The 56,592-nt window shown below is 57.3% G+C and carries 54 protein-coding genes (2 of these 54 cut by a window edge); 18 read left to right on the top strand and 36 right to left on the bottom strand.

The window, feature by feature from the left end; genetic code table 11:
• A protein-coding gene (glpX, locus tag BLU64_RS13790; protein WP_026743601.1) for a class II fructose-bisphosphatase crosses the window boundary here: on the top strand, positions 1-927 show its 3' portion. It extends 84 nt beyond the left edge of the window; only the last 927 of its 1,011 coding nucleotides appear in the window; the start codon falls outside the window, past its left edge; its stop codon occupies positions 925-927.
• A 165-nt stretch (positions 928-1,092) separates the two neighbouring features.
• Positions 1,093-1,839, top strand: coding sequence for a ferredoxin--NADP(+) reductase (gene fpr / locus BLU64_RS13785; protein ID WP_074729079.1), 747 nt, complete (start codon positions 1,093-1,095; stop codon positions 1,837-1,839).
• Positions 1,840-1,842: 3 nt separating this feature from the next.
• Here fpr and BLU64_RS13780 read toward each other — a convergent pair whose 3' ends face one another.
• The gene (locus BLU64_RS13780) at positions 1,843-2,265 is read right to left on the bottom strand and encodes a DUF805 domain-containing protein (protein WP_026743603.1); all 423 of its coding nucleotides are present in this window, start codon (positions 2,263-2,265) and stop codon (positions 1,843-1,845) included.
• Positions 2,266-2,429: 164 nt separating this feature from the next.
• Between BLU64_RS13780 and BLU64_RS13775 the strand changes: the two genes are divergently transcribed.
• On the top strand, positions 2,430-3,020 hold the full coding sequence (locus BLU64_RS13775) for a DUF1454 family protein (RefSeq protein ID WP_026743604.1): 591 nt from the start codon (positions 2,430-2,432) through the stop codon (positions 3,018-3,020).
• A 126-nt stretch (positions 3,021-3,146) separates the two neighbouring features.
• The gene (gene tpiA / locus BLU64_RS13770; protein ID WP_026740879.1) at positions 3,147-3,914 is read left to right on the top strand and encodes a triose-phosphate isomerase; all 768 of its coding nucleotides are present in this window, start codon (positions 3,147-3,149) and stop codon (positions 3,912-3,914) included.
• A 73-nt stretch (positions 3,915-3,987) separates the two neighbouring features.
• Here tpiA and aguA read toward each other — a convergent pair whose 3' ends face one another.
• The 8 genes from aguA to cpxP all read right to left on the bottom strand — a co-directional run bounded on the left by aguA (position 3,988) and on the right by cpxP (position 11,016).
• Positions 3,988-5,091: an agmatine deiminase gene (aguA, locus tag BLU64_RS13765; RefSeq protein WP_026743605.1), complete on the bottom strand. Its 1,104-nt coding sequence runs from the start codon at positions 5,089-5,091 to the stop codon at positions 3,988-3,990.
• Positions 5,092-5,094: 3 nt separating this feature from the next.
• Positions 5,095-5,979 carry an N-carbamoylputrescine amidase gene (gene aguB / locus BLU64_RS13760; protein ID WP_074729077.1) on the bottom strand — a complete coding sequence of 295 codons (885 nt, stop codon included), beginning with the start codon at positions 5,977-5,979 and terminating at the stop codon, positions 5,095-5,097.
• Between the two features lie 184 nt (positions 5,980-6,163).
• Positions 6,164-7,126, bottom strand: coding sequence for a 6-phosphofructokinase (gene pfkA, locus BLU64_RS13755; RefSeq protein ID WP_074729076.1), 963 nt, complete (start codon positions 7,124-7,126; stop codon positions 6,164-6,166).
• A gap of 225 nt (positions 7,127-7,351) precedes the next feature.
• The gene (fieF, locus tag BLU64_RS13750) at positions 7,352-8,254 is read right to left on the bottom strand and encodes a CDF family cation-efflux transporter FieF (protein WP_074729074.1); all 903 of its coding nucleotides are present in this window, start codon (positions 8,252-8,254) and stop codon (positions 7,352-7,354) included.
• A 99-nt stretch (positions 8,255-8,353) separates the two neighbouring features.
• Positions 8,354-8,821, bottom strand: a complete 468-nt coding sequence (locus tag BLU64_RS13745; protein ID WP_026743609.1) for a 2TM domain-containing protein — start codon at positions 8,819-8,821, stop codon at positions 8,354-8,356.
• Between the two features lie 163 nt (positions 8,822-8,984).
• Complete coding sequence (locus BLU64_RS13740; RefSeq protein ID WP_074729072.1) at positions 8,985-9,803, bottom strand: CPBP family intramembrane glutamic endopeptidase; 819 nt, start codon at positions 9,801-9,803, stop codon at positions 8,985-8,987.
• Positions 9,804-9,946: 143 nt separating this feature from the next.
• Complete coding sequence (locus tag BLU64_RS17910; RefSeq protein WP_410410457.1) at positions 9,947-10,102, bottom strand: hypothetical protein; 156 nt, start codon at positions 10,100-10,102, stop codon at positions 9,947-9,949.
• 416 nt (positions 10,103-10,518) lie between these two features.
• Positions 10,519-11,016 (bottom strand): cell-envelope stress modulator CpxP, encoded by a 498-nt coding sequence (cpxP, locus tag BLU64_RS13730; RefSeq protein ID WP_074729070.1) that lies wholly within the window; start codon positions 11,014-11,016, stop codon positions 10,519-10,521.
• A gap of 152 nt (positions 11,017-11,168) precedes the next feature.
• Here cpxP and cpxR point away from each other — a divergent pair, with 152 nt between their 5' ends.
• The 4 genes from cpxR (at position 11,169) to BLU64_RS13710 (ending at position 16,358) form a co-directional block, all read left to right on the top strand.
• Positions 11,169-11,867, top strand: a complete 699-nt coding sequence (gene cpxR, locus BLU64_RS13725; protein WP_074729068.1) for an envelope stress response regulator transcription factor CpxR — start codon at positions 11,169-11,171, stop codon at positions 11,865-11,867.
• Positions 11,864-13,234 (top strand): envelope stress sensor histidine kinase CpxA, encoded by a 1,371-nt coding sequence (cpxA, locus tag BLU64_RS13720; protein ID WP_074729066.1) that lies wholly within the window; start codon positions 11,864-11,866, stop codon positions 13,232-13,234. The genes cpxR and cpxA overlap by 4 nt, the downstream gene beginning before the upstream one ends.
• 200 nt (positions 13,235-13,434) lie before the next feature.
• Positions 13,435-15,624: a PA5441 family protein gene (locus BLU64_RS13715; protein WP_074729064.1), complete on the top strand. Its 2,190-nt coding sequence runs from the start codon at positions 13,435-13,437 to the stop codon at positions 15,622-15,624.
• Entirely contained in the window at positions 15,594-16,358 is a 765-nt protein-coding gene (locus BLU64_RS13710; protein WP_026743615.1) for a DUF3142 domain-containing protein, read from the top strand. The genes BLU64_RS13715 and BLU64_RS13710 overlap by 31 nt, the downstream gene beginning before the upstream one ends.
• On the opposite strand, the gene BLU64_RS13705 is transcribed toward BLU64_RS13710, so the two are convergent.
• Positions 16,355-16,819, bottom strand: a complete 465-nt coding sequence (locus tag BLU64_RS13705) for a tRNA (cytidine(34)-2'-O)-methyltransferase (protein WP_026743616.1) — start codon at positions 16,817-16,819, stop codon at positions 16,355-16,357. The genes BLU64_RS13710 and BLU64_RS13705 overlap by 4 nt on opposite strands.
• 131 nt (positions 16,820-16,950) lie before the next feature.
• Here BLU64_RS13705 and BLU64_RS13700 point away from each other — a divergent pair, with 131 nt between their 5' ends.
• A complete protein-coding gene (locus BLU64_RS13700) occupies positions 16,951-17,229 on the top strand; it encodes a hypothetical protein (protein WP_071999797.1) in 279 nt (92 codons plus the stop codon).
• A 10-nt stretch (positions 17,230-17,239) separates the two neighbouring features.
• Here BLU64_RS13700 and BLU64_RS13695 read toward each other — a convergent pair whose 3' ends face one another.
• From BLU64_RS13695 to ugpB, 6 genes are all read right to left on the bottom strand, one after another.
• Positions 17,240-18,196, bottom strand: a complete 957-nt coding sequence (locus tag BLU64_RS13695; RefSeq protein WP_074729063.1) for an AEC family transporter — start codon at positions 18,194-18,196, stop codon at positions 17,240-17,242.
• Positions 18,197-18,376: 180 nt separating this feature from the next.
• Positions 18,377-19,126 (bottom strand): glycerophosphodiester phosphodiesterase, encoded by a 750-nt coding sequence (gene ugpQ / locus BLU64_RS13690; protein ID WP_074729061.1) that lies wholly within the window; start codon positions 19,124-19,126, stop codon positions 18,377-18,379.
• On the bottom strand, positions 19,123-20,199 hold the full coding sequence (locus BLU64_RS13685) for a sn-glycerol-3-phosphate import ATP-binding protein UgpC (protein ID WP_074729059.1): 1,077 nt from the start codon (positions 20,197-20,199) through the stop codon (positions 19,123-19,125). The genes ugpQ and BLU64_RS13685 overlap by 4 nt, the downstream gene beginning before the upstream one ends.
• A gap of 6 nt (positions 20,200-20,205) precedes the next feature.
• Positions 20,206-21,054, bottom strand: a complete 849-nt coding sequence (ugpE, locus tag BLU64_RS13680) for a sn-glycerol-3-phosphate ABC transporter permease UgpE (RefSeq protein WP_026743620.1) — start codon at positions 21,052-21,054, stop codon at positions 20,206-20,208.
• Positions 21,051-21,938 carry a sn-glycerol-3-phosphate ABC transporter permease UgpA gene (ugpA, locus tag BLU64_RS13675; protein WP_026743621.1) on the bottom strand — a complete coding sequence of 296 codons (888 nt, stop codon included), beginning with the start codon at positions 21,936-21,938 and terminating at the stop codon, positions 21,051-21,053. Before ugpA ends, ugpE begins: the two co-directional genes overlap by 4 nt.
• A gap of 49 nt (positions 21,939-21,987) precedes the next feature.
• Positions 21,988-23,307 (bottom strand): sn-glycerol-3-phosphate ABC transporter substrate-binding protein UgpB, encoded by a 1,320-nt coding sequence (gene ugpB, locus BLU64_RS13670; protein WP_074729057.1) that lies wholly within the window; start codon positions 23,305-23,307, stop codon positions 21,988-21,990.
• A gap of 532 nt (positions 23,308-23,839) precedes the next feature.
• Here ugpB and BLU64_RS13665 point away from each other — a divergent pair.
• Positions 23,840-25,510 (top strand): methyl-accepting chemotaxis protein, encoded by a 1,671-nt coding sequence (locus tag BLU64_RS13665; RefSeq protein WP_074729055.1) that lies wholly within the window; start codon positions 23,840-23,842, stop codon positions 25,508-25,510.
• A gap of 339 nt (positions 25,511-25,849) precedes the next feature.
• Here the strand turns inward: BLU64_RS13665 and livF are convergent, their stop codons facing one another.
• The 5 genes from livF to BLU64_RS13640 form a co-directional block, all read right to left on the bottom strand.
• A complete protein-coding gene (livF, locus tag BLU64_RS13660; protein WP_026743624.1) occupies positions 25,850-26,551 on the bottom strand; it encodes a high-affinity branched-chain amino acid ABC transporter ATP-binding protein LivF in 702 nt (233 codons plus the stop codon).
• Positions 26,552-26,555: 4 nt separating this feature from the next.
• Positions 26,556-27,326, bottom strand: coding sequence for a high-affinity branched-chain amino acid ABC transporter ATP-binding protein LivG (livG, locus tag BLU64_RS13655; protein ID WP_074729053.1), 771 nt, complete (start codon positions 27,324-27,326; stop codon positions 26,556-26,558).
• Complete coding sequence (locus tag BLU64_RS13650) at positions 27,323-28,597, bottom strand: high-affinity branched-chain amino acid ABC transporter permease LivM (protein WP_074729051.1); 1,275 nt, start codon at positions 28,595-28,597, stop codon at positions 27,323-27,325. Before BLU64_RS13650 ends, livG begins: the two co-directional genes overlap by 4 nt.
• Entirely contained in the window at positions 28,594-29,520 is a 927-nt protein-coding gene (livH, locus tag BLU64_RS13645; protein ID WP_026743627.1) for a high-affinity branched-chain amino acid ABC transporter permease LivH, read from the bottom strand. Before livH ends, BLU64_RS13650 begins: the two co-directional genes overlap by 4 nt.
• A gap of 79 nt (positions 29,521-29,599) precedes the next feature.
• Positions 29,600-30,712, bottom strand: coding sequence for a branched-chain amino acid ABC transporter substrate-binding protein (locus BLU64_RS13640; RefSeq protein WP_074729049.1), 1,113 nt, complete (start codon positions 30,710-30,712; stop codon positions 29,600-29,602).
• A 401-nt stretch (positions 30,713-31,113) separates the two neighbouring features.
• On the opposite strand from BLU64_RS13640, the gene panM reads away from it, so the two are divergent.
• Positions 31,114-31,515: an aspartate 1-decarboxylase autocleavage activator PanM gene (panM, locus tag BLU64_RS13635; protein WP_026743629.1), complete on the top strand. Its 402-nt coding sequence runs from the start codon at positions 31,114-31,116 to the stop codon at positions 31,513-31,515.
• A 102-nt stretch (positions 31,516-31,617) separates the two neighbouring features.
• Here the strand turns inward: panM and rpoH are convergent, their stop codons facing one another.
• From rpoH to ftsY, 4 genes are all read right to left on the bottom strand, one after another.
• Positions 31,618-32,475: an RNA polymerase sigma factor RpoH gene (gene rpoH, locus BLU64_RS13630; RefSeq protein WP_026743630.1), complete on the bottom strand. Its 858-nt coding sequence runs from the start codon at positions 32,473-32,475 to the stop codon at positions 31,618-31,620.
• 265 nt (positions 32,476-32,740) lie between these two features.
• Positions 32,741-33,721, bottom strand: a complete 981-nt coding sequence (gene ftsX / locus BLU64_RS13625) for a permease-like cell division protein FtsX (protein ID WP_074729047.1) — start codon at positions 33,719-33,721, stop codon at positions 32,741-32,743.
• A complete protein-coding gene (gene ftsE, locus BLU64_RS13620; RefSeq protein ID WP_027064242.1) occupies positions 33,714-34,382 on the bottom strand; it encodes a cell division ATP-binding protein FtsE in 669 nt (222 codons plus the stop codon). The genes ftsX and ftsE overlap by 8 nt, the downstream gene beginning before the upstream one ends.
• A 5-nt stretch (positions 34,383-34,387) precedes the next feature.
• Entirely contained in the window at positions 34,388-35,977 is a 1,590-nt protein-coding gene (gene ftsY, locus BLU64_RS13615) for a signal recognition particle-docking protein FtsY (protein WP_074729045.1), read from the bottom strand.
• Between the two features lie 301 nt (positions 35,978-36,278).
• Here ftsY and rsmD point away from each other — a divergent pair, with 301 nt between their 5' ends.
• Positions 36,279-36,854 carry a 16S rRNA (guanine(966)-N(2))-methyltransferase gene (gene rsmD, locus BLU64_RS13610; RefSeq protein ID WP_026743634.1) on the top strand — a complete coding sequence of 192 codons (576 nt, stop codon included), beginning with the start codon at positions 36,279-36,281 and terminating at the stop codon, positions 36,852-36,854.
• A 31-nt stretch (positions 36,855-36,885) separates the two neighbouring features.
• Positions 36,886-37,170, top strand: coding sequence for a DUF1145 family protein (locus tag BLU64_RS13605; RefSeq protein WP_175527820.1), 285 nt, complete (start codon positions 36,886-36,888; stop codon positions 37,168-37,170).
• A gap of 45 nt (positions 37,171-37,215) precedes the next feature.
• On the opposite strand, the gene BLU64_RS13600 is transcribed toward BLU64_RS13605, so the two are convergent.
• Positions 37,216-37,542 (bottom strand): DUF1820 family protein, encoded by a 327-nt coding sequence (locus BLU64_RS13600; RefSeq protein WP_074729043.1) that lies wholly within the window; start codon positions 37,540-37,542, stop codon positions 37,216-37,218.
• 233 nt (positions 37,543-37,775) lie between these two features.
• On the opposite strand from BLU64_RS13600, the gene BLU64_RS13595 reads away from it, so the two are divergent.
• Positions 37,776-38,405 (top strand): lysoplasmalogenase, encoded by a 630-nt coding sequence (locus BLU64_RS13595; RefSeq protein ID WP_074729041.1) that lies wholly within the window; start codon positions 37,776-37,778, stop codon positions 38,403-38,405.
• A gap of 22 nt (positions 38,406-38,427) precedes the next feature.
• On the opposite strand, the gene tusA is transcribed toward BLU64_RS13595, so the two are convergent.
• Positions 38,428-38,676, bottom strand: coding sequence for a sulfurtransferase TusA (tusA, locus tag BLU64_RS13590; RefSeq protein ID WP_026743638.1), 249 nt, complete (start codon positions 38,674-38,676; stop codon positions 38,428-38,430).
• Between the two features lie 190 nt (positions 38,677-38,866).
• On the opposite strand from tusA, the gene BLU64_RS13585 reads away from it, so the two are divergent.
• From BLU64_RS13585 to BLU64_RS13570, 4 genes are all read left to right on the top strand, one after another.
• Positions 38,867-39,520 carry a 7-cyano-7-deazaguanine/7-aminomethyl-7-deazaguanine transporter gene (locus BLU64_RS13585; protein WP_026743639.1) on the top strand — a complete coding sequence of 218 codons (654 nt, stop codon included), beginning with the start codon at positions 38,867-38,869 and terminating at the stop codon, positions 39,518-39,520.
• A gap of 119 nt (positions 39,521-39,639) precedes the next feature.
• Positions 39,640-40,197, top strand: coding sequence for a DcrB family lipoprotein (locus tag BLU64_RS13580; protein WP_026743640.1), 558 nt, complete (start codon positions 39,640-39,642; stop codon positions 40,195-40,197).
• 167 nt (positions 40,198-40,364) lie between these two features.
• Entirely contained in the window at positions 40,365-41,381 is a 1,017-nt protein-coding gene (yhjD, locus tag BLU64_RS13575; RefSeq protein WP_051625568.1) for an inner membrane protein YhjD, read from the top strand.
• A gap of 48 nt (positions 41,382-41,429) precedes the next feature.
• On the top strand, positions 41,430-41,630 hold the full coding sequence (locus BLU64_RS13570; RefSeq protein ID WP_074729039.1) for a 2-hydroxymuconate tautomerase family protein: 201 nt from the start codon (positions 41,430-41,432) through the stop codon (positions 41,628-41,630).
• Between the two features lie 156 nt (positions 41,631-41,786).
• On the opposite strand, the gene BLU64_RS13565 is transcribed toward BLU64_RS13570, so the two are convergent.
• The 9 genes from BLU64_RS13565 to bcsQ form a co-directional block, all read right to left on the bottom strand.
• Positions 41,787-43,256: a M16 family metallopeptidase gene (locus BLU64_RS13565; protein ID WP_074729037.1), complete on the bottom strand. Its 1,470-nt coding sequence runs from the start codon at positions 43,254-43,256 to the stop codon at positions 41,787-41,789.
• Between the two features lie 266 nt (positions 43,257-43,522).
• Entirely contained in the window at positions 43,523-44,815 is a 1,293-nt protein-coding gene (locus BLU64_RS13560; RefSeq protein ID WP_026743643.1) for a dicarboxylate/amino acid:cation symporter, read from the bottom strand.
• A 303-nt stretch (positions 44,816-45,118) separates the two neighbouring features.
• Positions 45,119-46,291: a HAMP domain-containing protein gene (locus BLU64_RS13555; RefSeq protein WP_083351082.1), complete on the bottom strand. Its 1,173-nt coding sequence runs from the start codon at positions 46,289-46,291 to the stop codon at positions 45,119-45,121.
• 207 nt (positions 46,292-46,498) lie between these two features.
• A complete protein-coding gene (locus BLU64_RS13550) occupies positions 46,499-47,512 on the bottom strand; it encodes a glycosyl hydrolase family 8 (protein WP_026743645.1) in 1,014 nt (337 codons plus the stop codon).
• Between the two features lie 10 nt (positions 47,513-47,522).
• Complete coding sequence (gene bcsD / locus BLU64_RS13545; protein ID WP_074729033.1) at positions 47,523-47,993, bottom strand: cellulose biosynthesis protein BcsD; 471 nt, start codon at positions 47,991-47,993, stop codon at positions 47,523-47,525.
• 2 nt (positions 47,994-47,995) lie between these two features.
• Positions 47,996-51,835: a cellulose biosynthesis protein BcsC gene (locus BLU64_RS13540; RefSeq protein WP_074729031.1), complete on the bottom strand. Its 3,840-nt coding sequence runs from the start codon at positions 51,833-51,835 to the stop codon at positions 47,996-47,998.
• Between the two features lie 11 nt (positions 51,836-51,846).
• Positions 51,847-54,228 carry a cellulose biosynthesis cyclic di-GMP-binding regulatory protein BcsB gene (gene bcsB / locus BLU64_RS13535; RefSeq protein ID WP_083351083.1) on the bottom strand — a complete coding sequence of 794 codons (2,382 nt, stop codon included), beginning with the start codon at positions 54,226-54,228 and terminating at the stop codon, positions 51,847-51,849.
• The gene (gene bcsA, locus BLU64_RS13530; RefSeq protein WP_074729028.1) at positions 54,228-56,351 is read right to left on the bottom strand and encodes a UDP-forming cellulose synthase catalytic subunit; all 2,124 of its coding nucleotides are present in this window, start codon (positions 56,349-56,351) and stop codon (positions 54,228-54,230) included. Before bcsA ends, bcsB begins: the two co-directional genes overlap by 1 nt.
• A gap of 95 nt (positions 56,352-56,446) precedes the next feature.
• Positions 56,447-56,592, bottom strand: the end of a protein-coding gene (bcsQ, locus tag BLU64_RS13525) for a cellulose biosynthesis protein BcsQ (RefSeq protein ID WP_074729026.1). 655 nt of this gene lie beyond the right edge of the window; 146 of the gene's 801 nt are visible here — the last part of the coding sequence; the start codon falls outside the window, past its right edge — the gene reads right to left on this strand; the stop codon is at positions 56,447-56,449.

The following is a 56,592-nucleotide window of genomic DNA, read 5'->3' as shown; positions in this document are numbered from 1 at the left end:
AAAAACGCGGCGGACAACGCGGCGGTTCAAGCCATGCGCATTATGCTGAATCAGGTCGACATCAACGGTCAGATCGTCATCGGCGAAGGCGAAATCGACGAAGCGCCCATGCTGTACATTGGCGAAGCGGTAGGAACCGGTCAGGGCGATGCGGTGGATATCGCCGTTGACCCGATTGAGGGCACCCGTATGACGGCGATGGGCCAGGCTAACGCGCTCGCCGTATTGGCCGTCGCAGAGAAAGGCGCGTTCCTGCACGCGCCGGACATGTACATGGAAAAACTGATTGTCGGTCCTCAGGCCAAAGGCGCGATCGACCTGAATCGTCCGCTGGAAGACAATCTGCGCGCGGTCGCGAAAAAACTGAACAAACCGCTGCATGAACTGACGGTCACCACGCTGGCTAAGCCCCGCCATGACGCCATCATCGCCAACATGCAGCGACTGGGCGTGAAAGTCTTCGCCATCCCAGACGGCGATGTGGCCGCGTCTATCCTCACCTGTATGCCGGACAGCGAAGTCGACGTGCTGTACGGCATCGGCGGGGCGCCGGAAGGCGTGATCTCCGCAGCGGTGATCAGAGCGCTGGACGGCGATATGCAGGGCCGCCTGCTCCCACGCCACGACGTGAAGGGCGATAACGAAGAAAACCGGCGTATCGGCGAGCAGGAATTGGCACGCTGCCGCGAAATGGGCATCGAGGCCGGCAACGTACTGGCGCTCGGGGATATGGCCCGCAACGACAACGTCATCTTCTCCGCCACCGGTATCACCAAGGGCGATCTTCTGGAAGGCATCGCCCGCAGCGGCAATATGGCTACGACGGAAACGCTGTTGATCCGAGGCAAATCTCGCACCATTCGCCGGATACGTTCGACCCACTATCTCGATCGCAAAGATCAGGCGTTGCATGAATTTCTGTTATAAAACCTAAACTCACACTGTTTCACAGCTGTTAAAAGATCGCGTATCTTAGGAGCCGACGTACATCGGCTCTGCATCTGAAAAGACTCTATGCACAGCCCTATTAATTTATTTTCAGAGCGGGATACCGTGCCGCTCGCGGCAGGCTGCAACAGGAGTATTCGATCTATGGCAGTATGGCTAACGGGAAAGGTGGTTGAGGTAGAAAACTGGACAGAAAGTTTGTTCAGCCTCCGGGTACGCGCCCCGGTCAATACATTCACCGCCGGGCAGTACGCCAAGCTGGCGCTGGATGTAGACGGGGAGCGAGTACAACGCGCCTATTCTTATGTGAATGCACCCAGCAACGATACGCTGGAGTTCTATCTGGTGGATGTGCCGGAAGGCAAGCTCAGCCCCCGTCTGCACCAGCTCAGAGAAAACGACGAGCTGCTCATCACACAGGAAGCCGCCGGCTTCTTCGTGCTGGAAGAGGTGCCGCCATGCGACACACTGTGGATGCTGGCGACCGGCACGGCCATCGGACCTTATCTCTCCATTCTGGAGGAAGGCCGCGACCTAGAACGCTTTAAGAATATCGTGTTGGTGCATGCCGCACGCTTCGCCCGCGATCTCAGCTATTTGCCGCTCATGCAACAGCTGCAGCAGCGCTACAACGGCAAGCTGCATATTCAAACGGTCGTGAGCCGTGAAGAGTCGGCCGGTTCACTCACCGGACGCGTTCCGGCGTTGATCGCCAGCGGCGCGCTGGAAGCCGCGGTCGACCTGCCAATGGATGCCGCCACCAGCCATGTGATGGTGTGCGGCAATCCACAGATGGTGCGGGATACGCAGCAACTGCTGAAGGACGAACGACAGATGACCAAACATCTGCGCCGTCGCCCCGGTAACATTACGGCGGAAAACTACTGGTAAACCTCAGGAGCGGAGCCGCAGCGACTCCGGCTCTGGACCAAATCGGTTAGCGCCCGGCGTTCCCGCGAAAGAACCGCAGTCCAACAGCATCATGATGCCAATCAACGAGGGAATGAACCGCCCCAGCCCCCACTGTCCCAGCGACGGCAACATAGACCAGTTGCCGCTGCCCAACAGCCATGCCACCACCAGCAACAATGCCCACCAGCCGCTTTTATTGCGATCGTGCAGCCGTTTTATCAGTACCGCGGAAGTAGGCCACATCAGCGCCACCAGCGCGAAGGCGGCGGACTGAGTCGACAACCAGTTTTGACCCGCCAATGCGAATAACACGATCGTTAGCACCACCCAGGTCACCATCCACAACCAGAATTCTCTCCGTCCAAGACGGCCGCGAAAAGAAAAACACCACTGTTGTAACGTCATCTCAAGCCTATTCCGATAGCTGTTTTCTGACGACGAGTTTACCTTACTGTACTGTTTCTATCGTATTTTTTACGCGAACTTTGACAATCCCTAACCAATACCGCTTTAATCACAAGGCCGCGTTACGGCATAACGGCTACTGCGACGATACTGACGAACACGCTATGAAAAAATCTCTACTTATCCTTTGCCTGCTCACCGCCGGAATACATCAGGCCAGTGCCGTCAGGGCAGACGCGCTGTTTCAGCACAAAGGTCCCGCTGCGCCTTATCTGCTGGCCGGCTCGCCAACGTTTGATATGACTATCGTCCAGTTTCGCACTCGCTATAACCTCAGCAATCCGACGCTGCCGATTGGGGAATACCGGGTCGTAGATACTAACGAGGACTCCCCCATGCTGACCCGCGCCGCCAGCAAGATCAGCGATAAGTTGTACTCTTCTACCGCGCTTGAGAAAGGGACGGGCAAGATTAAAACGCTGCAAATTACTCTATTGCCTGGCTCGAAAGATCCTGACGAAGCGGGCCGACGCAAACAGGCGCAGGAGTACATGGCCGCGCTGCTGCGGGTATTCGTCCCCTCGCTGACGCGCGAACAAAGCCTGAAAAAAGTCGACACGCTGCTGGCGCAAGGCAAGGGTCACCCCTTCTTCCAACAGGAGGAGGGAGCGCTTCGGTATGTGGTGGCAGATGGAGGCGAAAAAGGGCTAACGTTCGCAGTTGAACCGATTAAGCTCACGCTGGCAGAATATTGATCAAAGCCGCTATTAGGCACGAAAAACAGAGCCACGAGGTCTTTTCATCTTTATACTGTCGTCAGGTTACACTGCCGAGCGGCAGTGACGTATTGATTAACTTGCTATCCGTCTGGAGGAAAAAAGATGCGACACCCCTTAGTCATGGGCAACTGGAAGTTGAACGGTAGCACCCACATGGTTCACGAACTGATTGCTGGTCTGCGCAACGAACTGACAGCCGTCGCGGGCTGTGACGTAGCTATCGCTCCACCGGCTGTTTACCTGGGTCAGGCTAAGCACGAACTGTCTGGCAGCCGTATTGCCCTGGGCGCGCAGAACGTTGATGTAAACCTTTCCGGCGCATTCACCGGCGAAACCTCTGCCGACATGTTGAAAGACATCGGCGCTAAATACATCATTATCGGTCACTCAGAACGCCGCACCTATCACAAAGAAAGCGATGAGTTCGTTGCTAAAAAATTCGGCGTACTGAAAGAAGCCGGTCTGACTCCTGTTCTGTGCATCGGTGAAACTGAAGCAGAAAACGAAGCCGGCCAGACTGAAAGCGTTTGTGCTCGTCAGCTGGATGCCGTTCTGAACACGCTGGGCGCCAAAGCCTTTGAAAATGCCGTCATCGCCTACGAACCTATCTGGGCTATCGGTACTGGCAAATCCGCCACTCCGGCGCAGGCGCAGGCTATCCACAAATTCATCCGCAGCCACATCGCGAAACAGGATGCGGCGGTCGCAGAACAGGTCATTATCCAGTACGGCGGTTCCGTTAACGCGTCTAACGCGGCTGAACTCTTCACCCAGCCGGATATCGACGGCGCGCTGGTGGGCGGCGCGTCACTGAAAGCAGACGCTTTCGCCGTGATCGTGAAAGCCGCAGCAGAAGCCAAAGGCGCATAACGCTCAACGGTATCTTGTTCTTGGTTTGAAAACGGCTCCTTTCTTTCGAGGAGCCGTTTTTTTATGGGTGGAATTATTCCGCGCGCGCGGACGGGATCTGCTGGGTAATGCAGTGGATATTTCCGCCGCCCAGCAAAATTTCACGCGCGGGTACGCCGCTGATAAGGTAATCAGGGAACATTCGCTGCAAGAGCGCGTGCGCCTGACGGTCCGTACGTTTATCCAGCAACGGATAAATCACCTGACGATTGCTGATGAGAAAGTTGACGTAAGACCCCGCGAGACGCGAGCCGGCGATACGTTCAATCGCTTCCCCGTCGACGTCGATCCCCTCCGCTTCAGCCTGAGTCATGAAAAGCGGACCCGGCGCAGGCAATTTCCATATTTTCAGATGTCGACCGTGCGCATCACGCGCCTTCGAGAGCACCTGATACGCCGCCATAGAGCGAGCATATTGGGGATCGTTTTCATCTTCAGTCCAATGCAGCGCAACCTCACCGGGACGCACGAAGCAGCACATGTTGTCGATATGGCCGTCCGTCTCATCGTTGTAAACGCCGGACTCCAGCCAGATAAAGGCCGATACGCCCAGATAGTCCGTCAGCAATTGCTCGATCTGCGCCTTGTCCAGATGCGGATTGCGATTGGGATTGAGCAGACACTCCGCCGTGGTCAGCAGCGTGCCTTCGCCGTCGGTATGAATAGAGCCGCCTTCCAGAATCAGCGGCGCGGCGTAACGGGCATCCCCGAGATAAGCCAGAACCTGCTGCGCGACCTGTTCATCGCGGCGCCAGTCCGTATACAAACCGCCCTGTTCTCCGCCCCAGGCGTTAAACTGCCAGTCGACGCCGCGGCGTTCGCCCGCGGGACTCAGCACCATCGTCGGCCCGGTGTCGCGCATCCAGGCATCGTCGCTCTCTATCTCGACCAGCGTGACGCTGGCGGGCATGATACTCCGCGCATGCGCCATCTCCGCCGCCGGGACGCCCATGAAGACCGGCGTCGTCTGGGCAATGGTCGCCGCAACGGTGGAGAAAGTCTGCTGCGCCGGGATGATCTCCCCTACCGAGCGCCAGTTGTCGCGGCGATACGGCCACAGCATCCAGACCGCTTCCTGCGGAGCCCACTCTGCGGGCATGGCGAAACCGTCCTGAAACGGGGTGCTCAGCTGTGACATGATTTATCTCCAGGTTTTGCCGTCGGAAGTGCCGATCACATCATACATTTCTGGGCGACGGTCACGGAACAAGCCCCAGGTTGCGCGCATCTGCGCAATCTCCTGCAGGTCGAAACTGTGCACCAGCACCGCTTCGTCGGTGCGGTTGGCCTGCTGCACCAATGCGCCGGTCGGATCGGCGATAAATGAAGAACCGTAGAACGTCATTTCCAGCCCGTCGATATACTTGCTGGCTTCCGTTCCGATACGGTTGGAGGCGACAACTGGTACCAGGTTGGCGGCGGCATGACCCTGTTGTACACGCGTCCAGTGCGGCTGGCTATCCCAGGCTGGGAAGGCCGGTTCAGAGCCGATAGCCGTCGGGTAGAAGATGACCTCTGCCCCCATCAGCGCCAGACTGCGGGCGGTTTCAGGGAACCATTGATCCCAGCAGATGCCCACGCCAACCTTGGCGTAGCGGGTCTGCCACACTTTGAAGCCGGTGTCGCCGGGAATGAAGAACTGCTTTTCCTGATAGGCCGGGCCATTGGGGATATGAGTTTTACGGTAAACGTCCAGCACGCTGCCGTCCGCATCGATCATCACCAGCGAATTGTAGTAGGCGTTATTGGCGCGCTCAAAGAAACTCAGCGGCAATACCACTTCCAGCTCGGCGGCCAGCGCCGAGAAATGTTTAATGAGCGGACTATTATCGAGGCTCTGCGCCAACGCGTAGTGTTCAGGACTCTGGTCGATGCAGAAGTAAGGCGCGGCGAACAATTCCTGGATCAGAATGATTTGCGCGCCCTTTGCGTGCGCCTGCCGCACCAGTTTTTCCGCGTTTTCGATATTTCTGGGCAGGTCCCAGGTGCAGGCCATCTGCGTGGCGGCAACAGTCACTTTTGTCATGCAAAACCTCGATAATTTCTGCGTTTATGCTCTTGCTGAACCGCCGGCAAAGGCAGGCTCAACCAGCACCCAATGAAAGTTTAGGTCAACCTATCACCCTGTGCCTGAGGATGACAGCCAAAAGAAATCCCGCCCCCTAAGGGACGGGATTTCATACACCCTGCCACACCGGGCCGATGACTAATCAGAACAATTTTTTCGCCGTTTCCAGCCAGTCGCCCTTGAAGGGACGCTTCATATTCTCGATAGCGTCGATAATATCATGGTGAACCATTTTTTCATTCTGGATCCCAACGCAACGACCGCCGTAACCCTGCAGCAGCAGTTCGATGGAGTATGCGCCCATACGGGAAGCCAAAATCCGGTCGTACGCAACCGGAGAACCGCCGCGCTGAATGTGGCCCAGTACGGTCGCGCGCGTTTCACGCCCGGTTTCCTGCTGGATGTAGCTGGCCAGCTCGCCCACGTCACACATCAGTTCGGTGATGGCAACGATAGCGTGCTTTTTCCCTTTGGCAATCCCGCCTTTGATTTCAGCCACCAGATCTTCTTTCTTGAAGTCGACTTCCGGCACCACGATAAATTCGCAGCCGCCGGCGATAGCCGCCGCCAGCGTCAGGTCGCCGCAGTGACGGCCCATCACTTCGACGATGGAAATACGCTGGTGGGAAGAAGACGTGTCTCGCAAGCGGTCGATCGCTTCAACAACCGTGTCCAGCGCAGTGAAGTAACCGATGGTGTAGTCCGTGCCGGCCACATCGTTATCGATAGTGCCCGGCAGACCGATGCACGGGAAACCCATTTCAGTCAGACGTTTGGCCCCCATGTAAGAGCCGTCGCCGCCGATAACGACCAGCGCATCCAGACCGCGTTTTTTCATGTTTTCTACGCAGACCTGACGTACGGATTCTTCCCGGAACTCAGGGAAACGCGCAGAGCCAAGGAACGTACCGCCGCGGTTGATGACATCTGACACGCTATAGCGGTCAAGCTGCGTCATGCGATCTTCATACAAACCCAGATAGCCATCATAAATTCCATAAACTTCCAGTCCTTCCGTTAATGCAGCGCGCACCACACCGCGGATAGCGGCGTTCATGCCTGGCGCATCGCCACCGCTTGTGAGTACTCCGATTTTCTTAATCATGACAACCTCTGGATTTGTAGATGTTAATTCGCAGATTTTTTATATCGTGCGCGAAGTTTGCGGCATTCAACACCGACAACGCAAACCTCTCACCTTCTTGTACGCATTTTATAACAAATACCCTCAGCTGAATTGATTCAAGTCAGGCTTAAAGACCAATAATATCCTTGTGAAGTATCACATATTTACAAAAATATAACGCCTGCGTGATAATTCACGTTTGAATCAAATGTTCCACCATCCGCGCTGGGCGTCTGGAACAGCCGATATGGGGTCCTGGTGGATAATGATATCGGCATCGGGAAAGCGTTGCAGCAATGCTTTCTCCAAATCGTCCGCAATCTGATGAGATTTCACCAACGGCAGGGTATCTTCCATTTCCAAATGCAGCTGGATAAACCGTGTAGGGCCCGCCCGCCGCGTTCGTAGCTGATGAGCGCCGCTGATGCCCGGCCACGCGGCAACAATATCGGTAATTTCCTGCCGTTCTTCATCCGGCAACGCCCTATCCAACAGGGCTTGAATGGCATCGTACGCCATCCGCAAAGCGCTGTACAAAATATATGCGCCGATGCCAAGCGCGAAAACGGCATCCGCCCAGGTCACGCCTTTCCAGCTCAGCCCCAATGCGACCAGGATCGCGCCGTTCATCATCACGTCGGATTGATAGTGCAGCATGTCTGCGCGCACCGCCTGACTGTGAGTTCGGGCGACCACCCAGCGCTGGAATGCGACCAGCAGTCCGGTCACGACCAGCGCCACGATCGTCACCCACATCCCCACGGCCGGATCCTTAAGCGCCTGAGGAGAAATCAAATGCTGGAAGCCGGTCAGCAGCAGAAACAACGCCGATCCCGAGATAAACATGCTCTGAGCTAATGCGGCGAGAGACTCGGCCTTGCCGTGACCGAAAGTATGTTCGGAATCCGCTGGCTGCAGTGAATAACGCACCACCAGCAGGTTGATTAACGAGGCGGCGATATCCACCAGCGAATCGACCAAAGACGCCAGCAAACTGACCGATCCGGTATACCACCACGCAAAAACTTTCAGAGCAAAAAGCAACAGCGCCGTTGCGGTCGCCAGAATAGCGGCTGTCGTCACCAGGCGCCCGTAACGCGAATCCATATCCACCTCCCATGAAAACAAAACGCTAAAGTATAGCGGATTGCGAAAATGGGATCCGAACAGGCGGCCTATGGCGGTAAACGCGATTGAAAACAGACACTAACGTCGTAGAATTTTTTGCAGTCGCACCCGCTCCCATTGCGTCAGCCACCTACGCAACAGGAACAGTTTTCCCCCCCGCAGCGTCAAGATCCCGCCCCATATCAGCAGCGGCCAGAGGAACCAGTGGCTTTGGGGAGCGGCAAATCTGTTAATGATAAAAAGCGCGAGGTTAACCAGGACGAAAAGAATCATTCCACGCCAGAAGCGCCCCTCTTCCCTCACCTGATTCCGAGCCTCCTGGTTTCGCTGCTCCAGCGACGTGTCCGCTCCTGCGGGCGTTACTCCATTCTCCATCAACGCCGACACCTTAACCTCTAAGGCGGCGGCAATAGCCCCCAAGGTTTCCAGACTTGCGCGTTCGCCATTCTCTATGCGCTGAATTGTCCGAACGCTCAACGAAGACAGCTCCGCCAGGTGTTCCTGCGACCAGGCTCGATTAAGCCGTAATAATTTTACCGGATTCATCTCTTTTCCCGTGATGTGAAAACACGCCAATAAGTTTATCCCCCTGCGCATCCCCCGAAACACGACAGACGCCTGACTGCCCCCCGACAGTGCACGGACAGCCCGCCTGCGGCATAAACGTCAATGTCGTGATTTATAGATAGGCGAGATCGAGAGAGAAAAATCAGCGCTCGAAATAGGGATAGGTAAAGAACAAAAGATGCAGCAGATTTAAAGCGAAATGAAACGCCGTCGATACCCACAGCCGACCACTCCACCACCAGGCCACGCCGTAGATCAATCCGGCCAGCCCGGCGAAAATCATCATCAGCGACCCCGCCTGAAAATGCGCCAGACCAAACAACGTCGCGGTCACAATCAGCGCAGGTAGTGGGCCGGAAAATTGCGTCAGGCGTCTTTGCAGATAGCCGCGAAACAACGCCTCTTCCGCCAGAGAGACGAAAAAGAGATTGGCAAGCACGAATTGGCCTAGCCACGAAGGCCAGTGCAATTCAAAGCGCAAACCGCCAAGAACAACGGCCAGCAGCAAAAGCGCAGGCACCGTCAGCATCAACAGCCCCCACTGCCAATAGGATCTTGATGCAGGCATCATTTTGTAAAACGACAACCCCGGGATTGCCATCCACAGCAGGAATGGCGTTACGGCCTTATCGAGATTGTAATAGAGCGAGAAAGGCGCGCTGTGCGGACCCGCCACAACGTGATCAAGCACTTTGGGGTTGTGAAAACCGGGAACAAGATGCAAAAACAGCAGAATGCAGAGCACGACCAAAAGCCCTTCGCCGCCCACCGCAATCCACGTTCTGTGCCGATAGCGATGCAGCAAATATCCTATCAGCATCGTCACGCAGAGCGTCCCCACGCCAGGCAGTGTGATAACGCCCTGCAGCCAGGCACAAATTAACGTAAATGCCAGCAACACTCCGGCAACGGTGTGATGTACTGTCAACGCGACAAGCGCTATCCCTAACAAATACTCCATCTTAACTCTCCGTTTATGTATTTTTGCCGTCGCCCCGAGTTGCCCGGCGGGATGTCATCAACGCTTAGACAATACTGCGCCACGCCGTCCACGGTATTACGCCGGACAATGCGTTATGAACCATAGCCATAATTTCCGATGTTTCAGCGTGAAAGGTCGCAAACATTGTCTGTGATTGAGGTGCGGTTTAGGGATGATAGGAAGCAGAGAGGGAAAGCCATCCCTGACCGATATTCCCTAAATAGAAATTTGTGAGCGCCAAAACCTCCAAAGAAGAACGCAAACAGCGCTACCGCCATACGCATAGACAGAGCGCCTTCCTAAATATCATGCCCCTCGTCTTAACATCGTCAAAGAGCCAAGAAAGATATGATTGATAAGATATTTTCAATTTAATCAGGGGAAACCGTGCGAGAGGGAGTCACTCTGCCATGAGCGAATATCACGAGAACGCTCTGTGACAAGTGTTCACCTTGGCCCGTAGGTTTTGATGAATCCGGCGGAGTGATGGGAAAAAATAACCGACTGTTTTAAGGTGATTTTATTAGTTAAGAATAAAAAAAAGCCCTCCATCAAGGAGGGCAAATAGACAGGGATGGTGTCTATGGCAAGGAAAACAGGGTCTATCTTTTACACACAACGTTTCACTATCGATCAACAACTCACGGTACTGCTCAGGGATTCCGAATACGTTGCCCACACCTGACTGACAGGCTCACTTGGGCACGCTGAAATACTTTTCCTGCTGATTCGCGACCGATATTTGCTCGCGAATGACTTCCATATGCTGCTCATGCTTATGGCGCAGCACTTCTTTCTGTTCCGGCGTCAGCAGGCTGTACATCTGATTACGCACCCGGGCCATTTCCACCTGACGTGCAATCTGCGCCTGCGTCATTTTATTGATTTGCGCCCGTACGGCCGCTTCATCGAATTTTTCAGCTATAACCAACTGGTACATCGTTTCAACATCCTGCGCGGAATAAGGAGGCATGTCGTGCCGCACTTCCTGCATCAAATCACGCATCTGTTGACGTTGCTGCTCCGTCAACTTCACGCCATCGAACATCCGTTGCTGACTGGGAAAGCGTTTCGTGGCAGAGTCATTCTGCGTCAATTCTTCCATCCCGAGCCCCTCGGCGTCGGCTGCCTTAACGATGCTGAAACCCAGCAACAGCAGTGAAGCGAGAGACAACAAGGTGGTGCGCCGCATCAATAACTCCTCTGTAAGTTGTACCGCTCAGCTAATTGATGCGTTCAGTCTAAACACCCCGCTGCAAACATGCGTCAGACGGTGTAAAACTACGTAAAGTCATGGAATAGCGGCAATCTATGGCGTATTTTGCCCGAGGAGGTAGGTAACTCATGAATAAAATCCTGTTGGTTGACGATGATAAAGAGCTGACGTCCTTGTTAAAGGAACTGCTCGAAATGGAAGGATTCAACGTGGTGGTGGCCTATGACGGCGAACAAGCCATGACCGCGTTGGACGATTCAATAGATCTGCTGCTGTTGGATGTCATGATGCCGAAGAAAAACGGCCTTGATACCTTGAAGGAACTGCGTCAACGCCACCAGACGCCCGTCATTATGTTGACTGCGCGCGGCAGCGAATTGGACCGCGTGCTGGGTCTGGAACTGGGCGCCGATGATTATCTGCCGAAACCGTTTAACGACCGGGAGCTGGTAGCGCGTATCCGCGCGATCCTGCGTCGCTCCAACTGGACGGATCAGCAACAGGTGGGCGAAACGACGGCACCGACGCTGGAAGTGGACGCGCTGCGCCTTAATCCCGGCCGTCAGGAGGCCAGCTTCGACGACAACGTGCTGGATTTGACCGGTACCGAATTTACCTTGCTGTATCTACTGGCCCAGCGACTAGGACAGGTCGTCTCCCGCGAACACCTCAGTCAGGAAGTGCTCGGCAAGCGGCTTACGCCTTTTGACCGCGCCATCGACATGCATATCTCCAATCTGCGGCGCAAATTACCCGACCGCAAAGACGGATTACCCTGGTTTAAAACCCTGCGCGGACGGGGCTATTTGATGGTATCCACTGCATGATAAACAGCCTTACCGCCCGTATTTTCGCCATATTCTGGCTGACGCTAGTCCTGGTGCTAATGCTGGTTCTGATGCTGCCCAAGCTGGACTCCCGCCAACTGACCCCGCTTCTCGAAAGCGAGCAGCGTCAGGGGTTGATGCTAGAACAACACATTGAAGCGGAACTGGCTAACGACCCGGCGAACGACCTGCTCTGGTGGCGTCGGCTGTTCCACGCCATTGAGAAATGGGCGCCGCCCGGCCAACGCCTGCTGTTGGTGACCACCGAAGGGCGCGTCATCGGCTCACAGCGCCAGGAAATGCAGATAGTCCGCAACTTTATCGGCCAGTCCGATAACGCCGACTTCCCACAGAAGAAGAAATACGGTCGCGTTGAGCTACTAGGCCCGTTCTCCGTCAGGGATAGTGAAGACAACTACCTGCTGTATCTGATCCGGCCCGCCAGCAGCCCGCAGTCCGACTTCATCAATCTCCTGTTCGACCGCCCGTTGCTGCTGCTCATCGTCACCATGCTAATCAGTAGTCCGCTGCTGTTGTGGCTCGCCTGGAGCTTGGCGAAACCGGCACGCAAGCTGAAAATCGCGGCCGACGAAGTCGCCCGCGGCAACCTGCGTCAACATCCCGAACTGGAGTCCGGACCGCACGAATTTCGCGCGACCGGCGCCAGCTTCAACCAGATGGTAAGCGCGCTGGAACGAATGGTGACGGTGCAACAACGTTTGCTGTCGGATATCTCTCACGAACTGCGCACCCCGCTGACCCGACTACAGCTATCCAGCGCGCTGCTGCGCCGCAGGCAGGGCGAAAGCAACGAACTGACCCGCATCGAAACCGAAACCCAGCGTCTCGACAGCATGATCGGCGATCTGCTGGTCCTGTCGCGCAATCAGCACAAAAACGAACTGCATCGGGAGCCGCTGAAAGCCGACGAACTGTGGAGCGATGTGCTGGACGATGCCAGCTTTGAAGCCGAGCAGATGGGCAAAACGTTGAATGTTCTGTCGCCGCCCGGCCCGTGGCTGCTGTTCGGCAATCCGTCAGCTCTCGACAGTGCGCTGGAGAACGTGGTCCGCAACGCGCTGCGCTATTCCAGGACGCATATCGAGGTCTCGTTCTCCGTTGACGGTCAGGGCGTCACCATTCTCGTCGGCGACGACGGCCCCGGCGTCAGCCCGGAAGACCGGGAACAGATCTTCCGTCCTTTCTACCGTACCGATGAAGCACGCGATCGCGAATCCGGCGGAACCGGCCTCGGACTGGCGATTGTCGAAACGGCCATCTCGCAGCATCACGGCTGGGTCAAAGCGGACGCCAGTCCTCTCGGCGGACTGCAGTTGACGATCTGGCTACCGCTTTATCACCGCTAACCAGACAACGCCAAAAGCGGAAGAGCGCTCTGCTCTTCCGCCCTGTTCTTGCCCATCGCATTGAGTTTTTTCCGACGTCGGGTAGAGTGTGGACTTCATAGGGTCGCACACTTGGCGGCCAGCAACGCTGCCTTCGGCGCCAGCCGTCATCTGGGCAACGTTCCTGAAATAGCCTGACACCTCACCCACAGGAAAAGGACATGAAAGGATTGGCCCTACTGGCTAGTTTGATTACGACGCTGCTGATTTCTTCCGCTCACGCCTCCGGCGACGGTGTATGCGGCTTCACCGACGCCGACTGCGGTATGCCTGCACTCCCTTACCTATTGCCGGATAACGATACCCGCACCAACCTGATGTTGCTGCAAAGCAGCCGCAACAAGATTGCGCTCCCCATCCCTCAGCCAGCCCCCGATCAAGGACAATCGCGTACCGATCCCTTCACGGCCTATCGCGTGATGGGTCTGGTCGCCACCGAAGCGCCCGACGAGACGCCATCGCCCTCTTCCGATATCGCGGATGCTCAGGTTATACAGGTAGAAAATGCTGAACTACTTCCCAAAGCGGAGCGACTGCGCCTGCCCGCGTCTATGATCGAAAAGCTCAAAACCCTGTCCCCGCAGGACATGGAAGGGCGAGGGATCTCCAACGGCCTCAGCACGCTGGGCGATTTTTTCGATGTTCTGAACAGTGACGCCAACCTGACGGAAGCGCAAAGGATCCTGCTGGCGCAGGGTCGCATCGCGTTGGTCTCAGCAGATTACTCCGCCACCCGCGCCGCGTTGGATAAAGAATCAACGCTCGCCAGCGGCGATGCGGCCGATTTCCGCCACTACCTCAATAGCGCGCAAGTCTTCTACAACGGCGAGTTGGAACAGGCCGACAGCGACTTTCAACAGTTGCTGACCGCCGGACAGCCCTGGGTCGCCGAAACCGCCCGCTATATGCTGATTCGCGTCGCGATCAATCAGGCCACCCAGCACGCGCTGGATGAATACGGCATGTTCGATATCCGCAAAACGGACAAATCGGCCGGACAGCGCGCTGTCGAACGTATCGGCGACTATTTAAAGCACTATCCGCAGGGACTGTATGCCGATTCAGCCCGCGGACTCTATCGCCGCGCCTACTGGATGAACGGTGACCACATCGCGCTGGCTAATCTCTATTATCAGGCACTGACGTCGGTCAACGACGTGCCTGCCCTGCTTGATATCAGCAACGAAATCGACGACAAGTTGCTGGAAAACAGCGACTTCGTCTCGTCCGACAGCGTACCCTTGCTGGATCTGGTGCAAGACCTCAAACGATTACGGAGTTCAGACGGCTGGATGAATTTACCGGCGCTGACGCAAACAGAGATCGAGCAGCAGCGATCCGGATTCGAACGTGCAGGCATGCGCGCCGAGTTTCTTTATCTGCAAAGTGCTTTTCAGTTCTACCACCTGCGGGACTACGAGGCGGTGCTGCGCACCTTGCCCAAGGCCACCGGCGACGACCTGACGGACACGGTCGCCTATAGCAGTCAGGTGCTGCGCGGGCTGGCGCTGGAGCGATTACAGCGATGGCAGGATGCCGAATCGCACTGGCGTCATCTGCTGACGATGCACACTCTCTACACCCAACAGCAATTCCTCCAACTGGCGCTGGCCCAGACACTGGTCGACAGCGGTCATCCAGAACAGGTGTTTGCTGCGAATAGCCCAGTCAGAAATTTACGCTTCCGTTCCGCCATCCTTAAGGTCAGCGCCGATGCCGACCTATTGCGCCAACAGACCGGCCCACAGCAGACGCCCGCCGAACGCGCTATTGCATTGGATACGCTGCTGACCAAGCAGCTGACGCACCGGGATTACGCAGGGTATCTGAAGGACAGCGAAAAACTCTCAACCATTCCACCGCTGAAAAGCACTGAAAACATGAGCTGGGATGAGGAAGATCTGACAGCCTTCTCTTGGGACGGCGGCGATACCGAGGAAGGCTACCAATGCCCGAGCCTGCAGGAAACGGTGGTGCGTCTGAACCACAACCCGCAGGACGCACGCGCCGTCAACTGTCTGGGCGAGTTCTTCCTACGTACTGGAAATACCGTGGGTTTCGACTGGGGCGAAAACAATATGCTGAACGATCTGACCGACGCCAAGACGCAATATCAGGGCCAGGAGTACAATCGGCTGGACGGCTATATGGAAGTGATCGCCAACCCGCAGGCGCCGCCGGAAGACAAGAGCTACGCGCTCTACCGCGCGATCTACTGTTACGCACCCAGCGGCTACAACAGCTGCGGCTCTCAAGACATCAGCAAGGCCACTCGCAAAGCCTGGTTCAGACAGCTCAAAACCGAGTTTAAGGGCAGCCAATGGGCCGAGCAGCTCAAATACTACTGGTAGCGCGCGGCTTTTTCTTCGCCAGCCTGCTGTTCGCCGGCGTTGATGCGGGCGCGACGACCGTCAACGCCGCTCACTATAACGCCTTCTGGCTGTGGGCCGCCGTACAACCTCAGCCGGTGCTCCATCAGGCAGAGACGCTGTATCTTCATCAGGGTGAAGTCGCTCTGCGGCGGGGCGACGTGGTCTTCCTGCGCCAGGGACTGCCGGCCAGCAGGCTGACGGTAAAACGTCTGTGGTTATCGTTTCGCGTTTCCACGCTGGACGTCGGCGAACCTCAGTTGGCGCGCATGCTGAACATCGCCCAACGCTGGCGAGCGCTCGGCAATCGGGTGGAAGGGATTCAGATTGATTTCGACGCCGCCAGCCATCATCTCTCCAGCTACGTCGCTTTTTTGCAGCAGTTGAGGCAGCGTCTGCCATCGGACTACCGTCTTAGCGTCACCGGCCTGCTCGACTGGGCCAAAACCGGAGAAGTCGCGCAACTCAATCGACTGAATGATGTGGTGGACGAACTGGTAGTGCAGACTTATCAGGGCCGCAGCACGGTGGACCATTACACCGAGTACCTTCCGGCGCTGCTGTCCTTACGGGTGCCGTTCCGACTGGGGCTGGTGCAACATGGTCGCTGGGACGAGCGCTGGCAGCATCGACTGTCCGCTTCGCCGTATTATCGCGGCAGCGTCGTTTTTCTACTCAACCCCCATCCCGCCAGACATGCTCGGCGGACACGCTAACTTCTGCCGCCGAATCCGTTCTGACGCCAGGCTTCGTAGCTGATAATCGCCACCGAATTGGAGAGATTCAGACTCCGGCAGTTCGGCTCCATCGGGATGCGGATGCGATATTCCGGCGCGATGCCGTTGCGCACGGCGTCCGGCAGTCCGGCCGTTTCCGAACCGAACAACAACACGTCTCCGGGCTGGTAGGCAGGACGATCGTAAGGCTGGCTGCCTTTCGTCGTGCAGGCGAAAATGCGACAGCCGGGCACCGACGCCAAAAAAGCGTCGTAATTCGCATGGCGCTGGACGACGGCCAGATCGTGATAATCCAGTCCGGCCCGACGCAATTTCTTCTCTTCGAAGTCGAAGCCCAGCGGCTCGATGAGATGCAGAGAGCACCGGTTATTCGCCGCGAGCCGGATGATATTGCCGGTATTAGGCGCAATTTGCGGTTCGTAAAGCGCAATATGGAACATTCAGATAACGTCTGTCGTCAAAAAGGTGGCGGCAGTATATCGTATCCCGGCACACCGCCCCAGCCTGCAGGCGACGGCGAAACGATTAACGACTAAACTTAGGCGACAAGCGGCTTTCCCGCGGAGGACGTATGTACCACAACGTGATTCGGACAGTCATGCTCGGCGTTTTACTCTTGCCGATGACCCTGTCGGCAAATGCAGCCCCCTTGCCATCAACCCAGCAACAGCAGTTTGAAAACGGCATCAGCAGCCAGAAGCGGTTGCAGCAGCAGATGCAGCAAGACCAGAAGTTGCAACAGCAGCGCTTGAATCAAAGCATTCAGCAAAACAGCGCCGCCCGGCAGCAACAGCTCAGGCAACAGCAGCAACAAACGCAACAGCGCATGATGCCGTCCACCACGCCTTAACTAAGCAGGGTTAGATTCGCACGCCCATCAGCGTCAGGATGAGCGGCGTGGTCACCGCCGCCAGCAATGTGGATAACAGCAGGCTGGCGGCTACCGGTCCGCCCAGTGCATTGAACTGGCGCGACATCAGATAGATATTCACCCCCACCGCCATTGAACCCAGCAGAACGACGGCTCGCGTCTCCATTTCCGGCAAGCCCAAGGCCACCGCCAGCACCCACACAACCCATGGCTGCACCAGCAGTTTGATGAAGCAGATGGCCGCGCTGATTCGCCAGCCGTCTCGGATTTGATACTCCGCCAACCCCATCCCCAGCGCCACCAGCGACAGCGGAACGGCGCTCTGGCCCAGCATAGTCACCGAACGCTCAGCAATCTCCGGCAACGGTAGGCCGGTAAAGCCGAACAGCGTGCCGGAGAGAATCCCGATAATCAGCGGATTTTTGAGCACGCCCCGCGCGGTGGCGGTGAACCCCTGAAGGGATAGCGAGCCATTGCGGGCCCACTCAACGGAAACGGTGACCAGCGTCCAGAGGATCAGACCATTGAAGATCAGCACCAGCGCCACGGAGGGGATCGCCTCAGGTCCCAGCATCATCGTAGCGATGGGCAGGCCTAGCATGACGTTGTTGGAGAAAATACCGCTCAGCGCAAAGACGGAGCCGGATACGCCGTCCAGCTTGAACACCCGTCGAGCCACCACGCGACCCAGCACAAAAACCACCAGGCAACTGCCGAAAAAAGCGATCAGCAGGCGAGCATCCACCGCGGGCCGGTCGGCGAAATCACACATCATACGGAACAGCATCGCGGGTAGTGCGATGGCGAAAACGAAGCGAGTTAACGCATCAGGCACGACCGTCGGCCAGCGGCCGATACGGATGAGGCCGTATCCCAACGCAATCAGAACGAACAGCGGTAACGACAAATAAATTTGGTGCCAGAGTGAAACGATAAACGCGGACATCGCCCTTCTTCCTTAACGTTCGCGTCATCGCCCCATACGCTGCCTGATAGCGGCAGATTCGCTCCTTACCTTCCTGGCAGAAGCGAGGCTACCGGAGACCAATATCAAGTGCGAATAGGGATGGAAAACGCCGAAATTTAACCGACATGCCATGGCGGATACCGGCTCCGCCGGGCAGGTTTAGTCGGCGATCTCCGCTGCCCCGATCAAATCTATCCGGTCGGTACAGATAGCGTCAACACCCCATCGCAATAAGTCTTCCGCCCGTTCAGGCTGGTTGACGGTATAGACCAGAATCCTCAGTCCGGCCTGCTTCAACTGCGCCACGCGCGCTTCGTCGAGCAGCACATGATTCAGATGAATCGACACACACGCCAGCCGTTGCGTCAACGTCAGCCAGTCCTCACGCCACGCGTCCAGCAGCAGCCCGCGAGGCAGTTCAGGCGCAGCCTGTTGAGCCGCTTCGAGCGCCTCGACCGAGAAAGAGGACAACAGGGGTGGAACGGCGCGATGTTGCCACAGTTCGCGCGCCGCCAACGCGACGACCCGGCCGGTTTCTTTTTCCTCACCGGTGGTCGGCTTGATTTCAATATTGACCAGAATATCGTAACGGACGCTGCGCTGCGCCACGTCCGCCAGCGACGGCAGATGCTCGCCGCGGAATGTCCGTCCGAACCAGCTGCCCGCGTCCAGCCGGGACAGTTGCTCCCAGGTCTGTTCGCCGGCAATGCCCCAGCCGTTGGTGGTGCGATCCAGCGTGTCGTCATGCAGCAGGAAAACCTGCCCGTCGCGCGACAGTTTGGCGTCAATCTCAATCATTCGATGCCCGTAACGCGCGCCGGCGTCAATCGCCGCCAGCGTATTTTCCGGCGCCAGTGAACCGCCGCCGCGATGGGCGACATAAGCAGGATAAGGCCAAGAGTGTGTCATCGTTCCATCCGTAATCCGCTCTGCGAATCAAATATATGCCACGACGAGGCCGGCACATGCAGCCAGAGGGTAGCGCCCACGGCCGGACAATATTCGTGCGACAGGCGCACGACGACATTCTGCCCTGCCCACTGTCCATACGCCAGATTATCCGCACCCAATAATTCCACCGTGTCGACCGTCATCGCCACGGCGTTGTCCGGGCCTTCCGCCAAAAGAATATGTTCCGGCCTGACGCCTAGCGTCACTCCCCGCCCCCGCCACTCGGGTTTTGACGCGGGAAGCGTTAGAGACAGGTCGGGGGACAAGATAAGCCGGTCGCCATCGTCGCCGATCCGGCCCGAGAACAGATTCATGGCGGGCGATCCGATAAAGCTTGCGACGAACAGCGATGCCGGGCGGCGATAGATCTCGGCAGGCGGGCCAATCTGCTCGGCTACGCCTTTGTTCATGACAATCACCCGCTGCGCGAGCGTCATCGCCTCCACCTGATCGTGCGTGACGTACAAGCTGGTGGTCCCCAGCCGCTGATGCAGCTGCCGCAGCTCCAGCCGCATCTGGACTCGCAGCCGGGCATCCAGATTCGATAACGGCTCGTCGAACAGAAACACCGCCGGCTCGCGCACGATGGCTCGCCCCATCGCCACCCGCTGGCGCTGGCCGCCGGACAGCTCACGCGGCTTACGCTCCAGCAACGGCAGCAGTTCCAGAATACGCGCGGCTTCCTCGACCCGTTTGCGGATCTGCTCTTTGCCGAATCCCCGAATCTTCAGCCCGTAGGCCATGTTTTGGTAGACGCTCATGTGCGGATAGAGCGCGTAATTCTGGAACACCATCGCAATGCCGCGATCTTTCGGCTCCCGATCCGTCACCCGCTCGTCGCCGATGTAGATATCGCCGCTGGTAACCTGTTCCAGGCCCGCGACCATGCGCAGTAAGGTCGACTTACCACAGCCCGACGGACCGACCAGCACCACGAATTCCCCATCAGCGACGTCCAGATGGATGGGCTTGACGATCTGCGTTTTGCCGTCGTAGGACTTAGTGACGGCCTGTAATTTTAACGATGTCATAACGTCTTATTTCTCGCTATCAACCAGTCCACGGACAAACCAGCGCTGCATCAGCAGCACCACCAACATCGGCGGCAGCATGGTCAGCAGCATCGCCGCCATCACATGCTCCCAGCGAGTCGGGCTGTCGCTGCTGGCGATCATGCTTTGAATACCCGCCACGGCGGTGCCGAGACGCGCGTCGCTCACAATCAGCAGCGGCCACAGATACTGGTTCCAGCCGTAGATGAAAATAATGACGAACAGAGCCGCCAAATTGGTTTTGGATAACGGCAACACCATATCGAAGAAAAAGCGCATCGGTCCCGCGCCGTCGATACGCGCCGCTTCCATCAGCTCGTTCGGCAAAGTCATGAAGCACTGCCGGAACAAAAAAGTCGCGGTGGCCGAGGCCATCAGCGGCAGCGTCAGCCCGGTGTAGCTGTTCATCATGCCCAGATGAGAAATGACCTCCACCGTCGGGAAGATACGCACCTCCACCGGCAGCATCAGCGTGGTGAAAATCATCCAGAAAAAGACCTGCCGAAGAGGAAAACGGAAATACACCATGGCGTAGGCGGACAGCATCGATACGCTGATTTTCCCCACCGTAATGGCGAGCGCCATGATGAAACTGTTGATCAACAGCCAGCCGAACGGCGCGCTGTTGTTGTTTCCCACCCCGTGCAGCCAGATGGCGTTAAGGTTCTGCCAGAGATGGCTGCCGGGGATGAGCGTCATCGGCGCCCGCGAGGCCTGCGCCTGATCCAGCGTCGCCGTCACCACCGCGACATACAGCGGAAACAGCACCACCAGCAGCGCCACCGCCAACATGACATGGCTGAAAATATCCAGTCCGCGACGATTCTCAATCATTGATAGTTCACCTTACGCTCCACGAAGCGGAACTGGATGACCGTCAGTACGATCACCAACATCATCAGCACCACCGACTGCGCGGCCGAACTGGCGAGATCCAGCCCGGCGAAGCCTTCGCGATACACTTTATAAATCAACGTGGTCGTGGCCTGCACCGGTCCGCCGGCGGTGGCGGCATCTATCACCGGGAAGGTGTCGAAGAACGCATAGACCAGATTGACCACCAGCAGGAAAAAGCTCACCGGCGAGATCAACGGCAGCACCACATTAAAGAAACGCCGAACCGGCCCCGCGCCGTCAATCGCGGCCGCCTCAACCAGCGATCGCGGCACGGATTGCAGCGCCGCCAGGAAAAACAAGAAGTTATAGCTGATCTGTTTCCAGACCGACGCCACCACCACCAACAGCATCGCCTGACCACTGTTCTGGGCGTGGTTCCAGTCATAACCGAGGTGATGCAACCAGTAGGCGATCATGCCGAGACCCGGATTGAACAAGAACATCCACAGCACCGCTGCCACCGCCGGCGCGATGGCATAAGGCAGGATCAGCAACGTCTGGTAAATCCGGCGACCGCACGCCACATGGTTGACCAACGCCGCCAGGAACAGGGAAATCACCAGCCCGAAAACCGTGACCAGCCCGCTGAACCATAGCGTGGTGTAGAACGACTCGAGGTAGTAAGGATCGTGAAACAGCTGGATAAAGTTAGTTAGCCCGGCAAAGCGGCTCGACAGCCCGAATGGGTCGACGTCCTGCACGGAGTACCACAGCGCTTGCCCGGCGGGCCAGAGGAAGAACAGCGCCGTTATCGCCAACTGGGGAAGAACCAACGCATACGGCAGCCAGCTGCGGCCAAAAACGGGACGGGAAGCAGTCATCGGATTATCTCAAGAGGGGCAGGCCGAGTCCTGTCGGCCTGACACTCATTTATCGGGTGGATTGTTCAAAGCGGCGCAGTTGCATGTTCCCCCGCTGTACCGCGGCATCCAGCGCCTGCTGCGGCGTTTTCTTGCCGGTCCAGACGCTCTCCAGCTCTTCGTCCACGATGGTGCGGATTTGCAACATATTGCCGAGACGCAGACCTTTGGTGAACGGCAACGGCGGTTTGTTCAGCATCTGACGGGTGGCGATATCCGCGCCGGGATTCTGATCATAAAAACCCTGCTGACGGGTTAAGTCGTAGGCGGCGGAGGTAATCGGCAGATAGCCGGTTTTCTGATGCCACTCCGCGGCAACCTCCGGCTTCGCCAGGAACTGCATGAACTGCGCCACGCCATGATAGGTAGCTAAATCCTTGCCGTTCATGACCCAGAGGCTGGCTCCACCGATAATGGCGTTTTGGGGGGCATCCTTCACGTCGGCGTCATACGGCATCATGCCGACGCCGAAGTTGAATTTCGCGTACTGGCGAATGCCCGCCAGCGATCCGGAGGAGGCCGTGATCATGGCGCAATCGCCGTTATAAAATTTCTCCGTCGATTCGTCCTTGCGCCCGTAGTAGGTGAAATCCCCTTTCTTGTGCATGGCCTCCAGCAGGGCGATATGTTTGACCTGAGCGGGCTTGTTGAACTCGAGCACGGCGTCGGCGCCGTCAAATCCGTTGTTTTGACTGGCGAACGGCAGACCATGCCAGGCGCTGAAGTTTTCGAGCTGGATCCATCCCTGCCAGCCGCTGGAGTAGCCGCACTTCATGCCGGCGGCGCGCAGCTTGCCCGTGTACTCCGCCATCTGCTGCCAGGTCTTCGGCGGCTGTTCCGGGTCCAAGCCCGCCTTGTTAAATGCATCTTTGTTGTAATAAAGCACCGGTGTGGAGCTGTTGAACGGCTGAGACAACAGATGGCCGCTTTTGGCGTCGGTGTAATAGCCGGAGACCGTCGGTACGAACACGCTCTCATCGAAAAGCACGCCCGACTGCCGGAATACCTCGTAAACCGGTTTGATGGCTTTGCTGGCCATCATGGTGGCGGTGCCCACCTCATAGACCTGCAGGATCGCAGGCGCGTTGCCGCTACGGTAGGCGGCAATCCCCGCGGCCAGCGTCTGTTCATAGTTGCCCTTGTAGACCGGCACGATCCTGACGTCGTTTTGGTCGTGGTTAAAGCGGTCCGCCAACGAATTGACCGTTTTTCCCAGTTCCCCTTCCATCGCGTGCCAGAACGGAATGTCGGTCACCGCCTGCGCCTGGGAAGTGAGGGTCATCGCCATGACGGCGCTGGCGGCGACGGTGCGGATTGCGTGTATCAACATGCCAGTCTCCTGCAACAATACCGTTCAGCCCCCGGAGGGAGCCATAAATGTGGCTGGTAACATGACATGTGCAGATGACATAAAAATAACTTTTAAATGACAAAAAAATGACAATCCTGAAAGAGGCACATTCAGCATGTATGTGCCGAAACAGACGGTATTAAAAGAGGGAGTCGAGTCACCCACCGCCAACACTGGCTTAACAAAACCACAATGAATATAAGGACTACGAGGATTTGTCGGATAATCGCAAGCATATGATAACGACATAAACCGCTTTGGAAGATTTTTGTCACCTCCCTAACATTACCTCCCTCTTTGCCCGGGTTCTGTTACCAACATGTTTGGAAATTGGTAGTACAGGCTTGTGTAACGCAGCCGATAAAGACCCCCGAGGGTTCCTAAATGGTATGTCGCCATATGGCAGTAAAGGCGATTGCCAATGACATACCGCACTCAGCCCCGCTTTACATTTTTAGACACCCGGACTTCACCATGAAAAATCAGGTGTCCGCCAACCCTAAGGGACATTATGAAATTGCTAAAAAACATGAAGCTCAGCACTATGCTGGGCAGTGGTTTTTCGTTGGTCATCGCAATCGGCTTTATGGTCGCTCTGTTCGGCCTGTTTCAGCTTAAGCAAATCAGCGCCAACGTTCAGACGTTGTCCGAGCTCCGTATTACCCGTCTGCTGCAGTTCCAGGAGTTTAAAGACAACGTCAACATCGTTGCCCGCTCCGTCCGTGATATTGCGCTGCTGAAAGAACGCGACCAAATGCTGAGCCGACAAAAGCAGATCGAAGACATCATCACGGTCAATACAGCCGCCTTGAATGAAGTCAGCCGCTCCGTTTCCTCGAAGGAGATGTCGAATTATGTCAGTCAGCTGGCTCAGGTTCAGCCTGGCTATGTCGCGGCCGTCAGAAAAGCGCTCACATTCGGGCTGGCGAACCGCCAGGAAGAGGCCAGAGACACGATCCTCACAGAGGTGCACAATGAGCAGGATAAAATCTTCAAGGCCGTCGACAACATTCTGAACTTCCAGAAAGAAACCACCATCAGCGATGCCGAACAGTCTGGCCATAAAGCCAACCGATCCGGTGCGGTGATGGTGGCTTTAGCCGTCCTCGTCGCCGTATTAGGCGGCATGACAGCCTGGCTGATTACCCGTCGCATCATCAACCAGTTGGGGGGTGAACCAGCCTACGCCGCTGAAATCGCCGGCGCTATCGCCAAAGGCAACCTTGCCGTCCACGTTCAACTGCGCGAGAAAGATACGACCAGCCTGCTCGCCGCCATGGACGAAATGCGTAACGGATTAAACAATATGGTGAATCAGGTTCGCCAGAGCAGTGAGTCTATTGCTACCGGCTCCAGCCAGATCGCCATGGGCAACACCGACCTGAGCCAGCGCACGGAAGAGCAGGCGGCGAATCTACAACAGACAGCAGCGTCGATGGAGCAGATCAGCCAGACCGTTAAACAGAATGTCGATACCGTGCGTATGGCGACGGAATTGGCGAAATCCGCCAGCGACACGGCAACCAAAGGCAACACCGTTGTAGGTGACGTCGTTAATACCATGGATGAAATCACCAGCAGCTCGCATAAGATCAGCGACATTATCACCGTCATCGACGGTATCGCGTTCCAGACCAATATTCTGGCGCTGAATGCCGCCGTCGAAGCCGCCCGGGCTGGAGAGCAAGGGCGTGGATTTGCAGTCGTCGCCGGTGAAGTTCGTTCCCTGGCACAGCGCTCGGCTTCTGCGGCCAAAGAGATTAAAGATTTGATTACGGAAAGCGTGGAGAAAGTGGAAACAGGCTCGAAGCTGGTTGGCCATGCGGGCACAACGATGGACGATATTGTCGATCAGGCGCAGCGCGTCGCAGACCTGATTAGCGAAATCGGCGTCACCACCCACGAACAGCAGGATGGGATCACTCAAATCAATGATGCGGTAAACCAGCTCGATCAGGTGACTCAGCAGAACGCCGCGTTGGTCGAAGAGTCCGCCAGCGCCGCAGATAGCCTCAGCTCTCAGGCGTCCAATCTGGTCGAGCTGATGAAGGTATTTAAGGTGGAAGGCGCGAACTCACTGCCAGGCGCCAAAGCGCCCGTTAAAAGACCAGCAATCACGTCACAGCCGAAACCGGCGTTGACGAACGCTGGCGGCAGCGAAGACGACTGGGAACGTTTCTGAACGTCCCCTCGGAACTGCCGCGATGATGCGGCGTTCCGGCGAGTTGCCGCCTGACAGCGGCACGTCGTGCTAGTCCGGCTAATGGCCTGCACGGCATGGCGCGTTGGCGAATCCGCCGGCGACCGCGAATCCTCCCTACAGCCCCGCGCTCACGCGGGGCTTTTTACTTCTGATGGAACTCGCCCTGATTGACAAAGCCCGGCGCAGCCGCGCCACGCCCTCATGCATCTGCTCTTCCGTCGCGGTCGCAAAAGACAAACGCAGCGTAAAACGATCCGCCGCTCGGCGAAGAAGAGGGAAGACAAGAAACAGGCCGGGAAACGCCCGGCCAAGCGTAGTTTAGCCGCCCAGATAGGCGGAACGCACCGCTTCGTTCGCCAGCAGCGCCGCCCCGGTATCTTCCAGCACCACGCGGCCGTTTTCCAGCACATAACCGCGGTCGGCAAGGCGCAACGCCTGATTGGCGTTCTGCTCCACCAGGAAGATGGTCATCCCTGCTTCGCGCAGCTGCTGAATGGTGTCGAAAATCTGCTGGATAACGATGGGGGCTAGTCCGAGCGAGGGTTCATCCAGCAACAGCAGACGCGGCTGACTCATTAACGCCCGACCGATTGCCAGCATTTGCTGTTCGCCGCCGGACATGGTGCCGGAACGCTGAGCGCGACGTTCACGCAGGCGCGGAAACAGCGTATACACCCGTTCGAGACGCGCGTCATACTGCTCGCGCTCGGCGAAAAAGCCGCCCATCGCCAGATTCTCTTCCACCGTCATGCGGGAAAAGACCCGACGGCCTTCGGGCACGATGGCGATGGCTTCACGCATGATCCGCGCCGTCGGCCAGTTGGTAATATCCTTGCCATCGAACACGATGGAGCCGGTAGACGCCCGAGGGTCCCCGCACAGCGTCCCCAGCAGCGTCGTTTTTCCAGCGCCGTTGGCGCCGATCAGGGTGACGATTTCCCCCTGATTGATATGCAGGTCGACCTGATGCAGCGCCTGAATCTTACCGTAGTGCGCCGATACCTGATTTAATGACAACATAACCTTATCCTTCACCCAGATAGGCACGGATCACGTCCGGGTTATTACGAATCTCTGCCGGCGTGCCCTGCGCCAGCGGCGTCCCCTGATTCACCACGTAGATGCGATTTGAAATCCCCATCACCAGCTTCATATCGTGTTCAATGAGCAGCACGGAGACCTGATGGCTATCGCGCAGATCGAGAATCAGGTCGTTCAGCTCATCGGTTTCTTTCGGGTTCAGCCCCGCAGCGGGTTCGTCCAGCATCAGCAGTTCCGGTCGCGTGACCATACAGCGGGCGATCTCCAAGCGGCGCTGCTGACCATACGCCAGATTGCCGGCCTGCCGATTCGCCAGATCCCGCAGCCCCACCCGCGTAAGCCAGGTGACGGCGCGCGCCTGTGCGTCCGCTTCCGCAAGGCGGAAGGCAGGCGTTTTCAGCAGCCCGGCGAAGACGCCGCTTTTCAGATGCTGATGCTGAGCGACCAGCAGGTTTTCAATCACCGTCATCTCGCGGAACAGCCGCACATGTTGGAACGTACGTACGACGCCCATCCGGGCGATCTGCTGTCCTGGCAACGATTCGAGATGCCGATCGCGTAGCAGAATCGTGCCGCCGGTCGGCCGATAAAATCCGGTGAGGCAGTTAAAAATGGTGGTCTTGCCAGCGCCGTTGGGGCCGATCAACGAGACGATTTCACCGGCATGCAGGTCCAGCTCGACATTGTTGACGGCCAACAGACCGCCGAAACGCATCATCAGGCCCCGTACCGATAATAGTGGCTGCGTGCTCATGCCTGTCCTTCCTTATCCTCAACCTTCAGCTTCATCTGCGGTCGTTTCATCGGCAACAGTCCCTGCGGACGCCAGATCATCATCAGCACCATCAGGGCGCCCAGCAACAGCATGCTGTACTCGTTGAGGTCGCGCATTAATTCACGGGAAACCACCAGCAGCACCGCCGCCAGAATCACCGCAAACTGCGACCCCATGCCGCCCAGCACCACGATGGCCAGCACGAAGGCGGACTCGGCGAAGGTAAAGGACTCAGGGCTGATAAATCCCTGACGGGCGGCAAACAGGGTTCCGGCAAAACCGGCGAAGGCGGCGCTGATGGTAAAGGCCGTCAGTTTGATTTTGGTCGGGCTGAGACCCAGCGAACGGCAGGCGATCTCATCCTCGCGCAGCGCTTCCCAGGCGCGGCCCAGCGGCATACGTAGCAGACGGTTGATGATGAACAGCGTCAGCACCACCAGCAGTAGCGCAACCAAATACAGGAAGATGATGCGGTCGCCGGGATCGTAAGCGAGTCCGAAGAAGTTGTGGAACGTATCCCATCCGCCCTCACGCGGCGTGCGGCTGAACTCCAGTCCGAACAGCGTTGGCTTGGGAATTTGGCTGATGCCGTTCGGGCCGCCGGTCCACTCCGTGTTGTTAAGCAGGAGAATACGGACAATCTCGCCGAATCCCAACGTCACGATCGCCAGATAGTCGCCGCGTAGCCTGAGCACTGGGAAACCGAGCAGAAAGCCGGATAGCGCCGCCGTCAGCCCCGCCAGCGGCAGAGACTGCCAGAAGCCAAGCCCGTAGTAGTTGCTCAGTAGCGCGTAGGTGTAGGCGCCGATGGCATAGAAACCGCTGTAGCCCAGGACCAGCAGGCCGGACAACCCCACCACCACGTTCAGACCCAGACCCAGCATGATATAAATCAGCGTCAGCGTGGCGATGTCGACCGTGCCGCGGGACACGATAAACGGCCAGGCCACCGCAGCGACAATCAGCAGCAGCGCCAGTCCTTTCTGCCGTGGCGTACTGCCGTCAAAACTCGGCAGCACCAGACCCTTACCGGAGAACGTCTGCGCGCCCCGCGCCAGCAGAGGACGCAACAGTTGGAACAGAAAGACCACGACGCAACCTGTAGCAATCCAGTACCAACGCACCTTATCCGCGCCGTGAACCACCAGCTTCGTGCCGTCCAGGCTCAGTTGCATCCCCATCATGAATGAGGCCAACACCAGCAGGATGAAGGCCGAGAAGAAAGCATTAAAGACGTTATGCTGTTTCATACCTTCTCCACCTCCGGGCGACCCAGAATACCGGTGGGCATAACCAGCAGCACGACAATCAATAGGGCGAACGACACTACGTCTTTATATTCGGTACTCAGGTAAGCGGACGTCAGCGCTTCCGCAATGCCCAGAATCAGGCCGCCGATCATCGCGCCGGGAATGCTGCCGATACCGCCCAATACGGCGGCGGTAAACGCCTTCATGCCAGCCATAAAGCCGATATAAGGGTTGATGACGCCGTAGAACTGACCTAACAGAACACCAGCGACAGCGGCCATCGCCGAGCCGATCACGAACGTCAGCGAGATCACCCGGTCCGTGCTGATGCCCAGCAGGCTGGCCATTTTCAGATCTTCAGCGCAGGCGCGGCAGGCGCGGCCCATACGCGAATAGCGGATAAACAGCGTCAGCGCCAGCATGGTCAGGAAGGTGACCACCCAGATGGTCAACTGCATCGTGCTGAGGGTGGCGGCGAAGCCGTTACTTTCACCCAGCGTCCACTGACCGTGGATCAAGCTGGGCAGCGCAACGTCGCGCGACCCCTGAGTCAGGCTGACGTAGTTTTGCAGGAAAATCGACATCCCAATGGCGGAAATCAACGCAATCAGGCGTTTGGAGCTGCGCACCGGTTTGTAGGCCACGCGTTCAATGCTCCAGCCATAGGCGCTGGCAATCACGACCGCCGCGACAAAAGCGACGCTAATCAGCAGCCAGCCAGTGTCGATGCCCATCATCATCAGGGCGGCGATCACGATAAAGGAGACATAGCTACCGATCATATACACTTCGCCGTGGGCGAAGTTAATCATGCCGATAATGCCGTAAACCATGGTGTAACCAATGGCGATCAGCGCATAGGTGCTGCCCAACGTCAGGCCGTTGAACAGTTGCTGAAAGAAATAGAGGAATTGCTCGGACATACCTTAAGCCTTTGACATTGCCCCGCCGTCGGCAGACGGAAGGACAACGGTATTCAGGGAGTAATACGAATCCAGTCAATCACTTCACGGAGGAGGAAGTACCGTCTGCGTGCCACTCAAATACACCAAACTCAAACCCTTTCAGGTCACCTTTTTCGTCCCAGCTCAGCGGACCCATCACCGTTTCAACCGGCGTGGCCTTCAGATCGGCGGCCAGTTTGGCAGGCTCCATGCTGCCCGAACGCTGCATGGCGGTGGTCAGAGACTGCAACGCGGCATAGGTCGTCCACACGAACGGACCTGACGGGTCGAGGTTTTTCGCCTTCAGCGACGCCACGACGGCTTGGTTCGCCGGCACCTGATCGTAGCGTTTCGGCAGAGTCACCAGCATACCTTCAGAGGCGTCGCCCGCGATGTTGGACAGGGACGAGTTACCCACGCCTTCCGGTCCCATGAACTTAGCTTTCAGGCCAGCCTGACGCGCCTGCCGCAGTATCTGTCCCATCTCCGGGTAGTAGCCGCCGAAGTAAACGAAGTCGACGTTCTCTTTCTTAAGACGCGCCACCAGCGTAGAGAAGTCTTTGTCTCCGGCGGTCACACCTTCAAACAGGACGACGTTGCCGTTGCCCTTTTTCAGGTTGTCCTGAACGGCGCGCGCCAGACCTTCGCCATACTGCTGTTTGTCATGCACGACAGCGATACGCTGCGGCTTCACGGTTTCAAGAATGTATTTGGCGGCGGTCGGCCCCTGATCGGAGTCCAGCCCGGTGGTACGCAGGATCAGCTCATAGCCGCGAGTTGTCAGGTTGGCGTTAGTGGCGGCCGGCGTAATCATGATCACGCCTTCATCTTCGTAGATATCCGACGCGGGCTGGGTGGAGGAAGAGCATAGATGACCGATGACATAGCGGATACCATCATTAATCACTTTGTTGGCGACGGCGACCGCCTGTTTTGGATCGCAGGCGTCATCATATTCCACGCCGACCAGCTGATTGCCGTTGACGCCGCCCTTAGCGTTGATATCCGCAATAGCCTGACGGGCGCCGTTAAACTCCATATCGCCGTACTGCGCGACCGGGCCGGACATGGCCCCAACGACGGCCACCTTGATATCGGCGGCGTTAACAGCGTGACCCAGCGTCATCGCCATACATCCCATCAGTAGCAGTGTGCCTGTGCTTAATTTCATCCCGTTTACCCCATTCTAATTTTCATTTATTGCGATAATTTTCGGCGCCAACCGTGACTACTCACGCTTTTTTTATAAGTAATAACAAGTTAGGCTTAATATTTAGCAACAGTTAGCAATAAGATTTTATTTTTCATGCCATTAAACAGGAGTTTTATGCTACATAGCAACTTGCACGCACAGTAAGTCACGGTGTAAACAGCATAAAATTTTAGTCTTAACCCCCAGGGTTTGCTTCATATCTAGTCAGTTATGCTAACCGACATATAGAAAGGTAATTAATAACTCGAAAAATGACCAAAGTGAAAAACATCGCCCTGTAAACTGTACATAAAAAATTACACCAGCTTTCTGACGACGACTCACTACAATCCTCTTCGCCATCAATCGGAGCACCTCGCATGAAACTGACCGTGGAATGCCTCACTTCTTTTACCGACCAGGACAAGCTGGACTTAACCCCGCTGTGGCCGCATCAAAACTTTACTCAGTTGGCCCATAGCCTGACTCCCGATCACCAGCTGTTCGCGGCACGCTTCAACGATCGCCTGCTAGGGGCTGTGATTGTTGAAATTAAAGAGGACAGCGCCAAACTCTGCGACCTGCAAGTAAGGGACGTTACGCGTCGGCGAGGAGTGGGGAAATATCTCGTGGGAGAAGTGCTGCGAGCGCTGCCGCATATCAGGGAGTGGTGGCTGGATGCAGCCGACCATGCCATGGTCAGCGAAAGTGTGATGGACGCGTTTATGCGTTCCTGCGGGTTTGATCCGGTATCCGGCGGCTGGAAATACAGCCGGCCATAAAGCAGACCGCGCCGTTTCTCTCTGCGTTGTTTTCGTCCGAAAACAGCAACGGCCGGGGCAAGCCCGGCCGTTGATTTCGGCAGTATTCCATTATTGACCGCGTTAGGCTTCTATCGCCGTACGCAGCTTTTTCATGGCGTTCTTTTCCAACTGACGTACGCGTTCAGCGGATACGCCATAGCGATCGGCCAGTTCCTGCAGAGTAGACTTATTATCGTCGTCCAGCCAACGGGCGCGGATGATGTGCTGGCTACGCTCGTCCAGACCTTCCATCGCATGAGCCAGTTTATCGGCCGCATGGCTTTCCCAGTTGTCTTCCTCAATGCCATCGGCAAAGTCAGACGTTTTGTCCTGCAGGTACAGCATAGGGGCCATGCCGTGCCCCAACTGCGCATCATCATCGGGCGTCGGATCAAAAGTCATGTCCTGCGCCGCCATGCGGGATTCCATCTCAAGTACGTCTTTACTGGTGACGCCCAGTTCACGCGCGACCAGCTCAACTTCGTCCTGATTAAACCAGCCCAGACGCTGCTTGGTTTTACGCAGGTTAAAAAACAGTTTGCGCTGAGCCTTGGTCGTGGCCACTTTGACGATTCGCCAGTTGCGGAGCACGTATTCGTGGATTTCCGCCTTGATCCAGTGGACAGCAAAAGAGACCAGGCGCACGCCGACGTCAGGGTTGAACCGACGCACGGCCTTCATGAGGCCGATGTTGCCTTCCTGAATCAAATCCGCCTGCGGCAGACCATAGCCGGAGTAGTTGCGGGCTACGTGAACGACAAAGCGCAGGTGTGACAGGATCAGCTGCTTGGCAGCCTCCAGGTCTCCCTCGAAATGCAGCCGTTCAGCCAGCGCCCGCTCTTCCTCCGCCGTCAGCATCGGATAGGCATTGGCGGCACGAATATACCCTTCCAGACTGCCCTGGGGAACTAAGGTGAAAGTTTGCATATCTTTGGTCATTCAACCCTCTCATGGTTTGTTGTATGTCGTCGAACATTACGAACAATGTCTAACCCACATCAACGTTCAAATCTAGAATTCGCTCACTATTAGAGCGTGATTTACCTCACAAGTTCACACAATTTTATCCATCTTTTTTTACATATCAAGATGGCAGCGCAACAAGATAAATCAGGAATAAAATGCGTTTTCGGGAGGGATTTTTTCATACTCTTCCCTTGACTATTTCATCCTTTTTGCAAGGAAAGAGTATATCAGAAAACCCTTACTCCGGTGTAAAGCGGCGTAAATGTTGGACCGTCGCCAGCCACGCAGCCAGCCAGCCGATCATCGCGGCAACCAACAGCAACAGCAGTCCTTCATCCCAGCCCATCCCTTTCACCGCGAATGTCGTCCCGAAGACGGCGGCAACCTGCGCCGTCGCCGCGGAGAGCTTCCACACCAATGCCTGAGACAGGATCAGCGACAGCACGGCGCCGCACAGGCCCAGCATCGCCCCACCGTTCAGGAACGGCCGCAGTATGAAGCCGTCGGTCGCACCAATCAGCTTCATGACGTTGATAGTATCTCTACGGCTGAAAATGCTTAGACGGATGCTGTTACCGATCACCAGGAAAACCGCCACGATCATCAGCACGCCAATCGTGAAGGCGATTTGACCGACTAATCCGGTCATTGCCACCAGACGCGAATACCAGCTGTCGTCCATTCGCACTTCATCGACACCCTCAATGGACGAGATACGATCCCGCAGCGAGGTCATGGTCTCCGCGCTCTGGAATGTCATTTTGGGCGTCACAATCGCTACTGCCGGCAGCGGATTTTCTTCCAGCATATCCAACGCGCCGCCGAAGCCGGACCAGTTGCGAAACTCGCCCATCGCCTCATTGCGCGACAGATAGTTGACCTTGTCGACCCCGTCCGTCGACTGAATTTTGGCGATGACGCCCTCGGCCGCCTTGTCGTCCAGCGCCTTATCCAGATAGATCGTCAACTGCGGGGTGGGATACCACTGCGTCGCCGCCTGGCTGACGTTTTTCCACACCAGATAACAGATGCTCGGCAGCGTCAGGGAGATGGCGATGACCATGATGGTCAGCAGCGTCGCCAGCGGCTGACGCAGCATATCCCGCAGCGTGTTCCCCCAGGCGTAGCGCCATTGTTCCTGCCAGCCGCCCTTGAGCGCACGGGCCTTGCTGACGGGGCGTTTCTGTTTCTCTTTTCTGCGGACCTGATGATTAGCCATTGACGTTATCTCCCAGCATATGACCTTGAGACAGCGTCAAAACCCGGTAACGGCGGCTGGCGATCAGCCCCGTATCATGGGTTGCCATCAGCACCGTGACGCCCACACGGTTAAACTCTTCAAACAGGCGCAGGATGTCTTCGGACAATTCGTCGTCGAGGTTGCCGGTCGGTTCATCGGCCAACAGCACCACGGGTTTGTTCACCACCGCACGGGCAATGCCCACCCGCTGCTGTTCCCCACCGGAGAGCTGAATAGGATAGCTGCGCGCTTTGTCCAGCAGCCCCACCTTATCCAACGCCGCCGACACGCGACGGCGGATGTCTTCCATCGACGCACCGGCGATGATGAGCGGCATCGCCACGTTTTCATACACGGAGCGGTCCATCAGCAGATGGTGATCCTGGAAAATCATGCCGACCTGACGACGCAGGAACGGGATCTCGCTTTTCTTCAAGCGGCTGATGTCATGACCGCCGAACAGAATCTGTCCCGCGCTCGGCCGTTCTATCCCGCAAATCAACTTCAGTAAGGTGCTCTTTCCGGCGCCGGAGTGGCCGGTCAGAAAAACCATCTCCGCGGGTCGGACGTGAAAATCAACGCCTTGCAACGCCTGGCGACCGCCGCGATACGCCTTACTGACCTGCTCGAAACGAATCATCCGTATTAGTCCTCACGGGCAAAAAGTGCCTCTATAAAATCGTCAGCCTTGAATGGCCTTAAATCTTCGATGCGCTCACCTACCCCGATATAGCGGATAGGAATACCGAACTGATCGGCGATGGCGAAGATCACGCCGCCTTTTGCCGTCCCGTCCAGCTTGGTGAGGGCGATACCGCTCAGCCCGACCGCCTCGTTAAACAGTTTAGCCTGACTTACCGCATTCTGGCCGGTGCTGGCGTCTAGCGTCAGCATCACCTCATGCGGCGCCTGATCGTCCAGTTTCTTCATCACCCGGACAATTTTTTTCAGTTCTTCCATCAGGTGGGATTTGTTCTGCAGACGGCCCGCCGTATCGGCAATCAGTACATCCACGCCGCGCGCTTTCGCCGCCTGAATGGCGTCAAAGATAACGGAAGCGGAGTCCGCCCCGGTATGCTGTGCCACGACCGGCACGTTGTTACGCTCACCCCAGACCTGCAGTTGCTCCACCGCCGCCGCGCGGAAGGTATCTCCCGCGGCCAGCATCACCGACTTGCCCTGAGCCTGATATTGGCGGGCCATTTTGCCGATGGTGGTGGTTTTACCCACGCCGTTCACGCCGACCATCAGAATGACGAACGGCGTTTTGCCTTCAATGTTCAGCGGCTCATCCACTTTTTCCAGGATGGCGGCCATCTCTTCTTTCAACAGCGCCATCAGCGCTTCCGCGTCTTTCAACTGTTTGCGGCTGGCGTGTTCCGTCAGACTGCCGATGATCTTGCGGGTGGTGTCCATTCCCACATCAGCAACCAACAGTTGCTCTTCCAATTCTTCAAACAGATCGTCGTCAATTTTCTTACCGCGAAACAATGAGACAAATCCAGAACCCAAATTCTGCCGGGTTTTCACCAGACTGCGCTTGAGACGGCTAAAGAAACCCTCTTTGGTGGGACGTTCCTGCTCCTGGATCGGCGCAGGCGTTAACGCCGTTTCGTCAATGGTCTCCGCAGACTCGTCCACCAGTGATGGAGTCCGCATGGCCGCTTCGGCGGCTTCAGGGGCTTCTTCCGATTGGGCTTGGAACGCGATCTCTTCCGGAGAGGCCCCCGGCGCCAGACTTTCCAGCTCGTCAATCTCCTGCAACGCCGCCTGGCGATCCGAAGCAGCGTCCTCCGGCGTGTCTTCCACATCTTGACGCGCTTCTTCCAGAGCCTCTTCCTGCAACAGGACGTCTTCCAGCGATGCGGTTTGCACCGAGCTATCCAGTGCTTCGAACGCTTGCGGCGCCGCTTCCTGAGCGGTGGCGGTGACCGGCTCGTTAACAGGTTTGTCGACGACAGCCGGCTCTTCCGGCATCTCCCCCAACGGGGCTTCCAGCCCGGCCTCGGCGGCCTCTTCACGCTCAACGGGCGCTGGCGCGTCATCATCCGGGTTTAACGGCTGGCGTTCAGCCTCTTGCGGCGCCGGGGCTTCAGTAGATACGAGCTGCGCATCCGGATCCGAGTGCGCCATCTCGCCTGATTCCGGTGGGGTCTGCGGTTGCTCAGTCTTTGCTTCTTCCTGACGTCCTAATCCCAGCCAGGAAAAAAATCCGCGCTTCTTCTTTTTAGCCATCTTGTAATTGCGCTCCTCGCCATCCAGTTCAGATGATGAATAATCTATGAAGTCGATAAAGAGCAGAGTTTAACACTTTCCCGACCGCAGCAACACGCGGCGTACGGCCCTGAACGCAGACAATCTGCGTAACCAAGTGTTTCAATATTCAAGGAGAAAAACGACGTGTGGCGCAAGTGGCTATGCCGTTCAACACGCAACTATCTTTGCCTTTCCTCGATTGGCCCTGCCCCGTTAGAATAGCGCTACTTTCAACCCTATACGGTTGCACCCGGTAACGAACCTCAGTGAATGGCAGGCTATGGCAAAACAACACGCGACATCCGCACCCGGACAAATTCGAATCATCGGCGGCCAATGGCGCGGAAGAAAACTTCCCGTTCCGCACAGCCCCGGCCTGCGCCCCACTACCGATCGCGTGAGGGAAACACTCTTTAATTGGCTGGCGCCGGTCATCCAGCAGGCTCGCTGTCTGGACTGCTTTGCAGGCAGCGGCGCATTAGCGCTGGAAGCACTGTCGCGGTATGCCGCTCACGCCACGCTGCTGGAGGCTGAACGCGGCATTGCTCGTCAGCTCAGCCAAAATCTCTCGCTGCTGCGGGCGGAAAACGCCAGCGTGATCCATACTGATGCGCTGCAGTGGCTGGCTCAGCCAGGAGAGGCCTTTGACGTGGTCTTTCTCGATCCACCGTTTCGACAGGGATTGTTGGACAACACGGTCAACCTGCTGGAAACACAAGGTTGGCTGGCGGATGACGCCTGGATCTATATTGAAACAGAGGCGGAAAACCGCACCCTGAACCTTCCGGCCAACTGGCAGCTGCACCGCGAAAAAGTCGCAGGCCAGGTCGCCTACCGGCTTTACGCGCGCGGCTGACAGACCGGCAACCTCAGAGGACATTATGGTTATTTGGATTAATCTCGGACGATTAGTGATGCTGGGCGTGTGGGCCTTTCTGATCATGAACCTGATTCAGCCCTTTCCGCGGCCGTTGAATATCTTCATGACGGTGGCGATGGTGTTCATGATACTGATGCACGGCATGCAATATCTGCTGCTGAAGGCCAGTCAGCCGAAGGACGCCCCGCCCATCAGCGGGATGACGCAACTGAAGATCTTCCTGTTCGGGGTATTCGAGCTGATGGCGTGGCAGCGTAATCAGCCGCAGGACAGCAAGCGGAACATGCGCTAGGCGCAGGGCATCCGCTCATACGATGCGGATGCCTTGGAACAAAAATTAGGGCTTCTTGCCGGGCAGATAAGGGAAATGGGTCACATTGTCGCCGAGTTCGGCAATCCGTGAGCTGCCGCGCTCCCGCTCCTTCACCGAATCGATGCGAATCACCGCCTGCAGCGGAATATAGCTGCGGTCGACACCGGCAAATTCGGTCTTCAGCTTTTCTGTACTCGGATCGACCAGCAGCTCCGACGGGCTTTCAAACACAAAGTCCGCGATTTCGATGAAGCCAAACAGCGCGCTCTGCACCAACTCTCGCACATAAAGCTGATAATTTTTGCCATTGTTCATAAATTGAATGCGGTAGAGTGCGGATTCATTACTCATTCAACAACATTCTCCTTCTTGAGCGATTAATCAAGACTACTGCCACCTATCCGGCGCTACCTTAGCATGATGCCTCTATAATACCCGCATCCGCCATCCTGCGTTGTCCGGCTGAGGGTCGATCACCTACACTGAAAGAACAATCATTGTGCAGATGCATACCAGAAGCCGAATTTCGCCCCGTCGCGCCCCTGCTGCTGGCCGTCTGAATTTCCCACCTTTGAGGACGTTCTATGCTTTGGTCATTTATTGCCGTTCTTTTTTCCGGCTGGCTTTACGTCGACGCCAGCTATCGTGGTCCCACCTGGCAACGCTGGCTGTTCAAGCCTCTTACCTTACTCTTGCTGATCGCGCTGGCCTGGCAGGCGCCGATGCTGAACGTCCCGGCCTACCTGATTGTTCTGGGTCTGCTGGCGACCATCGCCGGCGATACCCTATTGCTGCTGCCCGCGCAGCGAATGTTGTACGCCATCGGCGCTTACTTCGCGGCGCACCTGCTCTACACCATCAGTTTCCTGTCCACCCAGATGACGCTGAATTTGTTCTGGCCACTGCCACTGCTGCTCGCCATCGTGTCGGCGCTGCTGGTCGCGATGCTGTGGACCCGACTGGATACGCTGCGTCTGCCGGTCTGCGCATTCATCGCCATGACCGCCGTCATGGTGTGGGTTGCGGGCGGTCCCTACTTTGCAGCGAGCACCGACGACAACCTGTCGCTGCTGGTCGGTGCGGCCCTGCTCTTCATCGGGCATGCGTCCTGGCTGATTTATCACTTCCGCTTTAAATTCCCGGCGCATCAAGTGATTTTGGCCATCTGCTATTTCGGAGGCCATTTCCTGATCGTTCGTTCTATTTATGGCTGAGCACGAAGCGGGGAGACGCGGGTTATTTGCCCGCTTTGCGCAGGAGATAACGGTAGGGCAATGCTTCCGTCGCCTGACCCAACAGCTCGTGCTCCATAAATAGGCAGAATCCAGGGATATCACGCGTCGTCGCGGGGTCATCCGCAATAATCAGCAGCGTCTCTCCCGCAGCCATGTCACGCACCGTCTTGCGCACCAGCATCACGGGTTCCGGGCAGCGCAGTCCCAGCACGTCAAGAGTGCGGTCGGCCTGAGCAAAAGTATCGGTCATAGCGAGTCTCAAAAGGGATTATCGTTGGATAGCGGCCTTAGTTTACGCTGCGAATATCAGGGTGCAAGCCGCGTTACCCCCCCATGTTCAAAGAAAACAGAAATAGGTATGATGCCGTTTTATTGACGTCCGCGCGAAGCAGGACGTTATCACTGGGTTCCCTCACCCCATAAACCAAAAAGGTCGCAACATGTTTGGATTTACGCCGCAGCAGCGGCTGACAGCATTGTGCTGGCTTACGCTATTCCACATTCTGATCATCACCTCCAGTAACTACTTAGTGCAGCTCCCCGTTTCCGTGTTCGGTTTTCACACCACCTGGGGCGCCTTCACTTTCCCATTTATTTTTCTGGCGACGGACCTGACGGTGCGGATTTTCGGCGCGCCACTGGCGCGACGCATTATTCTGCTGGTAATGATCCCGGCATTGGCGATCTCCTATCTGGTCTCCGCGCTGTTTTACGACGGCACCTGGCAGGGCTTTGCCTCACTGAGTCAGGTCAATATCGTGGTCGCCCGCATCGCCTGCGCTAGCTTTATGGCTTACGTGCTGGGACAAATTTTGGACGTACACGTCTTTAATCGCCTGCGACAGCTCAGCGCCTGGTGGGTCGCGCCCTCGGCCTCCACGGTGCTGGGCAACCTCTGCGACACGTTGGCATTCTTCTTTATCGCGTTCTATCGCAGCCCGGACCCGTTTATGTCCGCTCACTGGGTCGAAATCGCGCTGGTGGATTACACCTTCAAGATCCTGATTTGCGGGATACTATTCCTGCCGATGTACGGCATCATGCTAAACATGCTACTGAAGCGTTTGAGCGGCAGGACGCCGCAGACGGCATAACACCAGATTGCCCCGAAAGGGGCCGACAGACAGGCTTTGTGACAACAAAACGCTTGTTTTTACTGCCTGAATCGGTTCGCATAGCAGCATTATGTTTTCTGGTTAAGGAAAGAGCTGCTATGTCGAAAGTTGTAAAATTTATCGGAATCGGCTTGCTGGCCGCCACGCTGGCCGCCTGCGATGGCAAAAACGATGAGACGTCTTCCGCCACGGATGCGGCCGCACAGGCTCAGAGTAGCCAGACGATCTCTTTGCTCTCCGGCAAACTGACGTTCACACTGCCCGCAGACCTGAGGGACCAGAGCGGAAAACTGGGCAACCAGGCCAATAACATGCACGTGTACGCCAACAAAAGCGGACAAAAAGCGGTCATCGTTATCTTGGGCGACAGCACCACTGAAGATCTGCCGGTGCTGAGCCAGCGTCTGGAAGACCAGCAGCGTACCCGCGACGCCAATCTGCAGGTCGTCACCAATAAAACCATTGATGTCGACGGCCACAAGCTGCAGCAATTAGACAGCATCATCTCCAGTAGCGGTCAGAAAGCTTACTCCTCCGTCGTCCTGGGCATCGTCGGCGACCATTTGATGACGCTGCAAATCACACTCCCCGCAGAAAATCAGCAGCAGGCGCAAACCGAGGCGGAAAATATTCTCCGCACGCTGAAACTGAGCTGATATTTACCGTTCAGGGCGTTAACGAGGTCCTGAACGGCCTTTGCAACCACGACCATGACGCCCTATTTGCCCGTCTATTCCTGACGGAAGCCCGCGTAGAACTGTTATTGAGAGTATCTCGGTTATAATCAATCGGATGGATAACTGCGCGTAAGAGGTTTTATTACATGTCCGTAACACCTAAACGGCCCCCTGACAATACACCGGCCCCTATCCCTTCCAAAGAGGACGCAGCGTCCCCGGCGGAGAAAAACCCTATCGCCCGGCTGACCCGCTGGAGCAAATGGATTCAGTCTCTGCCTTACGTCGCGCACTTTATTCGCGCCGTCGAACGGTTCAATGACCGCATGGGCAGCCAGTTCGGGGCCGCCATCACCTACTTCTCCTTTCTGTCGCTGATCCCCATTCTGATGGTCTCTTTCGCCACGGTCGGGTTCGTGTTGGCTTCAAATCCCGATTTGCTCACGGAGCTGATCAGCCGCATCGTCAATAGCATCAGCGATCCTAACCTCGCTAATACGCTGAAAAATACGGTAAATACGGCGATACAGCAGCGTACCACCGTGGGTTTGACCGGTTTGCTGATCGCGCTGTACTCCGGGGTGAATTGGATAGGTAACCTGAGAAACGCCATCCGCGCGCAGTTCCGCGCAAAGTGGGAACGCAATCCGCACGATGAAGAGAAAATCTATTTTCAATACCTGTGGGATTTTCTGTCGCTGCTGGGACTATTGATCGCCTTGGCGTTCACGTTATTCCTGACTTCCGTCGCCGGGACCGCGCAAAACAGAATTGTCATCGCGCTGGGACTGGAGGGGATCGAGTGGTTGCGGCCCGCCATGACGCTGATCGCGCTGTCGATTTCAATCTTCGCCAACTATTTGTTATTTCTGTGGATATTAGGCGTTCTTCCCCGACGGAAACCCAATCGTAAGGCGCTGTTACGCGGAACCTTGCTGGCCGCGGTCGGTTTCGAAATCTTGAAATTTATTATGACCGTCGTGCTGCCCAAACTGGCGTCTTCGCCTTCTGGCGCAGCCTTTGGCTCGGTGATCGGCCTGATGACCTTTTTCTACTTCTTCGCCCAGCTGACGCTCTTTTGCGCCGCGTGGATCGCCACCGCTAAACCCAGACATCATCATATATCCGAGGACACAGCCGAACCGCCGGTTGCGGCTTCCTAACAGTCGGCGGCTCGGCCGCCGTTTACGTTACCCCGACAGGAGAAATGTATGCCGGTTGTTACCGTTCGCATCCTCAAAGAGGACACCACCGCCGAGCAAAAGGCGCAGGTCATTAATGGCATCACGCAGGTGCTGGAGACAGCGCTGGGAAAGGACCCGGCCAAAATCATCGTGATGATTGATGAGGTCGAGCCAGAGAACATGGGCGTCGGCGGACAGAGCATCATCGAACGGCGCAAGTCGTCCTGACCCCGCGGGAACCGGCGGTGACACGCCGGACGCCAATCCCTTCTGATGACAGACCGCGCTGCGGTCTGTGTTTCCCCCCTCGATCGAGTGATGATAAATAACGCCGGGGCGACAACCCCCTAAAAGCGGCGCGTGCCTGCCTCCGGCTCACTCAACCTACGGCGAAGCGGGCGCCGTTTCATCCGCCGCAGGCGCGACGCTCTCCGCCGGTTTCATCAACTCGTTATACCTATCTTGCAACTCTTTCAGGTTGGCCTCGGGTTCGCCCGGCGGCTGTTGCAGCACTAGCGTCGCATTTTGCGCCAGTTGCAGGCGCAGCGCCTGATTGAGGGATCCCAGCGTCACCGCGGAGAGGTAATGTTTACGCAGCTGCTGATACTGTTCCGGCGCGATATCCACCACGCCGCTTCGCTGCGAGCGCAGCCGCTGCTCCATCAAAATCTGCGTGCCGGTGCGGGCATAGGTGGCGAAAAGCTTGTCCAGCTCTTCGTTTTTACGCGCCACCAGCGCATCAAATTCCGCCTGTGTCAGGCCATCATCCTGCAAGGCGCTGAGCGCTTTGCCCACCAGCGTCACGCCCTCGACCAGCTGTTCGCCGTTCAGGTTGTCCATATGTAGAGAGCACTGCGCGCGTCCATATAAGACATTGCAGTCGAAACGCAATTTGGCCTCTTTCAGCGCGCTTCTCTCCAGCGCCTGCTCTACGCGCTGGAACATCGCCTCCCGCGCCAGATCGCGCTGCCAATAGCGCGCGAGCGCGTTTGAATCCCGAATCGGCTGCCAGACCGTATCCCAGACCAGCGCGATGGAGTCCGGTCTGCCCGTAACGCCGATCAGTCGGGCCGGTTCCACAGGCAACGCAGACAATACCGGCAGCGGCGCCGGCGTCGCGCGTTTGCCCTCCAACGGCGAAAAAACCTTCCTGATCTGCTCGACGATGGCGCGGGAGTCGACGTTCCCCACGACATACAGCGTCATCGCATCCGGGGTATACCACGCTTTGTAGAAGGCCAGCAATGGTTCAGCCGTGAGCGGCGTTTTGACCGGCTGCCCCGGATTGTGCGCCAACAGAATGGAGTTTTGAAGGCGGTAGCGCCAGACGGGATCGTGCGGATTCGGCGGCAACGTGGCGACGCCGTCTCCCTTTTGCAGTGTCGTACCGATGATTTGGTCGTCGATTGACAGACCACCTGCGGTTTCCGCCAGCCAACTCAGCGCGTCTTTCAACAGCTCCGGTCGATTATTCGGCAGGCTCAAATTATAGGAGGTGAAGTCGTAGGAGACGACGACTGGCGACGGCCGATCATCGTTGGGAGAAGATGCCCATAATGCCGCCAGTTGGCCCGGCGTAAACGATGCATTAGGCATCATCGCCAGGCGGGGAATGACGTGAGAAAATCCAGTTTGCTGTGTGTTTTCGCTCAACGATCCCGTATTCACCACCAGACGGAGTTCGAGGTGGTCGTTGGGACGCTGAGGGGTGGTCAGAAGCTGCCAGCTAAAGCCGTTATCCAGCTTACCCTGCTGCCAGGCGGGATCGGGCTGTAGCTCTTCCGCCAGTGCAAAACGGCCGAAAACCGCCAGTAAAACGCCACCGAATAAAAGGCTGACTTTGGTTCCCTGCATGTGAACCCCTGCTTTTTCATCACTCTCTGAAGACGTGCATTTTATGGATTACGGTGACGGTTTTGCGGTCACCACACGGTGTACTCACCTCTCAAAAAACAGAGGCGCAGTGTACCATTCGCTTGGACCGCGCGCTTTCGTCGATGTCACTTAGTCAGGCGAAATATACCGAAAAAAGTGGAAAATGCTGAATTTGGACTCATCCGATAAACAGCGGCCCACAGCGTTGATATTCGCTGTGGGCCGTTGGCGGAAAGGCGGGAACGTCAGGAAACAGGCGGGGAAGAGGGCGCCGGTTTAGAGGGTTTGTTGTTATCCAGCGCCTCATTCAGCTGCTTTTCATCCAACTGGCCGACCCACTTGGCGACGAAGATTGTCGCGACGCCGTTACCGACAAGATTAGTCAGCGCGCGGGCTTCCGACATAAAGCGGTCGATCCCAAGAATCAGCGCCAACCCGGCAAGCGGCAGATGGCCTACGGCGGAGATGGTGGCGGCCAGCACGATGAATCCGCTGCCGGTGACGCCCGCCGCCCCTTTCGAGGACAACAGCAACACCACCAGCAACGTGATCTGATGCCAGATATCCATGTGGCTGTTGGTAGCCTGCGCAATAAACACCGCCGCCATCGTCAGGTAGATGGAGGTGCCGTCGAGATTGAAGGAATATCCGGTCGGGATCACCAGCCCCACGACCGACTTCTTACAGCCCGCCTTCTCCATTTTCTCCAGCATGCGTGGGAGGACCGACTCGGAGGAAGACGTCCCCAGAACAATCAGCAGTGATTCCTTAATGTACCGAATGAACTTGAAGATGCTGAAGCCGGTGGCGCGGGCAATGGATCCCAGCACCAGAATCACGAACAGCAGACAGGTCACGTAGAAGCACACCAGCAGCTGTCCCAGCTGCACCAGCGAGCCGACGCCGTATTTGCCGATAGTAAACGCCATCGCCCCAAACGCTCCCAACGGCGCCAGGCGCATGATCATGTTGATGATGCCGAAAATGACTTTGGAAAAGCTTTCGATCACATCAAAAACAATTTTCCCTTTCGCGCCTAAACGGTGCAGCGCAAAGCCGAACATCACCGCGAACAGCAGCACTTGCAAGATATTGCCGCTGGCGAACGCGCCGATCACGCTGGCGGGAATGATGTCCAGCAGGAACGGGATGACGCCTTGCTCCGCCGCCTGACTGGCGTAGTTGGAGACCAGAGACGCATCCAGCGTGGCGGGATCGACGTTCATCCCCGCGCCCGGCTGCATCAGATTGACGACGACCAGCCCAATAAGCAGCGCGATCGTACTCACCACTTCGAAGTACAGCAGGGCGACGGCGCCGGTCCGGCCCACCGCTTTCATACTTTCCATGCCGGCGATGCCCGTCACGACCGTACAGAAGATCACCGGTGCGATGATCATCTTAATTAATTTAACGAAACCATCACCAAACGGTTTCATTTGCTCGCCGATAGATGGATAAAAATGCCCCAGTAGAACCCCGATGGTAATTGCCACAATCACTTGAAAATACAAACTATTAAAGATTGATGTTTTCATCATTATGTCCTTGGGTAGGAGTGCACACGTGGACGAAAACGGCATGACACCGCCACCTGTGATTGCGCAAAAAGTAACATTGCATTAACAGCGCAGATATCTTTTTTAACTTAAGTATGTGACTAAAAGGTGAGAGTTAAGAGCTGAATCGCATCAACGGATCATGAATAAAAAGAGTGCAAAAACAGCCTGATAACAATATCTGCGGGAGAGGAGGATGGAGGCCGTACTAACACACCGTCAGTTATTAAGTCATTTAAATAGGCGCTATCGCCGCCCACGCGTTGAAAAGTAACGGCAGCGTTAAGACAAAGAGGACGCGTGAGAGAGAACGACGGAGAGAACGCCGTCGCGACCCGCGCCTCGCGCCTGCTCCATCGTAAGACGGGCCTGCGCCAGCCACTGCCCGGCGGCATTAGCCTCCTTCTGCGCCACCTCGTCCAGCACCGTCAGCAGACCGATACTGATGTGCACGCCTTCGCGCAATCCGCCTTCACGCAGGCGGGCAAGGGGTTGATGTCCCCATACCTGAGCAAAATCGGCTCCTGCCGGCACGGCGGCCAACATCGCATATTCGTCGTTATCGAGCCGTGCCAGCAAACCGGACTCGCCGATGACGGACCGGAGCGCCGCGAGCGTGGGCAGCAGATCGTCTTGTCCCAGGACCGTATCCGCTTCCAGCCCCACCACGCACAGACAGAACGGTTCACATTGGCGGGATAAGGCGTCGATAAGCGTCGCTTTGTCTGCCAGTCCCCCCTCCCCCGCGCGCCGGTGCGACTTCCACCGCCGCAAATTTCGGTTATAGCTACGAACCAGCATGCCCAGCTCATCGTCGATGTGCCGCTCCGGCATCGTCAGCGGACAGTCAGGCAGAGACTCGGAGGATACGTCCTGCAACTCCTTGATGATTAATCGCAGCGGGTTGACGACACGGTGTTTTACGCACCAGGTGATGCCCACCGAGAGGATCAGCGCCAGCAGCAGATAGGTGACCAGCAGGGTCGAAAAGGTGCTGACGATGAACTGGAACATCCGGTACGAGTCAGCCTGCAACACCAGATGCGCCAGCGGCGTCGAACCCGGCACCTGCGGCAAGGAATATAACGGAATCGAGACTTCTATCGGCAGGTTGAACGTACGAGCGATCCACCGCGGCAAAGGCCGCTCGGACGGGAAGTTGGCATGCAGCGTGTGCAGCTCGCCGGGGAGCACCAGATAAGCCCGGCTCAGGAAGCCGACCGGTAGTAGGTTGTTTAGCAGGCCGTCGGCCTCGACCACATCGCCCTGCAAGACGGCATTGGTCAGAGGCGTTCGCACAGAATAGGCAATATGTTCCAGCTGGCGCACGTAATCATCCCGTCGCTGATGCACGAAATGGAACAGCTGGATCACGATAAACAGGCAGACGGCGGTGACCGACACTGCCGAAATCACCGTCATCTGTTTGATAGTTAGTGAACGACGAACGTGCAAACCTATTCTCCCAAAACCCCGACGCACGGGGAAAAACAGCCGTACAGTATATCTCGAGCGCCAAGTTTATAGGATGCAAAGGGGAGTCGGTTAAAAGGTTTAAGGATTTTTCTGAGGAAAGTGTTTCCGTCAGTGGCCGAGCATCAAAAAAAGGCGCTCTTGTCAGTCTGAAACAGGCGCTGCCGGGCGACGGCTGCGCCGGTGGGGTTAACGGACGTCGGCAGTGACCCGCGCCAGGTTAGCCAGCAGATGCAGGCTGGCAGAGTAGTAGTCTTCTTCAGGGCTGATGACATCATTGACCTGATGGCTGTCGCCCATCGCCAAATCCCGCACCGCCAGCAGGCCGCCGTTCATCATGTAAGGGGCGGTATGATTATTCAGTACGTCGACCCAGGCTGGCGTACGAAGACGCGGGAAACCATGCCAGTACAGACGGAACGTACTCAGCTCCGGACTTTCACGGTCATACCAGTAAACGTACAGCGGGATGCGGATGGCGTCATAGCTAAAGCGCGACGGCCAGTTCATAGCCGGGGCGGTCGTGCCATCGGCGTTCAGCGCCACCCAGTCGGACGGCAGATTGGCATCGCCGAACCGCGTCTTGCTCAGCAGAACCATTCCGTCTTCGATCAGCTGATGCCATACCGGCAAACGGCTGCGCTTGGAGAAATCTTCCCATGCGGGGAAGATAAAATAAGAAGGATTGAGAACGAGGTAAGTGCCTTTATTGAAACCGTTCGCACCCGGCAACATTACCGTATGTCCGGCGTAATGGGTCACATTGTGCGCGATGATGTCTTTTTGCAGGCTGTCCGACGCCTGAAGATACGGCTCATTGCGCCACTTCTCACCGGCCTTCAACAAAGCCCAGGCAATCATGACATCGCCATCGGAAGCATTATTTTTATCGGCCACCGGGTCGGCCGCCGTCGGAGCATAACGCCAGTAGAACAGGCCATTCTGCTTATTGTTAAGATGGGCCTGCGTCCATGACCACAGGCGGTCGAAGGTGCTCCGGTCATCATAATGCACCGCCAGCAACATGGCGAAACCTTGCCCTTCCGTATGGCTGACATTGTTGTTGCCGGTATCCTGAATTCGCCCGTCCACCGTTAAAAAACGGCTTTTATAGCTATCCCATCCCTGATCTGCCGCTATCGCACTCGTGCTGCATAACGCCATGAGCAAGACCATAGTCCAATGCCGCAATGGCTGTATCATGCTTTACCCTCTAGTTATTCTGATAACGAAATCTCAGAGCCGTCTCGCCGTCGGTCACTTCACCGACCAGCGGCACATGAGCGCCGCCGCCCTGCTCTTTCAGCCAGTGAGCATACAGCCCCTGCAACACCGCCTTGATCGCCATCAGCCAGCGCGCCTTGCTCAGCGCACCCTCTCCGGCAGGCAGCGCCAGGTGGAGGATCTCCAGCGACGCGCCACCCGGCAGCAATTCGACATAGCCCCAGTCAAACACGGCCAGCACCGCATTGACCTCCCGCTCCAGATCTGCCACGGTCAAAGCCGCCGGTAAGGGATACCGTTTCGCGAGCGCCTCGCCCATTTGCTGGAGAAAGGCCTGACCTTCGCTTTCGCCAACGTTGTTCATCATATTTTCGATGATGATCCCCAGAAGATCAAACCAGCCCGGCGGGCACTGCTGCTGGCGATAATACTGCAAGGTCGTTTGCTGCCATTCACTCATGCTTATTCGCCTCCAAGCCTATAGCGGAAATAGAGTTGCGCGTGGCTTTCGTTATAGTCACCGAAAGTATCGTAACCGAGTTGACCGCCGATGGTGACGTTGCGATTGATCTTATAGTCAGCCCCGGCGTGCAGATTGTAACCGATGCCGTTTTTACTGGTGCCGGGGTAGTAGGCTTCCTGAGTCAGGCCTTGCGCCGCCGCCGTTTCCAACATTCGCTGCCACTCCGGGTTGTTCGGATAGTAAGCGCTGCGATCCTGCGAGTAGGACTGATAGCCCAGCGCGCCGCCGATCTTCACGCTCAAATCGTCGTATTTCTGGGTGTAGTCGATGGGGAAAGCGACCGAGACGAAGTTCTGCGGGCTGAAGTAGCCGCCCTGCCCGTAGCTGTAGTAGCTCAGGTTGCGGGAGAAATCCATCCACGACAGGCTGATGCCGGTCTTCAGCTCACGCTCGCTATCGTGATAGGGACGCACGTAAGCTCCTGCATTCGCCACCAGACTTTTGTTGCTCTTCACATTTTCGCCCAGATAGCTGTAGGCCCCCGCGCCGCCATAGAAACCGGCGTCGCCGTCGTCATAGCTCAGCAGCGCCGTTCCGCCGTTCTTGGTCACGCGGCCCCACTTCTGACCGCCGAACGCATCGCGCGCGCCAACGTAGGACAGCAGGCTGTCGGTGACCGCCCGGCGTTCGCCAGTCAGCACCAGCGTCAGGAAGTCGGTCAGTTTCGGCGACCACTGAACGCCCCCCACCAGCGTGCTGAGATCTTGCCCCAGCGGGGTCGAACCGATGTCCGCTTTGTACTGCTTACCGGTCAGCGCGAGATTCAGCTCCACGCCGGTGGCATTCTGTGCTCCGGGAGAGTCCGCCGTGATCTTGTCGAGGTTGAAGCTGTCCGAGGAAGATTCGGCCTGTGCCTTGATAGATTGCTGGATAGCTCCCAGCCCAAAGCGGCGGCTGGAGGTGTCTTCGGCGCTTCCTGCGCTCAGCGTCACGGGCGTAACGGTAACGTTGAAGCGATCTTCGCCCAACGGCGCGCTGGACCACGTCAACGGCGCTTTCGCCTCGGTTAACTTACTGAGGCCGGACTCGCCGTCCCGACCGCGCACCTGCACCCCGGCCTGAGTCCAGGTGCCGGTGTCGCTCTCCAGCGCATCCATCATCTGGTTTATCTGACGGAAGGTGCCGTTCTGCGCGGAGGCCGTCGTGGTCCCCTGCGTCCCGTCGAGGCGTTGCCCGCTCACCGCGCGATAGTCGGTAGTCTCGTCGCGCTGCTGCCACGGCATCACGCTGCCGTAGGTCGACGGCGACCGCCGCGTGCTTTCCGTCGTCCGGTTGATAAACGGGTTATCCGAAAGCGCCAGTCCGCCAATCACCGGCAGGCTGCCGGACTCCGCCCCCCTCAGCCCAATCATTTTTCCGCGGGCCGTACGCAGATAAGCCAGCGCCTGCGCTTTGTCGCCTTTCGCGTCCGCCACGCGCGCCAGCAACAGCAGTCGCTCCGGCGTCTGTTTGTCGCGCAGGCCATCGGCCAGCGCGCTGGCTTTCGAAACGTCGTTCTGCGCCAATGCCACGTCGATAGCGCCGACGCGCGCATCCTGCGAGGGGGTATCGCGCGTCATCAGATAGTCATAGACCGTTGCCGCTTCCTGATTCATCTTGCCGGACTGGTAGAGCCGCGCCATCGCCAGCATCAAATCGGTATTCTGCGGATCGTGCTGCAACGCGCCGATCAGCTTGTCGTAGGCGGCCGCATACTGTCGGGCTTCACGCAGGCGATCCGCCTCCTGAATCACGCCGCCGTTGCGCACCGAGGCCAACTGCTCCGGCGTGCTGCGGGACAACATGTCCGGATTGCTCAGCCACGCTTGCGCCTCCTGACTTAAACCGGCCTGATTCAATACGGCCACCTGGGCCGCATAATCGCCCGCGTTGCCCTGAACCCCGCGTTGCATATTGCTGCGCACCACGCCGACCGCGCCGGCGACATCGCCTGCCGACGCCAGCGCCTGCGCCAGCTCACCGGCATCCTGCGGATCGGCTGGCGGGTTAACCGCCAGCGCTTTCAGGGTGTTGGCCGCCGCGACGTTGGAACCGGTCTTAAGATAATCCCGCGCCGTCTGCATCTGTAGGTTGAAGCTGGCCCGACGGGCCAGCGCGCGCATGTTGGACGTCTGCTGGCGTTCCGGTACGCGAGCCAACAGCGTTCCGGTCTGCTGCCAGGCGCCGTTCTGGCTGGCGAATAGCGCGCCAGCGAACAGCTGCTCGGCGCCGGCGCCGGGACGGTACAGCGGCTGCATCACATCGGCTGCTGTCGTCATGTCCCCTTGCTGCTTGTAGATGCGCGCCAGATCGTATCTTACCCAGCCGTCGGCGGGCCAACGCTGTACCGCCTGCTGCAACAGCGCGATAGCCTGCGCTGGGTGGCCCGCCGCCCGCTCGCGCTCCGCGGCGCGCCTCATCGACGCGCTGCCTTCCTCCACCGCCACGCGCGGCGCCAGACGTTGGCGCACGCTGTCCGGCAGCTCAGCCAGCAGGGCCTCGGCTTCCGTACTGCGATTCTGCCGTTGAAGCACATAGTAGAGTCCTTCCTTCGCCGCGCTGTTGTTCGCATCCAGCGTCAGCACATCGCGATAGCTTTGTTCCGCCTGCGTCAGCTGATTGCTGCGCCGTTGCACATCGGCCCGAAACAGACGAACGGCAATGCCGCGTTCTCCGTCGGCCTGCATCAGCGGTTCGCTAAGCGCCAGCGCCTGCGGCGTATTTCCCGTTTTCATCGCCTGCTGCGCCACGCTCAGCTGCGCGTAGAAACGCGCGTCCTCCGCCTGCTGCTGACGTTCGACGCTGTTTTCGCCGCCCTGCTTCGCCGCCTGCTCCAGATAGTTGGCGGCGCTGGCGTAGTCGCCTCGACGCTGAGCGATATAACCGAGACCGGCCAGCGCATCCGCATCCTGCGGCGCGGCCTGGAGTACTTGTTCAAATGCCCGCTGCGCGCCGTCCGTATCGCCGCTGTTCAGCTCGGCGAACCCTTTTCCTATAGCCGCGCCGCCGACATGGGTGCGGTAGTGCGTCATGACCGCGTTATCCTGCGGGTGCCGCTGCTGGTAGTTGTCGTATAGCGGCGCGTCGTCCAGCTGAGGACTCATCCATAGCAGTGCCTGACGCATGGCGCCGTCTACGTCGGGATTGCCCGAGGCCATCGCATCCAGCAGCCGCAGCCCTTCCCGTCGGGTGGATTCCTGATAGGTCAGCGCCTTACCCAACGCCAGCCGGGCCTGAGTATCCTGCGGATTCGCCGCCGTGAACTGACGCAGGCCGTCCACCGCCTGCGGCCACAGCGTGCGGTCGCCCGCCATGGTCAGATAGTATTCCACTGCGACGTTGGCCGGCGGCTGGCCGCCGTCGAACAGGTTACGCCAGGTTTGCAGCGAGGCGGCGATGTTGCCGCTGCGGGCCTGCTGACGGGCCAGCGCCAGCTGAGCAGGGGGAATATCCTGCCAACGCCGGGAGTTGTCCAGCGCCTGCAACCGAGGGTCCTGAGGCGAAATGCCAGCCAGACGCGCGCGCCACTTCGTCGCCTCGGCGTTGTCGCCGCGTTGTTGAGAGTAAAGCGCCATCAGGTAAATCGCGCGGGTGTTGTCGGCGTCAACCGCCAGCACCTTTTGCAGCGCGCCTTTGGCCAAATCGTCGTGGGCGCGTTGATGCCAATATTCCGCCTGATCGAACAGCGCCTGGAACGCCGGGTTGTTGTTGTCCGCCGCCAGCGTCGGCGCGGACAGGGCCGCCGCCCCCACCAGGCACGATAACCGAAGCATTGTGGCAGTCAGTGTGTTCTTTTTCATAGATCGCTCAATTATTTCCGACCTGAGTCACGCTCGTCCCGCGGATGCAGACGGCGATGAGCGTGGCGTTTCAGCACGCGATACAAAACCGCTCCACCTAACGAAGCCATGATTAAGGCGACAAACGCCAGAATGACGGCATGCTGGTTGGCATACCAGATAATCATCATGTACCAGGGCATTTGCCCGCTGGGGAACTGCGGGCCGACCCGAAAACTGCGGATGCCGTTCTCATCGGTGATGATGGCGGTATCGCCCCGGATTGCCGCGGTGATACGCGTCGACGTCAGATCGCCGTGCAGCCGCTGCAACTGCTGGTCGTTCGTCGCCAACACGACTACCGCCACGCGTTGAGGGTTCCACGGGGAGCGATAGCTGACAAAACCGCGCCAGAACTCATTCGATGAGAAATAGCGGTCAGCGTCTATCGGATGGCGAGACCAGTCACCGGTCAGCCAACTGACCAATTTTTCCGGCACGCTCGGCATTTTAACCCCCAGCGCATGGCCGTCCGTCTGGTATGGAGACTCCGCCAGCAGCGCCGTGTTAAATCCGGCATGCGCTAACGTCGTGACCGCCAGCACATCGCTGTTTTGCAGCCGATGCCGCTCTACCCCCTCTTTCGGCACGCCGAATACGACCTGGTTATGGTTGATGCTGACGCCGGTCGCATCGCCGGAGCGGCCTGCCATGTCAAGCAACGTGCCAATCTCCTGATCTGAAGGGCGTTCCGGCAGCAACATCACCGTCTGTGCATAGTCAGCCAGACGGGAGAAGGGGAACGACGCGCCGATGAAATACGACAGGTTAGGCAGCATCGTGAAGTGACGCGTGCGGGTCAGGTCTATCCACGAGTCGTTCTCAATGCGGCTTTTGATGTTGTTGTTCAACAGTACGCTGCACGGGGCATCCGCTTTCGGCCGGATGTTGAAGTAGAGCTGTAGCTGGTTAAAACCGTAAATCAGATACGGGTCGAGCTTCAGCGTGTAGGACTCCTGACGATTGTCGCCCCCCAGCCGACGCCAAAGCTGCTCCAGCAGACCTTCCTTTACCATTGGTAAATTATTGATAAAAGTGCCATTAAGCGTGACGTTTAGGTCAGAGCGATGTTCGTCAATCCAGCTTTCCGCCGGGAAGCGGTAGTTGATGTGCACCGGGATCGTTTCGCCGTCCCACAGGAAGAGATCGGGGGCCGCCCGGAACTTGAGGTTCTGCGCGGAGTGCCAGATGCCTAGGGACGTCATGCTCTGCCCTGGCTCCAGCAGTTCGCTAAACCGGACACGCCGATCGGTGCTGATCCAGCGCGGCGCGTCGTAGCTCTTATGGCGCGGAAGCGTCAGCGGCGTGACGGTGATGGATGTCTGTTTCGCAGTCAACGGCTGACTGACGAGATGATAGGCAGCCTGTTTTAGCTGTTGCTCGTCCTTCCCCACCACCAACAGCAGCTTGTAAATCGGATTGTCGGGGTTATCCACCAGTTGCAACGTCGGGGCATCGACCTGGGGCAGCGTCACGCGGCCGATCTTCTGGCCCGGATAGCCGAACAAAATACCGTTCTGTTCCGGCATGCTGTCGCGCTTCACGGGGAAAATAATATCTCGTCCGTTGGCCTGCCCCCCCATCCAGGACGCCACCAGCGCCGCCGCGCTCACCTGATCGGCCGTCGGCTCGGCGGGGAACACCATCGGCACGGAGGCCGTCGCCATCTGCATGGAGTCGATAAACGGCCGCGGGAAGTTGCCGATGTCCGCCCCGACGTTCAACTGCTGCTCTTCCAGTTGCAGCATGGTGCTGGGCAGAATGATGACGCTGTACTGTTGTGCATTGTCGCGCTCGCACATCAGGCGATCGGAATTAATGATGCGGAAGCTGAGGTTGTTGTCGGAAACCACCAGCGCGGCGGGGATCTCTATCTGATAGGTCCCGGTCTCCTGTCCATTCGTGGTCAGAGGCACATTGCCCAGCGGCTGTCCATTCAGCATCAGTTGCAGCGCGGTGTTGCGCTGGGCCAACGCCGGAGAAACGGCGAACTTCAGCGCCAAATGGGCGGCAGTCACCACCTGATCGGCGGAGAGCGTGAATCTCAAACCAGCCTGCAACTGACCGCCGCTTAAAGCGACGCCCTGCGTTTGCCCCATTTGCGCCACGGAAATCGTGCTGCTGATCGGTTGGTTGTAAACGCCAGACGACGCATTGAACGCGGGGACGGTCTGAGACGGCATCGCGGGAGGGGAAGCGGTGTCATACGCGCCGGGAATTCGAGGCAACTCGTCAGGCAGCGGGGCATCAATCAACGACAGCGGACGGCTGGATTCCCCGGCAGCGGCGGCGGCGCAGAGGCACAGCAGCAAAACCGTCGTCAATAAAGAAGGCGTCCTTAACAATCTGTACATCATACCGTTTTATCCTCTTGCTGCATCCCTTCGGTCGTTGAGGGTAAGGCTGACGGCGTCGGCCCCGCCTTCTTTTTTCCCTTCCAGGTCAGCCAGAAGAATTCACACACCGTTCGGAATACCGTCACGAAGGAGCGCAGCGGGTTATCCCGCGGCCAAGGCGGGTCAATCCAGGCATCCGCGCGCGAAAGCACGACGCGCACCAGACCACGGCGTTGCGATAGCGGGATTTCATCAAATTGCAGACGGATCGTACTGTCATCGAAACTCACGGACTTTACCGGCAGCGCGATTTCACCCGCGCGAGACAATAGCTCAAGGCACTCAATGGGGTCCGTTTTGTGACGCTGATCCGGCGCTTTGATTTGCGCGCCGCCCATCGACAGATCCACCGTCACCGTACGCGAGGCGATGCCGCTGGCGTAGTGAATAATAACCGGCAGCTCAACGTCGATACGGATGGTCTGCCGCGTCTGCTTCGTTTCCCGCGCCACCGCGATAGCCGCCATTAAAATCAGCAGACTGATGCAGGCCCAGGCGACGTTCAGGGCGATAACATACGGGTCGACGTGGTAATAGTGGTGCCCGACGGCCCGAACGGCGCCAATGACAATGCCCGCGAACAGCAGGACAGCGGTCGCGATATGCGGTCGTACGATGCGAAAGTCGAAAAAGCCCACGTCCAGCAAGCCGCCTTTATCCGTCACATTGAATTTGCCGTGACGCGGGGAGAGCAGGGTTAGCAACGTCGGAATGATCAGGTGGAACGCCATGACCGTTTCATAAATTTCCCCCCAGAAGCTGTAGCGGAAACGTCCGTTCATCCTCGCATTGAGGTAGACCGACATCACCAGATGCGGCAACACGTAGGCAAAGATCAGGTTCGCCGATGAATGAATAATGTTCAGGTTAAACAACAGATAAGACAGAGGCGCAGTCAGGAAGATGACGCGCGGCAGGCCGAACTGGAAGTGCAGCATGGCGCTGAGGTAACACAGACGCTGCTGCCAGGTCAGTCCTCTTCCCAACAGCGGATTGTCGACGCGGAAAATCTGCGTCATCCCTCTCGCCCAGCGGGTACGCTGAATGACATGCAGCACCAGTCGCTCGGTCGCCAACCCCGCCGCCAGCGGGATCGCCAGAAACGCGGACTTCCAGCCCCGACGCTGCATCTTCAGCGCCGTATGCGCATCTTCCGTTACCGTTTCCACGGCGAATCCGCCCACTTCTTCCAGCGCCGTACGACGAATCACCGCGCAGCTGCCGCAGAAGAAGGTGGCGTTCCAATAGTCATTCCCCTGCTGGATCGGCCCGTAGAACAGCTCGCCCTCGCTCGGCATCTGTCTGGCCGCTTTGAGGTTGCGTTCGAACGGATCGGGGGAGTAGAAGTAGTGCGGCGTCTGCATCAGCGCCAGCCGGTCGTCTTTCAGGAACGCGCCCACCGTCGCCTGCAGGAAGATACGTTTCGCCACGTGGTCGCAGTCAAAGACGCAAATCAGTTCGCCGTTGGTGAGCTGCATGGCATGGTTCAGGTTGCCCGCCTTGGCGTGCGAGTTATCGTCGCGGGTGATATAGCCGACGCCAGCCTCTGCGGCAAACACCGCAAACTCGCTGCGTTTGCCGTCATCCAGAAGGTAGACTTTGAATTTGTCCTGCGGGTAATCCATGCACTGCGCCGCCAGCACTGTGTCCCTCACCACGTCCAGACTTTCGTTATAGGTCGGGACGTACACATCCACGGTCGGCCACAGATTGGTATCCTCCGGCAGCGCCTCGATACCACGTTGTAGCGGCCATAGGGTCTGCATGAAACTCAGCATCAAAATAACCCAGACGTAGACCTCGGCAATAAATAAGCCGATACCCAAAATAGTTTCAATCTCGGAATTAAAATGCAGCGTTTCGGTCGCACGCCAGTATATATAACGCGTTGACATTAATAACGTGAGAATCACCATGACCACCGTGACCTTTCGGCTTTCACCGCGGCCCAATAAAAACAGCATGCCAATACTGATTAGGCCAAAGATGTATTGTTTTTGGCTATCCATTGGGGTGATGATAATCACTAACGCGACCGGAAATAGCACCAGCAACATGAGATAAAGAAGTGCCTTTTTCATAAATCTAGCCTGATGTTCAATAATGAGCGGGTCAATGCAAAAAGAGGAAATATCCTATAGTGATTGACGCGGAATTATTATAAACGGCCTGCCTGTTAATAAGAGGCAGGCACGAATGTCTTATAGACTTCGCCATTACCCACTTTAATATCCAACATCGCCGAAATACGTTTGCTGATTAATTCAATATCAAACGCTGCCGCCGAAGCCGGACTAAAATCGAAAATGGAGCGCTGTGAGG

Origin of the sequence: Lonsdalea quercina (assembly GCF_900107885.1) — a bacterium.
GTDB classification, from domain to species: Bacteria; Pseudomonadota; Gammaproteobacteria; order Enterobacterales; family Enterobacteriaceae; genus Lonsdalea; species Lonsdalea quercina.
Note: the sequence above shows the minus strand (reverse complement) of the source record. Positions and strands in the feature narration are given on the sequence as shown.

What these genes read in the sequence shown, in the direction of transcription:
- fpr (WP_074729079.1), top strand. Translation starts at nt 1,093, where the DNA reads ATGGCAGTATGGCTAACGGGAAAGGTGGTTGAGGTAGAAAACTGGACA.
- BLU64_RS13780 (WP_026743603.1), bottom strand. Translation starts at nt 2,265, where the DNA reads ATGACGTTACAACAGTGGTGTTTTTCTTTTCGCGGCCGTCTTGGACGG.
- BLU64_RS13775 (WP_026743604.1), top strand. Translation starts at nt 2,430, where the DNA reads ATGAAAAAATCTCTACTTATCCTTTGCCTGCTCACCGCCGGAATACAT.
- tpiA (WP_026740879.1), top strand. Translation starts at nt 3,147, where the DNA reads ATGCGACACCCCTTAGTCATGGGCAACTGGAAGTTGAACGGTAGCACC.
- aguA (WP_026743605.1), bottom strand. Translation starts at nt 5,091, where the DNA reads ATGTCACAGCTGAGCACCCCGTTTCAGGACGGTTTCGCCATGCCCGCA.
- aguB (WP_074729077.1), bottom strand. Translation starts at nt 5,979, where the DNA reads ATGACAAAAGTGACTGTTGCCGCCACGCAGATGGCCTGCACCTGGGAC.
- pfkA (WP_074729076.1), bottom strand. Translation starts at nt 7,126, where the DNA reads ATGATTAAGAAAATCGGAGTACTCACAAGCGGTGGCGATGCGCCAGGC.
- fieF (WP_074729074.1), bottom strand. Translation starts at nt 8,254, where the DNA reads ATGGATTCGCGTTACGGGCGCCTGGTGACGACAGCCGCTATTCTGGCG.
- BLU64_RS13745 (WP_026743609.1), bottom strand. Translation starts at nt 8,821, where the DNA reads ATGAATCCGGTAAAATTATTACGGCTTAATCGAGCCTGGTCGCAGGAA.
- BLU64_RS13740 (WP_074729072.1), bottom strand. Translation starts at nt 9,803, where the DNA reads ATGGAGTATTTGTTAGGGATAGCGCTTGTCGCGTTGACAGTACATCAC.
- BLU64_RS17910 (WP_410410457.1), bottom strand. Translation starts at nt 10,102, where the DNA reads ATGGCGGTAGCGCTGTTTGCGTTCTTCTTTGGAGGTTTTGGCGCTCAC.
- cpxP (WP_074729070.1), bottom strand. Translation starts at nt 11,016, where the DNA reads ATGCGGCGCACCACCTTGTTGTCTCTCGCTTCACTGCTGTTGCTGGGT.
- cpxR (WP_074729068.1), top strand. Translation starts at nt 11,169, where the DNA reads ATGAATAAAATCCTGTTGGTTGACGATGATAAAGAGCTGACGTCCTTG.
- cpxA (WP_074729066.1), top strand. Translation starts at nt 11,864, where the DNA reads ATGATAAACAGCCTTACCGCCCGTATTTTCGCCATATTCTGGCTGACG.
- BLU64_RS13715 (WP_074729064.1), top strand. Translation starts at nt 13,435, where the DNA reads ATGAAAGGATTGGCCCTACTGGCTAGTTTGATTACGACGCTGCTGATT.
- BLU64_RS13710 (WP_026743615.1), top strand. Translation starts at nt 15,594, where the DNA reads ATGGGCCGAGCAGCTCAAATACTACTGGTAGCGCGCGGCTTTTTCTTC.
- BLU64_RS13705 (WP_026743616.1), bottom strand. Translation starts at nt 16,819, where the DNA reads ATGTTCCATATTGCGCTTTACGAACCGCAAATTGCGCCTAATACCGGC.
- BLU64_RS13700 (WP_071999797.1), top strand. Translation starts at nt 16,951, where the DNA reads ATGTACCACAACGTGATTCGGACAGTCATGCTCGGCGTTTTACTCTTG.
- BLU64_RS13695 (WP_074729063.1), bottom strand. Translation starts at nt 18,196, where the DNA reads ATGTCCGCGTTTATCGTTTCACTCTGGCACCAAATTTATTTGTCGTTA.
- ugpQ (WP_074729061.1), bottom strand. Translation starts at nt 19,126, where the DNA reads ATGACACACTCTTGGCCTTATCCTGCTTATGTCGCCCATCGCGGCGGC.
- BLU64_RS13685 (WP_074729059.1), bottom strand. Translation starts at nt 20,199, where the DNA reads ATGACATCGTTAAAATTACAGGCCGTCACTAAGTCCTACGACGGCAAA.
- ugpE (WP_026743620.1), bottom strand. Translation starts at nt 21,054, where the DNA reads ATGATTGAGAATCGTCGCGGACTGGATATTTTCAGCCATGTCATGTTG.
- ugpA (WP_026743621.1), bottom strand. Translation starts at nt 21,938, where the DNA reads ATGACTGCTTCCCGTCCCGTTTTTGGCCGCAGCTGGCTGCCGTATGCG.
- ugpB (WP_074729057.1), bottom strand. Translation starts at nt 23,307, where the DNA reads ATGTTGATACACGCAATCCGCACCGTCGCCGCCAGCGCCGTCATGGCG.
- BLU64_RS13665 (WP_074729055.1), top strand. Translation starts at nt 23,840, where the DNA reads ATGAAATTGCTAAAAAACATGAAGCTCAGCACTATGCTGGGCAGTGGT.
- livF (WP_026743624.1), bottom strand. Translation starts at nt 26,551, where the DNA reads ATGTTGTCATTAAATCAGGTATCGGCGCACTACGGTAAGATTCAGGCG.
- livG (WP_074729053.1), bottom strand. Translation starts at nt 27,326, where the DNA reads ATGAGCACGCAGCCACTATTATCGGTACGGGGCCTGATGATGCGTTTC.
- BLU64_RS13650 (WP_074729051.1), bottom strand. Translation starts at nt 28,597, where the DNA reads ATGAAACAGCATAACGTCTTTAATGCTTTCTTCTCGGCCTTCATCCTG.
- livH (WP_026743627.1), bottom strand. Translation starts at nt 29,520, where the DNA reads ATGTCCGAGCAATTCCTCTATTTCTTTCAGCAACTGTTCAACGGCCTG.
- BLU64_RS13640 (WP_074729049.1), bottom strand. Translation starts at nt 30,712, where the DNA reads ATGAAATTAAGCACAGGCACACTGCTACTGATGGGATGTATGGCGATG.
- panM (WP_026743629.1), top strand. Translation starts at nt 31,114, where the DNA reads ATGAAACTGACCGTGGAATGCCTCACTTCTTTTACCGACCAGGACAAG.
- rpoH (WP_026743630.1), bottom strand. Translation starts at nt 32,475, where the DNA reads ATGACCAAAGATATGCAAACTTTCACCTTAGTTCCCCAGGGCAGTCTG.
- ftsX (WP_074729047.1), bottom strand. Translation starts at nt 33,721, where the DNA reads ATGGCTAATCATCAGGTCCGCAGAAAAGAGAAACAGAAACGCCCCGTC.
- ftsE (WP_027064242.1), bottom strand. Translation starts at nt 34,382, where the DNA reads ATGATTCGTTTCGAGCAGGTCAGTAAGGCGTATCGCGGCGGTCGCCAG.
- ftsY (WP_074729045.1), bottom strand. Translation starts at nt 35,977, where the DNA reads ATGGCTAAAAAGAAGAAGCGCGGATTTTTTTCCTGGCTGGGATTAGGA.
- rsmD (WP_026743634.1), top strand. Translation starts at nt 36,279, where the DNA reads ATGGCAAAACAACACGCGACATCCGCACCCGGACAAATTCGAATCATC.
- BLU64_RS13600 (WP_074729043.1), bottom strand. Translation starts at nt 37,542, where the DNA reads ATGAGTAATGAATCCGCACTCTACCGCATTCAATTTATGAACAATGGC.
- BLU64_RS13595 (WP_074729041.1), top strand. Translation starts at nt 37,776, where the DNA reads ATGCTTTGGTCATTTATTGCCGTTCTTTTTTCCGGCTGGCTTTACGTC.
- tusA (WP_026743638.1), bottom strand. Translation starts at nt 38,676, where the DNA reads ATGACCGATACTTTTGCTCAGGCCGACCGCACTCTTGACGTGCTGGGA.
- BLU64_RS13585 (WP_026743639.1), top strand. Translation starts at nt 38,867, where the DNA reads ATGTTTGGATTTACGCCGCAGCAGCGGCTGACAGCATTGTGCTGGCTT.
- BLU64_RS13580 (WP_026743640.1), top strand. Translation starts at nt 39,640, where the DNA reads ATGTCGAAAGTTGTAAAATTTATCGGAATCGGCTTGCTGGCCGCCACG.
- yhjD (WP_051625568.1), top strand. Translation starts at nt 40,365, where the DNA reads ATGTCCGTAACACCTAAACGGCCCCCTGACAATACACCGGCCCCTATC.
- BLU64_RS13570 (WP_074729039.1), top strand. Translation starts at nt 41,430, where the DNA reads ATGCCGGTTGTTACCGTTCGCATCCTCAAAGAGGACACCACCGCCGAG.
- BLU64_RS13565 (WP_074729037.1), bottom strand. Translation starts at nt 43,256, where the DNA reads ATGCAGGGAACCAAAGTCAGCCTTTTATTCGGTGGCGTTTTACTGGCG.
- BLU64_RS13560 (WP_026743643.1), bottom strand. Translation starts at nt 44,815, where the DNA reads ATGAAAACATCAATCTTTAATAGTTTGTATTTTCAAGTGATTGTGGCA.
- BLU64_RS13550 (WP_026743645.1), bottom strand. Translation starts at nt 47,512, where the DNA reads ATGATACAGCCATTGCGGCATTGGACTATGGTCTTGCTCATGGCGTTA.
- bcsD (WP_074729033.1), bottom strand. Translation starts at nt 47,993, where the DNA reads ATGAGTGAATGGCAGCAAACGACCTTGCAGTATTATCGCCAGCAGCAG.
- BLU64_RS13540 (WP_074729031.1), bottom strand. Translation starts at nt 51,835, where the DNA reads ATGAAAAAGAACACACTGACTGCCACAATGCTTCGGTTATCGTGCCTG.
- bcsB (WP_083351083.1), bottom strand. Translation starts at nt 54,228, where the DNA reads ATGTACAGATTGTTAAGGACGCCTTCTTTATTGACGACGGTTTTGCTG.
- bcsA (WP_074729028.1), bottom strand. Translation starts at nt 56,351, where the DNA reads ATGAAAAAGGCACTTCTTTATCTCATGTTGCTGGTGCTATTTCCGGTC.